The 49,891-nt window shown below is 75.6% G+C and carries 55 protein-coding genes (1 of these 55 running past the window's edge); 37 read left to right on the forward strand and 18 right to left on the reverse strand.

The window, feature by feature from the left end; all coding sequences use genetic code 11:
• Positions 1-472, reverse strand: the 5' portion of a protein-coding gene (locus MY526_RS05430) for a spermidine synthase (protein WP_436690119.1). The gene continues 392 nt to the left of window position 1, outside the view; 472 of the gene's 864 nt are visible here — the first part of the coding sequence; its start codon is at positions 470-472; its stop codon lies beyond the left edge, outside the window.
• Between the two features lie 220 nt (positions 473-692).
• Between MY526_RS05430 and MY526_RS05435 the strand changes: the two genes are divergently transcribed.
• A complete protein-coding gene (locus MY526_RS05435) occupies positions 693-2,336 on the forward strand; it encodes a M28 family peptidase (RefSeq protein ID WP_436703414.1) in 1,644 nt (547 codons plus the stop codon).
• A gap of 54 nt (positions 2,337-2,390) precedes the next feature.
• Here the strand turns inward: MY526_RS05435 and MY526_RS05440 are convergent, their stop codons facing one another.
• Positions 2,391-3,251, reverse strand: coding sequence for a class I SAM-dependent methyltransferase (locus MY526_RS05440; RefSeq protein ID WP_436703415.1), 861 nt, complete (start codon positions 3,249-3,251; stop codon positions 2,391-2,393).
• A gap of 34 nt (positions 3,252-3,285) precedes the next feature.
• Between MY526_RS05440 and MY526_RS05445 the strand changes: the two genes are divergently transcribed.
• Complete coding sequence (locus tag MY526_RS05445) at positions 3,286-4,293, forward strand: UDP-N-acetylmuramate dehydrogenase (protein ID WP_436703416.1); 1,008 nt, start codon at positions 3,286-3,288, stop codon at positions 4,291-4,293.
• Positions 4,294-4,413: 120 nt separating this feature from the next.
• On the opposite strand, the gene MY526_RS05450 is transcribed toward MY526_RS05445, so the two are convergent.
• Complete coding sequence (locus tag MY526_RS05450) at positions 4,414-5,199, reverse strand: SDR family oxidoreductase (RefSeq protein ID WP_436703417.1); 786 nt, start codon at positions 5,197-5,199, stop codon at positions 4,414-4,416.
• An 81-nt stretch (positions 5,200-5,280) separates the two neighbouring features.
• Between MY526_RS05450 and mshA the strand changes: the two genes are divergently transcribed.
• The 5 genes from mshA (at position 5,281) to MY526_RS05475 (ending at position 9,977) form a co-directional block, all read left to right on the forward strand.
• Positions 5,281-6,636, forward strand: a complete 1,356-nt coding sequence (gene mshA, locus MY526_RS05455; RefSeq protein ID WP_436690109.1) for a D-inositol-3-phosphate glycosyltransferase — start codon at positions 5,281-5,283, stop codon at positions 6,634-6,636.
• 100 nt (positions 6,637-6,736) lie between these two features.
• Complete coding sequence (locus MY526_RS05460) at positions 6,737-7,270, forward strand: YbjN domain-containing protein (protein WP_436690107.1); 534 nt, start codon at positions 6,737-6,739, stop codon at positions 7,268-7,270.
• Complete coding sequence (locus tag MY526_RS05465; RefSeq protein ID WP_436690105.1) at positions 7,267-8,841, forward strand: MFS transporter; 1,575 nt, start codon at positions 7,267-7,269, stop codon at positions 8,839-8,841. Before MY526_RS05460 ends, MY526_RS05465 begins: the two co-directional genes overlap by 4 nt.
• 50 nt (positions 8,842-8,891) lie before the next feature.
• Positions 8,892-9,191, forward strand: coding sequence for a hypothetical protein (locus MY526_RS05470; protein ID WP_436690103.1), 300 nt, complete (start codon positions 8,892-8,894; stop codon positions 9,189-9,191).
• A 33-nt stretch (positions 9,192-9,224) separates the two neighbouring features.
• Complete coding sequence (locus MY526_RS05475) at positions 9,225-9,977, forward strand: phosphoglyceromutase (RefSeq protein WP_436690101.1); 753 nt, start codon at positions 9,225-9,227, stop codon at positions 9,975-9,977.
• Positions 9,978-10,030: 53 nt separating this feature from the next.
• Here MY526_RS05475 and phoU read toward each other — a convergent pair whose 3' ends face one another.
• A complete protein-coding gene (gene phoU / locus MY526_RS05480) occupies positions 10,031-10,687 on the reverse strand; it encodes a phosphate signaling complex protein PhoU (protein ID WP_436703418.1) in 657 nt (218 codons plus the stop codon).
• A 216-nt stretch (positions 10,688-10,903) separates the two neighbouring features.
• On the opposite strand from phoU, the gene MY526_RS05485 reads away from it, so the two are divergent.
• Positions 10,904-12,247, forward strand: coding sequence for a sensor histidine kinase (locus MY526_RS05485; RefSeq protein WP_436703419.1), 1,344 nt, complete (start codon positions 10,904-10,906; stop codon positions 12,245-12,247).
• On the forward strand, positions 12,244-12,924 hold the full coding sequence (locus MY526_RS05490; protein WP_436690095.1) for a winged helix-turn-helix domain-containing protein: 681 nt from the start codon (positions 12,244-12,246) through the stop codon (positions 12,922-12,924). Before MY526_RS05485 ends, MY526_RS05490 begins: the two co-directional genes overlap by 4 nt.
• 19 nt (positions 12,925-12,943) lie before the next feature.
• Here the strand turns inward: MY526_RS05490 and MY526_RS05495 are convergent, their stop codons facing one another.
• Complete coding sequence (locus MY526_RS05495) at positions 12,944-13,153, reverse strand: DUF3072 domain-containing protein (RefSeq protein WP_436690093.1); 210 nt, start codon at positions 13,151-13,153, stop codon at positions 12,944-12,946.
• Positions 13,154-13,196: 43 nt separating this feature from the next.
• Positions 13,197-13,406 carry a hypothetical protein gene (locus tag MY526_RS05500; RefSeq protein WP_436690091.1) on the reverse strand — a complete coding sequence of 70 codons (210 nt, stop codon included), beginning with the start codon at positions 13,404-13,406 and terminating at the stop codon, positions 13,197-13,199.
• A gap of 81 nt (positions 13,407-13,487) precedes the next feature.
• Between MY526_RS05500 and MY526_RS05505 the strand changes: the two genes are divergently transcribed.
• Positions 13,488-14,483 carry a helix-turn-helix domain-containing protein gene (locus MY526_RS05505; RefSeq protein WP_436690089.1) on the forward strand — a complete coding sequence of 332 codons (996 nt, stop codon included), beginning with the start codon at positions 13,488-13,490 and terminating at the stop codon, positions 14,481-14,483.
• 78 nt (positions 14,484-14,561) lie between these two features.
• On the opposite strand, the gene MY526_RS05510 is transcribed toward MY526_RS05505, so the two are convergent.
• The 3 genes from MY526_RS05510 to MY526_RS05520 are packed head-to-tail and all read right to left on the reverse strand — an operon-like array spanning position 14,562 to position 18,483.
• Positions 14,562-15,440 (reverse strand): class I SAM-dependent methyltransferase, encoded by an 879-nt coding sequence (locus MY526_RS05510; protein ID WP_436690087.1) that lies wholly within the window; start codon positions 15,438-15,440, stop codon positions 14,562-14,564.
• A 4-nt stretch (positions 15,441-15,444) separates the two neighbouring features.
• Positions 15,445-17,589, reverse strand: coding sequence for a bifunctional MFS transporter/dTMP kinase (locus tag MY526_RS05515; RefSeq protein WP_436703420.1), 2,145 nt, complete (start codon positions 17,587-17,589; stop codon positions 15,445-15,447).
• Positions 17,590-17,649: 60 nt separating this feature from the next.
• On the reverse strand, positions 17,650-18,483 hold the full coding sequence (locus MY526_RS05520) for a hypothetical protein (RefSeq protein WP_436703421.1): 834 nt from the start codon (positions 18,481-18,483) through the stop codon (positions 17,650-17,652).
• Positions 18,484-18,612: 129 nt separating this feature from the next.
• Between MY526_RS05520 and MY526_RS05525 the strand changes: the two genes are divergently transcribed.
• Positions 18,613-19,560: a Ppx/GppA phosphatase family protein gene (locus tag MY526_RS05525; RefSeq protein ID WP_436690081.1), complete on the forward strand. Its 948-nt coding sequence runs from the start codon at positions 18,613-18,615 to the stop codon at positions 19,558-19,560.
• Entirely contained in the window at positions 19,557-20,318 is a 762-nt protein-coding gene (locus tag MY526_RS05530) for a hypothetical protein (protein ID WP_436703422.1), read from the forward strand. Before MY526_RS05525 ends, MY526_RS05530 begins: the two co-directional genes overlap by 4 nt.
• A 30-nt stretch (positions 20,319-20,348) precedes the next feature.
• Here MY526_RS05530 and MY526_RS05535 read toward each other — a convergent pair whose 3' ends face one another.
• Positions 20,349-20,930 carry a type 1 glutamine amidotransferase domain-containing protein gene (locus MY526_RS05535; protein ID WP_436703423.1) on the reverse strand — a complete coding sequence of 194 codons (582 nt, stop codon included), beginning with the start codon at positions 20,928-20,930 and terminating at the stop codon, positions 20,349-20,351.
• Between the two features lie 60 nt (positions 20,931-20,990).
• Here MY526_RS05535 and MY526_RS05540 point away from each other — a divergent pair, with 60 nt between their 5' ends.
• The 6 genes from MY526_RS05540 to MY526_RS05565 all read left to right on the forward strand — a co-directional run bounded on the left by MY526_RS05540 (position 20,991) and on the right by MY526_RS05565 (position 25,504).
• Positions 20,991-21,731, forward strand: a complete 741-nt coding sequence (locus MY526_RS05540) for a hypothetical protein (protein WP_436690075.1) — start codon at positions 20,991-20,993, stop codon at positions 21,729-21,731.
• Entirely contained in the window at positions 21,728-22,549 is an 822-nt protein-coding gene (gene proC / locus MY526_RS05545) for a pyrroline-5-carboxylate reductase (protein WP_436703424.1), read from the forward strand. The genes MY526_RS05540 and proC overlap by 4 nt, the downstream gene beginning before the upstream one ends.
• Positions 22,550-22,800: 251 nt before the next feature.
• On the forward strand, positions 22,801-23,148 hold the full coding sequence (locus tag MY526_RS05550) for a helix-turn-helix domain-containing protein (protein WP_436690071.1): 348 nt from the start codon (positions 22,801-22,803) through the stop codon (positions 23,146-23,148).
• A 239-nt stretch (positions 23,149-23,387) separates the two neighbouring features.
• Entirely contained in the window at positions 23,388-23,486 is a 99-nt protein-coding gene (locus tag MY526_RS05555) for a 30S ribosomal protein bS22 (protein ID WP_012854759.1), read from the forward strand.
• Positions 23,487-23,496: 10 nt separating this feature from the next.
• Positions 23,497-24,603: an NAD-dependent epimerase/dehydratase family protein gene (locus MY526_RS05560; RefSeq protein WP_436690069.1), complete on the forward strand. Its 1,107-nt coding sequence runs from the start codon at positions 23,497-23,499 to the stop codon at positions 24,601-24,603.
• Positions 24,596-25,504 carry a lysophospholipid acyltransferase family protein gene (locus MY526_RS05565; RefSeq protein ID WP_436690067.1) on the forward strand — a complete coding sequence of 303 codons (909 nt, stop codon included), beginning with the start codon at positions 24,596-24,598 and terminating at the stop codon, positions 25,502-25,504. Before MY526_RS05560 ends, MY526_RS05565 begins: the two co-directional genes overlap by 8 nt.
• Before the next feature lie 33 nt (positions 25,505-25,537).
• On the opposite strand, the gene MY526_RS05570 is transcribed toward MY526_RS05565, so the two are convergent.
• From MY526_RS05570 to MY526_RS05585, 4 genes are all read right to left on the reverse strand, one after another.
• Positions 25,538-26,494 carry a DUF808 domain-containing protein gene (locus MY526_RS05570; protein WP_436690065.1) on the reverse strand — a complete coding sequence of 319 codons (957 nt, stop codon included), beginning with the start codon at positions 26,492-26,494 and terminating at the stop codon, positions 25,538-25,540.
• A gap of 132 nt (positions 26,495-26,626) precedes the next feature.
• Positions 26,627-27,541: an HAD family hydrolase gene (locus MY526_RS05575; RefSeq protein ID WP_436690063.1), complete on the reverse strand. Its 915-nt coding sequence runs from the start codon at positions 27,539-27,541 to the stop codon at positions 26,627-26,629.
• A 103-nt stretch (positions 27,542-27,644) separates the two neighbouring features.
• A complete protein-coding gene (locus tag MY526_RS05580; protein WP_436703425.1) occupies positions 27,645-28,715 on the reverse strand; it encodes a DUF5667 domain-containing protein in 1,071 nt (356 codons plus the stop codon).
• A 103-nt stretch (positions 28,716-28,818) separates the two neighbouring features.
• Positions 28,819-29,457, reverse strand: coding sequence for a sigma-70 family RNA polymerase sigma factor (locus MY526_RS05585; RefSeq protein ID WP_436690059.1), 639 nt, complete (start codon positions 29,455-29,457; stop codon positions 28,819-28,821).
• Between the two features lie 189 nt (positions 29,458-29,646).
• Here MY526_RS05585 and MY526_RS05590 point away from each other — a divergent pair, with 189 nt between their 5' ends.
• From MY526_RS05590 to MY526_RS05660, 15 genes are all read left to right on the forward strand, one after another.
• Positions 29,647-31,185, forward strand: a complete 1,539-nt coding sequence (locus MY526_RS05590) for a class I adenylate-forming enzyme family protein (RefSeq protein WP_436703426.1) — start codon at positions 29,647-29,649, stop codon at positions 31,183-31,185.
• Positions 31,182-31,427, forward strand: a complete 246-nt coding sequence (locus MY526_RS05595) for a glutaredoxin family protein (protein ID WP_436690055.1) — start codon at positions 31,182-31,184, stop codon at positions 31,425-31,427. The genes MY526_RS05590 and MY526_RS05595 overlap by 4 nt, the downstream gene beginning before the upstream one ends.
• A 252-nt stretch (positions 31,428-31,679) precedes the next feature.
• Positions 31,680-32,342, forward strand: coding sequence for a redox-sensing transcriptional repressor Rex (locus MY526_RS05600; protein ID WP_436690053.1), 663 nt, complete (start codon positions 31,680-31,682; stop codon positions 32,340-32,342).
• On the forward strand, positions 32,339-33,700 hold the full coding sequence (locus MY526_RS05605) for a glutamyl-tRNA reductase (protein ID WP_436690051.1): 1,362 nt from the start codon (positions 32,339-32,341) through the stop codon (positions 33,698-33,700). The genes MY526_RS05600 and MY526_RS05605 overlap by 4 nt, the downstream gene beginning before the upstream one ends.
• Positions 33,697-34,632 carry a hydroxymethylbilane synthase gene (gene hemC, locus MY526_RS05610; protein WP_436690049.1) on the forward strand — a complete coding sequence of 312 codons (936 nt, stop codon included), beginning with the start codon at positions 33,697-33,699 and terminating at the stop codon, positions 34,630-34,632. The genes MY526_RS05605 and hemC overlap by 4 nt, the downstream gene beginning before the upstream one ends.
• Before the next feature lie 82 nt (positions 34,633-34,714).
• On the forward strand, positions 34,715-36,253 hold the full coding sequence (locus MY526_RS05615) for a uroporphyrinogen-III synthase (protein ID WP_436690047.1): 1,539 nt from the start codon (positions 34,715-34,717) through the stop codon (positions 36,251-36,253).
• Entirely contained in the window at positions 36,250-37,239 is a 990-nt protein-coding gene (gene hemB / locus MY526_RS05620; RefSeq protein ID WP_436690046.1) for a porphobilinogen synthase, read from the forward strand. The genes MY526_RS05615 and hemB overlap by 4 nt, the downstream gene beginning before the upstream one ends.
• A 2-nt stretch (positions 37,240-37,241) precedes the next feature.
• Complete coding sequence (locus MY526_RS05625) at positions 37,242-37,739, forward strand: hypothetical protein (protein WP_436703427.1); 498 nt, start codon at positions 37,242-37,244, stop codon at positions 37,737-37,739.
• On the forward strand, positions 37,736-39,109 hold the full coding sequence (hemL, locus tag MY526_RS05630; protein ID WP_436703428.1) for a glutamate-1-semialdehyde 2,1-aminomutase: 1,374 nt from the start codon (positions 37,736-37,738) through the stop codon (positions 39,107-39,109). Before MY526_RS05625 ends, hemL begins: the two co-directional genes overlap by 4 nt.
• Positions 39,109-39,744, forward strand: coding sequence for a histidine phosphatase family protein (locus MY526_RS05635; RefSeq protein ID WP_436690040.1), 636 nt, complete (start codon positions 39,109-39,111; stop codon positions 39,742-39,744). The genes hemL and MY526_RS05635 overlap by 1 nt, the downstream gene beginning before the upstream one ends.
• Positions 39,745-39,806: 62 nt before the next feature.
• Positions 39,807-40,373 carry a TlpA family protein disulfide reductase gene (locus MY526_RS05640; RefSeq protein ID WP_436690038.1) on the forward strand — a complete coding sequence of 189 codons (567 nt, stop codon included), beginning with the start codon at positions 39,807-39,809 and terminating at the stop codon, positions 40,371-40,373.
• Complete coding sequence (locus MY526_RS05645; RefSeq protein ID WP_436690036.1) at positions 40,373-41,200, forward strand: cytochrome c biogenesis CcdA family protein; 828 nt, start codon at positions 40,373-40,375, stop codon at positions 41,198-41,200. The genes MY526_RS05640 and MY526_RS05645 overlap by 1 nt, the downstream gene beginning before the upstream one ends.
• 79 nt (positions 41,201-41,279) lie before the next feature.
• Positions 41,280-42,923 carry a cytochrome c biogenesis protein ResB gene (gene resB / locus MY526_RS05650; protein WP_436690034.1) on the forward strand — a complete coding sequence of 548 codons (1,644 nt, stop codon included), beginning with the start codon at positions 41,280-41,282 and terminating at the stop codon, positions 42,921-42,923.
• On the forward strand, positions 42,920-43,873 hold the full coding sequence (gene ccsB, locus MY526_RS05655) for a c-type cytochrome biogenesis protein CcsB (RefSeq protein ID WP_436690032.1): 954 nt from the start codon (positions 42,920-42,922) through the stop codon (positions 43,871-43,873). Before resB ends, ccsB begins: the two co-directional genes overlap by 4 nt.
• A 115-nt stretch (positions 43,874-43,988) precedes the next feature.
• The gene (locus MY526_RS05660; RefSeq protein ID WP_436690030.1) at positions 43,989-44,285 is read left to right on the forward strand and encodes a hypothetical protein; all 297 of its coding nucleotides are present in this window, start codon (positions 43,989-43,991) and stop codon (positions 44,283-44,285) included.
• A gap of 56 nt (positions 44,286-44,341) precedes the next feature.
• Here MY526_RS05660 and MY526_RS05665 read toward each other — a convergent pair whose 3' ends face one another.
• Entirely contained in the window at positions 44,342-44,563 is a 222-nt protein-coding gene (locus MY526_RS05665; protein ID WP_436690028.1) for a hypothetical protein, read from the reverse strand.
• 45 nt (positions 44,564-44,608) lie between these two features.
• Between MY526_RS05665 and MY526_RS05670 the strand changes: the two genes are divergently transcribed.
• Positions 44,609-45,109: an Lrp/AsnC family transcriptional regulator gene (locus tag MY526_RS05670; protein ID WP_436690026.1), complete on the forward strand. Its 501-nt coding sequence runs from the start codon at positions 44,609-44,611 to the stop codon at positions 45,107-45,109.
• Entirely contained in the window at positions 45,093-45,413 is a 321-nt protein-coding gene (locus tag MY526_RS05675; protein ID WP_436703429.1) for a DUF4229 domain-containing protein, read from the forward strand. The genes MY526_RS05670 and MY526_RS05675 overlap by 17 nt, the downstream gene beginning before the upstream one ends.
• An 8-nt stretch (positions 45,414-45,421) precedes the next feature.
• On the opposite strand, the gene MY526_RS05680 is transcribed toward MY526_RS05675, so the two are convergent.
• Genes MY526_RS05680 through menE form a run of 3 tightly spaced genes read right to left on the reverse strand, consistent with a single transcriptional unit; the run spans position 45,422 to position 48,068 of the window.
• Positions 45,422-46,048, reverse strand: a complete 627-nt coding sequence (locus tag MY526_RS05680; RefSeq protein ID WP_436690022.1) for a GPP34 family phosphoprotein — start codon at positions 46,046-46,048, stop codon at positions 45,422-45,424.
• 17 nt (positions 46,049-46,065) lie between these two features.
• Complete coding sequence (locus MY526_RS05685; protein WP_436703430.1) at positions 46,066-46,938, reverse strand: 1,4-dihydroxy-2-naphthoate polyprenyltransferase; 873 nt, start codon at positions 46,936-46,938, stop codon at positions 46,066-46,068.
• 2 nt (positions 46,939-46,940) lie between these two features.
• Complete coding sequence (menE, locus tag MY526_RS05690; RefSeq protein WP_436690018.1) at positions 46,941-48,068, reverse strand: o-succinylbenzoate--CoA ligase; 1,128 nt, start codon at positions 48,066-48,068, stop codon at positions 46,941-46,943.
• A gap of 87 nt (positions 48,069-48,155) precedes the next feature.
• On the opposite strand from menE, the gene MY526_RS05695 reads away from it, so the two are divergent.
• On the forward strand, positions 48,156-49,103 hold the full coding sequence (locus tag MY526_RS05695) for an o-succinylbenzoate synthase (RefSeq protein ID WP_436690016.1): 948 nt from the start codon (positions 48,156-48,158) through the stop codon (positions 49,101-49,103).
• On the forward strand, positions 49,100-49,891 hold a 792-nt coding region (gene menD / locus MY526_RS05700), incomplete at its 3' end, for a 2-succinyl-5-enolpyruvyl-6-hydroxy-3-cyclohexene-1-carboxylic-acid synthase (protein ID WP_436703431.1). The genes MY526_RS05695 and menD, both read left to right, overlap by 4 nt.

Consider the following 49,891-nt stretch of genomic DNA (forward strand, 5'->3'; position numbering starts at 1 on the left):
GCGCACCGGCGAAGACGTCGCTGAGCACGACGTCCGCGCTCGCCGTCGGCAGCGCCTCCAGGCCGGCGCGGGCGTCGGCCGCCCGCACGCGCACCCGGGCCCCGCGCGGCAGCGGCAGGTGGGCGCGGACCAGCTCGGTGAGCCGCTCGTCGATCTCCACGACCCGCTGCCGGGACCCGGGCCGGGTCACCGCGACGTAGCGGGGCAGGGTGAGCGCTCCGCCGCCGAGGTGGACGACGTCGAGCGGCCGGCCCTCGTCCGCGGCCAGGTCGAGGACGTGCCCCATCCGGCGCACGTACTCGAACTCCAGGTGGGACGGGTCCTCGAGGTCGATGTGCGACTGCGGCGTCCCCTCGACCATGAGCACCCACGAGCCGTCCCGGTCGGCGTCCCCGAGCAGTTCGGCGGTTCCCCCGTCGACCGGCGTCGGGCCGGGCGGGACCACCGGCTCGGGTCGCGGGTACCGGCTCACACCGGTCATGGTGCCGTGGCGGCCGGGCGTTCCCGCAGCCGCGCCCGGCGGTCAGCCGTCGGTGACAAGTCGGCGACGCACCGTGATCGGCCGCGCGGGTGCCCGCTGTTCGCCTGGGACTCCGCTGTGCGGTGGTGCCGGGGCAGGGCCAGGCTCAGCGGCACCAGAGGGATGTCCGACGGTTCCTGCTGTCCGCCGGACGGAGCTGAGGAGGTCGAGCATGGTCGATCGACGGACGGGCACGGCGGGGAGGACGGCGCGGCGCGTCGCCGCCGCGGGCGCCGGAGGGCTGCTCGTGGCGCTGGCGCTGCCGGCGGGAGCCGCGGTCGCGGGTGGCGGCCACGGGTGCGAGCACGGGGACAACGACAGCTTCGACGAGCTGCTGGAGTGCATGACCGCCGACGGCGTACTGGAGCACCTCGAGGCCTTCCAGAAGATCGCCGACAACAGCACCGACCCCGTCTACCCCGGCACACGGGCCGCCGGCACCGACGGCTATGCCGACAGCGTCGAGTACGTCGCCGGCCTGCTCCGCGAGGCGGGGTACGAGGTGACCCTCGACCCGGTCCAGATCACCTTCAACTTCCCGGCGGAGCTGCGGCAGCTCACGCCCACCGCGGCCGAGTACGAGACCGGCGTCTTCACCGGGAGCGGGTCGGGGCGGATCGACGCCGGCCAGGTCGTCCCGGTCGACGTCAACCTGGAGGGGGACCGCGCCTCGACCAGCGGCTGCGAGGCCGAGGACTTCGCCGGCCTGGACCTCTCCGGTCCCGCCGACATCGCGCTGATCCAGCGCGGCACCTGCAGCTTCGGGCTCAAGGCGCAGAACGCCGACCAGGCGGGCGCCGAGGCGGTCATCGTCTTCAACCAGGGCAACAGCCCCGACCGCGAGGCGCTGTTCATCGGGGACGCCCAGACCCTCGACCTCGAGGGCACGATGCCGGCCACGTACGACATCCCGGTCGTGGGCGCCAGCTTCGCCGAGGGTGTGGCCCTGGCCCAGCCCGGCTCGACCGCGTTCGTGGAGGTGCTGCCCGCGGAGACGCGCACCGACCACAACGTGATCGCCGAGCTGCCGGGGGAGAACCGGGACAACGTCGTCATGGCCGGCGCGCACCTGGACAGCGTCATCGAGGGGCCGGGCATCAACGACAACGGCTCGGGCTCGGCCGCGCTGCTGGAGACGGCGCTGCTGATGGCCGAGGGCGAACACGAGAACACGCTGCGGTTCGGCTGGTGGGCCGCCGAGGAGCAGGGCCTGGTCGGGTCGGCCGACTACGTCGCCGGATTGTCGCAGGCCGAGCGCGACCGCATCGCGCTGTACATGAACTACGACATGGTCGGTTCGCCGAACTACGTCTTCATGGTCTACGACGCCGACCAGTCGACGTTCCCGGCGCCGGAGGGTGTCCCGATCCCGGAGGGGTCCACCGCCATCGAGGACGTGTACGAGTCGTACTACACGCTCGTCGGCGAGCCGTACGACGACACCGAGTTCTCGGGCCGGAGCGACTACGAGGCATTCATCCTCGCCGGCATCCCCTCGAGCGGGCTCTTCACCGGCGCGGAGGGCATCAAGACCGAGCCGCAGGCGGCGATCTGGGGCGGGACAGCGGGGGAGCAGTACGACCCGTGCTACCACCTGGCCTGCGACACCATCGAGAACCTGGACCGGCACGCGCTCGACGTGAACAGCGACCTCATCGCGTTCGCGATGCTGACGTTCGCGTACTCCACGGAGCCGGTCAACGGCGTCGAGGGCAGGGACCCGCGCGGCGGGCCCGTCGAGCTGCCGGCGCCGGCGGGCCCCGAGGGGACCTTCGTCGAGGCCGGCGGCGGCGCTGCCCCCGGGGCGGTGGCCTGAGCACCCGGTGACCGGCCGGGGGCGGTCGCGCGGCCGCCCCCGGCCGGCGCCTCCTCAGCCGGGCGCGACGGCCGACCAGCGCACGGTCAGCTCGCCGTGCCGCCAGCGGCGGGAGGAGCCGACGAACGGCCACCCCGCGTCGGCGAGGGCCTGGACGGCGGCGGTCCAGCGCTGGCGCGGGCCGAACGTGGACAGCCCCGCGGCGGCGGCCCAGGCCCCGTCGAACGCGCGCAGGAACTCGTGCACCGGCCGGCCGGGCACGTTGTGGTGGATCAGCGCCTTGGGCAGCCGCTCGGCGAGGTCGGACGGCCGGTCCAGGTCGGCGACCCGCGCCGCCAGGGTGAGGGTGAGCGGGCCGTCGGCGTCCAGGGCCACCCACGCCGCGCGCCGTCCCCACTCGTCGCAGGTGCCCTCGACCAGCAGGCCGCCGGGACCCAGCGCGGCGCACATCGTCTGCCAGGCGCGGGCCGCGGACTCCTCGTCGTACTGGCGCAGCACGTTGAACGCGCGCACCAGCACCGGCCGCAGCCCGGCCAGCTCGAACCCGCCCACCCGGAAGTCGACCCGCGGCGGATCGCGGTCGGCGGCGACGGCGGCCACCCGCGCGGGATCGATCTCCAGGCCGACCACCTCGAGGCCGGGCACCACCGGACCGAGCCGGCCGGCCAGCTCCAGCGTCGTCACCGCCGAGGAGCCGTAGCCGAGGTCGACGACCAGCGGCCGGGCGGCGTCGCGCAGCCGGGGGACCTGGGTGGCCAGCAGCCACCGGTCGATCCGGCGCAGCCGGTTGGCGTTCGTGGTACCGCGGGTGGGCAGCCCCAGCGCCCGCGCGCGGCCCGCCGCCAGCCGCGGGTCGGCCTTCCTCGGGGCGAGGGACGCGCGGCGCTTGTGGTCACCGCCTCCTGCCTCGCTCACCGGTGCGGAGCCTAGTCGCGGTTAGCGTGGGGGCGTGCAGGTCCGACGGAACGCCCGCCTCGCGGAGCTGACGACGCTGGCGGTGGGCGGTCCCGCGGAGCGCCTGGTCGAGGTCACCGACGCCGAGGAGCTGGTCGCCGCGGTCCGCGAGGCCGACGAGGCCGGTCGGCCTCTGCTGCTGCTGGGCGGCGGCTCCAACATCGTCGCGCCCGACGAGGGCTGGCCGGGGGACGTCGTCGCCGTCCGCAGCCGGGGGGTCGAGCGGACCGGGTCGCAGCTGGTGGTCCAGGCCGGCGAGCCGTGGGACGACCTGGTCGCGCACACCGTCGAGCAGGGGCTTTCGGGTATGGAGGCGATGTCGGGCATCCCCGGGTCGACCGGCGCGACGCCCGTGCAGAACGTCGGCGCCTACGGCCAGGAGGTCGCGCAGGTCCTCACCGCCGTCCGCGTCTACGACCGGGCGGAGAAGGCCGAGTACACGCTGAGCCCCGCCGAGTGCGACTTCGCGTACCGCGACAGCCGGCTGAAGCGGCAGCCGGGCCGGTTCGTCGTCCTCGAGGTGTCGTTCGAGCTGCAGCCGGGCGCGGCGTCCCGGCCCGTCGGCTACGCCGAGCTGGCCCGCACGCTGGGCGTGGAGCTCGGCGCGACGGCGCCGCTGGCCGACGTCCGCGCCGCCGTCCTGGCGCTGCGCCGGGGCAAGGGCATGGTGTGGGACCCCGCCGACCCCGACAGCCGCAGCGCCGGCTCCTTCTTCACCAACCCCATCGTCCCGGCGGACCGGGCCGTCGACGGCTGCCCGAACTGGCCGGCCGGCGACGGTCGCGTGAAGCTCAGCGCGGCCTGGCTGGTCCAGCACGCCGGCTTCGGCCGCGGCACCCGCGAGGGCCGGGTCGGGACGTCCTCCCGGCACAGCCTGGCCCTGACGACGGCGGAGGGCGCGACCGCCGCCGAGCTGCTCGCCTTCGCCGACAAGGTCGTGGCCACCGTCGAGGAGCGCTTCGGCGTCACCCTGGAACGCGAGCCGACCGCCGTCCGGCCGTAGGGGCTCCCGCACGTCCCAGGGCGTTGATCATGGGTTTGTTGCTCGCGGACAGGCCGCTGCACGCAGGTCGTCCTGCAACAACCCCATGATCAACGAGAAGGTCGAGGAGGGGCGGGGTGCTCAGTCCTCGCGGTGGACCTTGTGCTGGGCGGCCTGGGCGCGGGGGCGGACGACGAGCAGGTCCACGTTGACGTGGTGCGGGCGGGTGAGCGCCCACGCGACGCAGTCGGCGACGTCCTCGGCCACCAACGGCTCGCGCACCCCGCGGTAGACCGACTCCGCCTTCTCCTGGTCGCCGACCCGGTTGAGGGCGAACTCCTCGGTCCGCACCATGCCCGGCGCGATCTCCATGACCCGGACCGGCTGGTCGTACAGCTCCAGCCGCAGCGTCTCGACCAGGGTGTGCACCGCGTGCTTGGCCGCCGTGTAGGACGCCCCGCCCTCGTAGGAGACCAGCCCCGCGGTGGAGCCCATGAACAGCAGGTCGCCGGCGCCGGACGCGATGAGCCTGGGCAGCAGCGCCTTGGTCAGCCGCACCGTGCCGAGCACGTTGACCTCGTAGGTGCGCGCCCAGGAGTCGAGGTCGGCGTCGGCGACCGGCGCCGCGTCGAAGGCCCCACCGGCGTTGTTGACCAGCACGTCCACCCGGTCCAGGGCGCCGGCGAACTGCTCGACCGACGACGGGTCGGTGAGGTCCAGCGGCAGGGCCCGCGCCCCGATCGTCGCGGCCAGCTCGGTCAGCCGGTCGAGCCGCCGGGCCCCCAGGACGACGTCGAAACCCTCGCCCGCCAGGCGCCGCGCGGTGGCCGCACCGATGCCGCTCGAGGCGCCGGTGACGACGGCGGTCCGGCCCGCGCCGGGCGGGCCTGCGGGGGTGGGGGGAGACTGGGGAGCGGGGCCGGGCATGAGGACCATCCTGGCGCTGTTGCAGGATGGGGAGTCGAGCGGGTGCCGTCCGGTGCCCGGAACCGAGGCGGGAGGTCGTACGTGACCGCTCGCCGCCGTCCCTGGTCGGCCGTGCCCCGGCGGGTGGCGACGCTCTCGGTGCACACGAGCCCGCTGGACCAGCCCGGTGCCGGTGACGCCGGTGGCATGAACGTCTACATCGTCGAGGTCTCCCGGCGGCTGGCCGCCCGGGGCATCGAGGTCGACGTCTTCACCCGGGCCACGTCCAGCGACCTCCCCCCGGTGGTCGAGATGAGCCCGGGCGTCACCGTGCGGCACGTCACCGCCGGCCCGTTCGAGGGTCTGGGCAAGGAGGAGCTGCCCGGCCAGCTGTGCGCGTTCACCGCCGCCGTCCTCCGCGAGGAGGCGCAGCACGAGCCGGGCCACTACGACGTCGTCCACTCGCACTACTGGCTGTCGGGCCAGGTGGGCTGGCTGGCCCGCGACCGGTGGAGCGTGCCGCTGATCCACACCGCGCACACGCTGGCCAAGGTGAAGAACGCCGCGCTCGCCGCCGGTGACCGCCCCGAGCCGCGGGCCCGGGTGATCGGCGAGGAGCAGGTCGTCGACGAGGCCGACCGGCTGATCGCCAACACCGACGACGAGGCCCGCCAGCTGGTGGACCACTACGGCGCCGACCCGCGCCGCACCCTCGTCGTCCCGCCCGGCGTCGACCTAGACCGGTTCACCCCCGGCGACCGGACGGCGGCCCGCCGCGCGCTGGGCGTCCCCGCCGACGCCGTCGTGCTGCTCTTCGTCGGCCGCATCCAGCCGCTCAAGGCCCCCGACCTGCTGCTCGAGGCCGCGGCGCGGATGCTCGCCGACGACCCCGCGCTCCGTGACCGGCTCCAGGTGCACGTGATCGGCGCGCCCAGCGGCTCCGGGCTGGAGGCCCCCCGCCAGCTGGAGCAGCTCGCCGCCGAGCTGGGCATCGCCGACCTGGTCCGGTTCCTCCCGCCGCAGCACTCCGAGCGGCTGGCCGAGCACTACCGCGCCGCCGACGTCGCCGTCGTGCCCAGCCACAACGAGTCCTTCGGGCTGGTGGCGCTGGAGGCCCAGGCGTGCGGCACGCCGGTGGTCGCCGCCGCGGTCGGCGGCCTGCGCACCGCCGTGCGCCACGGGGTGTCCGGTCTGCTCGTGGAGGGCAGGGACCCGGCCGACTACGCCGCCGCCATCCGCGCCGTCCTGGCCCGCCGGGAGCTGCTGTCGGCCGGCGCCCGCCGGCACGCCGGCGCGTTCTCGTGGGAGCGCACGGTCGACTCCCTGGTCGGGGCCTACGCCTCCGCCGCCCGCGAGATGGCGTCGGCCGCCCGCCGCGCGGCCGCCAGCGCGGTGCTGCGGCCGGCGCGGGCGCTGGGGACGGTGCGACCGCTGCCCAGCGCCCAGGTGGCCCAGTGAGCGGACAGCGGCGCGAGCATCGCAGCGAACGCCGTCGAGCGGGGAGCGGAGCGCCCCGCGGGAGCGAACCGGTGGCCCAGTGAGCGGACAGGACGGCGCAGTGAGCAGGGTCGAGGAGCTCGACGACGTCATCGAGGCGACCCTGCGCGAGGCCGAGCTGGCGCACGAGCACCCGGCACCCGGCCGCTGGCTGGTCGACCTGCCCGGCACGAAGAAGCTCAAGACCGTCTGCGGGCTGATCGTCGGTGAGCACGCGCTGCGCGTGGAGGCGTTCGTCTGCCGCCAGCCCGACGAGAACCGCGAGCAGTTGTGGACCTTCCTGCTGCAGCACAACGCCCGGATGTACGGCGTCGCCTACTCGATCGACCGCGTCGGCGACGTCTACCTCACCGGCCGGCTGCCCCACGCGGCGGTCACCCCCGAGGAGCTCGACCGCCTGCTCGGCGCGGTGCTCAGCTACGCCGACGACCACTTCAACACGATGCTCGAGATCGGCTTCGGCACCTCGATCCGCCGCGAGTGGGCGTGGCGGGTCAAGCGCGGGGAGTCCCTGCGCAACCTCGAGGCGTTCGCCGACTTCGCCGACCCCTCGCGCCGGTCCCGCTCCGAGGAGGCCCGGGACGGCGGAGCGTGACGGCGACCGACCGCACTCCCGCCGCGGTCGAGGAGGAACGGCCCGGCCACGACCGCCGCTGGTGGGTGCTGGCGACCATGACGGTCTGCCTGCTCGTGGTGATCATGGGCAACACGACGCTCAACGTCGCGATCCCCAGCCTGCAGCGGGAGCTGGGCGCCACCCAGGGCGAGCTGCAGTGGGCGATCGACGCCTACATCCTCGTCTTCGCCGGCCTGCTCTTCTCCTGGGGTGTGGTCGGTGACCGCATCGGCCGGCGCCGGGTGCTGCTGCTGGGCCTGTCGATCTACACGGCGGCGTCGCTGTTCGGGGCGTTCAGCGGTACCCCGGGTGAGCTGATCCTGTGGCGGGCGGTGATGGGCGTCGGCGGGGCCGCGGTGCAGCCGGCCACCCTCGCCGTCATCACCAACGTCTTCCCGCCGGGAGAGCGCGGCCGCGCGATCGGCATCTGGGCCGGCGCCGCGGGGCTGGCGGTCGCCGCCGGTCCGCTGGCCAGCGGCGCGGTGCTGGAGCACTTCTGGTGGGGCGCGATCTTCCTCATCGCCGTCCCGGTCGCCGTCGTCGGGATCGTGGCCACGCTGCTGGCCGTCCCCGAGTCGCGGGACCCCTCACCGGGTCGGCTCGACGTGCCGGGCGTGCTGCTGTCCATCGTGGCGCTGGCCGGGCTGGTCTACGGGATCATCCACGGCGGGTCCGGCGCGGGCTGGGGCTCACCCGGCGTGCTCGTGCCCCTGCTCGGCGGGCTGGCCCTCCTGGCGCTGTTCGTCTGGCTCCAGGCCCGGTCCACCCACCCCGCGCTCGACGTGACGCTCTTCCGCAACCCGGCCTTCTCCGCCGCCGCGGCCGGCCTCGGGCTGAACTTCTTCGCGCTGATGGGCGCGACCTTCTATCTCGTCTACTACCTGCAGGGCGTGCTCGGCCACGGCCCCCTGGCCAGCGGCGCCGCCCTGATCCCGATGGCCCTGGGCATGGCGGTCATGGCGCCGGGCGGCTCGCGCCTGGCCGAACGCCTCGGCGCCAAGGTCGTCGTCGCCTCCGGCTTCGCGCTCATCACGACAGCCGTGCTGGGCTTCCAGCTGCTCGACCGCGGCTCGCCGCTGTGGCTGCTGCTGGCGATCCTGTCGGTGCAGGGCCTCGGGATGGGGGCGGTGATGGCACCGACGACGGAGTCGATCATGTCCGTCGTCCCGCGGCACAAGGCCGGAGCGGGCGCGGCGGTGAACAACTCGGTGCGCCAGGTCGGCGGCGCGCTCGGGGTGGCCATCCTCGGGTCGCTGCTGGCGGCCTCCTACGCCGGTGCCCTGGGCGACGCCGTCGACGCGCTGCCGGCGGGTGCCCGGGAGGAGGCCAGCACGTCGATCGTGGCGACCCTCGAGGCGGTCGCCGCGGCCGGTGCGGGCGGGGACGCCGACGCGGCCGCGGCCGCCTCCGGGCTGGTCGGGCCCGCGCAGGACGCCTTCGTCACGGCCATGCACCGCACCGCCGTCGGCACCGCCGCGGCGACCGCCGTCGCCGGGGTCGTCGTCCTCGTGTGGCTGCCCGGACGGCGCCGGGCCGCGGCACGGTCGTAGGACGGACGGCGGACCGCCGGTGGGCCGTCCCAGCCGTTAGCGTGGCGCCGATGCAGGAGGGTCCCGCGCAGGTCCGCTTCGTGCGGGCGCTCGTCGGCGTGGTCGCGGCCTCGGCGCTGGTCTACCCCATGCTGCTCTGCGCGGTGCAGCTGCTCTTCGCTCAGCTCGTCGTGGTCGACGTGGCGGCGGTCGTGGTCTGGCTCGTCGTCGCGGTCACCTGCAGCATCGCGGCCGTGGCGGTCCTGCGGTGGGGTGCGGCCCGGCCGGTCCGCAGCCCGTGGCTCGTCACCGGGCTGCTGCCGCCGGCAGCCTTCGAGCTGTGGCTGCTCTGGCCGCTGCTCACCGGGTGAGCCCCGGCGGGCCGCGTCGGGCAGGATGGCCGCGTGACGACCGGGACGCTGGTGCTGCTCCGCCACGGCGAGAGCGAGTGGAACAAGGCCAACCTGTTCACCGGCTGGGTGGACGTGCCGCTGTCGGAGAAGGGCCGCGCCGAGGCCGCCCGCGGCGGTGAGCTGCTCGCCGAGCACGGGCTGCTGCCCGAGGTCTGCCACACCTCCGTGCTCAAGCGGGCCATCTCCACCGCCGAGCTGGCGCTGGCGTCCGCCGACCGGCAGTGGATCCCGGTCAAGCGCTCCTGGCGGCTCAACGAGCGGCACTACGGCGCGCTGCAGGGCAAGGACAAGGCGCAGACGCTCGCCGAGTACGGCGAGGAGCAGTTCACGATCTGGCGCCGCTCCTACAGCACGCCGCCGCCGCCGATCGAGCCCGGCAGCGAGTACGCCCAGGACGACGACCCGCGCTACGCGATGCTGCCGCCGGAGGTGCGGCCGGGGACCGAGTGTCTGGCCGACGTCGTCGTCCGGATGCTGCCCTACTGGTACGACGCGATCGTGCCCGACCTGCGCGCCGGCCTCACCGTGCTCGTCGCCGCGCACGGCAACAGCCTGCGGGCGCTGGTCAAGCACCTCGACGGGATGGGTGAGGACGAGGTCGTCGGGCTCAACATCCCCACCGGGGTGCCGCTGCGCTACGACCTGGACGACGACCTGCGCCCGGTGAAGCCGGGCGGGGAGTACCTCGACCCCGAGGCCGCGGCCGCGGCGATCGAGGCGGTCAAGAACCAGGGCAAGCGCTGAACGACGACCGGGGCCCCTCCCGCGCGGGAGGGGCCCCGGTCGTCGTCGCCGGATCAGCCCGCGGCGCTGACCCGGCGCTCGCCGGTGACCAGGTAGACCACCCGCCGGGCGACGTTCACCGCGTGGTCGGCGAACCGCTCGTAGTAGCGGCCCAGCAGGGTGATGTCGATGGCGGTCTCCACGCCGTGCGGCCAGTCGGCGGAGAGCACCTCGCGGAACAGCTGCCGGTGCAGCTGGTCCATCGCGTCGTCGTCGCCCTCGAGCTCGAGCGCAGCCTCGACGTCGCGCTTGGCGATCACCGTGCCGGCCTTGGTCACCAGCCCCTCGGCGACGTGCCCGGCCTCGAGGAACACCGGCCGCACCTCCTGGGGCACCGCCGACTCCGGGAACCGCATGCGCGCGACCTTGGCGATGTGCTCGGCCAGGTCGCCCATCCGTTCGAAGTCGCTGGCGATCCGCATGGCGGTGATGACCGTGCGCAGCTCGGTGGCCACCGGCGCCTGGCGGGCCAGCAGGGTGAAGCAGCGCTGGTCGATGCTCTCGCGGGTCGCGTCGAGGGCGTCGTCGGAGGCGATGACCAGGTCGGCCAGCGTGACGTCGGCGTCGAGCAGGGCGGTGGTCGCCTTGCTCAGCTGCGAGCCCACCGAGTTCGCCATCTCCACCAGGCAGTCCCGGATGTCGTCGAGCTCCTCGCGGAAGTTGTCGCGCACCGTCGTCCTCCTCGCCGGCCGTCCTGGCCGTGTTCACCTGCGCCCGGTCCCCCTGACCCGACGGCCCGGCGCTCTCGGTGTCGAGGGTAGGTCCGCTACGGTTCCGCATCCGGCCCGCCGGGTGAACGAGTGGGCACGGGAACGTGAACAGTGCCGGTACGGGCGTGTGGCACCACCCCGACGGGGGACGACGGGCTGCTGCGCGCGCCTACAGTCATGATCGTGAGCCCCACGGTCGCCCTCGTGGTCGGCCTGGTCGTCGGTGGCGCCCTGGTCGCCACCGTCCTGCTGCGCTACAACCGCCCGGACCTGGACCGTACGACCCCGCCGCCGGCGCCGCCGCTGTCCGAGGCCGTCCTGGCCCGCCGGCTCGTCGACCTGATGGACCCGGCGGTCGTGGTCCTCGACGCCGACGACGTGGTGGTGCTCGCCAACCCGCCGGCGCGGGGGCTGGGCATCGTCCGCGACACCCGGCTGCTGGTGCCCGAGCTGCTCGAGCAGGCGCGCGCCGTCCGGGACGGCAGCCGGCGCCGGGCGGAGGTGGAGCTGCCCGGCGCGCTGGTCGGCGGGGGGCCGCGGCGGGTCGGGGTGCACGGCATCCGGCTGCAGCCCGGCGAGCTGCCGGGCCCGGTCGCCCTCGTGCTGATGGACGTCACCGAGGCACGGCGCGTGGAGGCGGTCCGGCGCGACTTCGTCGCCAACGTCGGCCACGAGCTGAAGACCCCCGTCGGCGCCCTCAGCCTGCTGGCCGAGGCGGTGGAGGACGCCGCCGACGACCCGGACACGGTGCGCCGGTTCGCCGCCCGGATGAACCACGAGGCCGACCGGCTCGGCCGGCTGGTCCGCGAGCTCATCGACCTGTCCCGGCTGCAGGGCGGCGAGCCGCTGCCCGAGCTCACGCCGGTCGAGGTGGACCGCGTCGTCGCCGAGGCGGTGGACCGCACCGGCCTGGCCGCGTCGGCCAAGCGGATCACCATCGCCGCCGGCGGGCAGCACGGCCTGGTCGTGCGCGGGGTGGAGTCGCAGCTGGCCACCGCGGTGACCAACCTGCTGGCCAACGCCGTCGCCTACAGCCCCGAGGGCACCCGCATCGCGGTCGGCGCCCGTGCCCGGTCCGGGTTCGCCGAGATCACCGTGACCGACAGCGGCATCGGCATCCCGAAGGAGGACCGCTCGCGGGTCTTCGAGCGCTTCTACCGGGTCGACCAGTCGCGGGCCACGAGCACCGGCGGCACCGGCCTCGGGCTGGCGATCGTGAAGCACGTGGCGAGCAACCACGGCGGCTCGGTGAGCGTGTGGAGCGAGGAGGGCCTCGGCTCCACGTTCACCCTGCGCATCCCGCTCGCCGTCCACCGCGCGGGGCCGCGCACCCCCGGCGACGACGTCGCCGGCCTCGAACCCGCCGGCGACACCGTCGTCCGGCCCTCCGGCGCCGGAGCGACCGGAGCAGATCCGGCCGGCGGCGGGACCGCCGGACACGACATGGCCGGCGGCAGGACCGCCGGACACGACATGGCCGGCGGCAGGGCCGCCGGCGACGCCCCGAAGGGACGGTCATGACGCGAGTGCTCGTGGTGGAGGACGAGGAGTCCTTCTCCGACGCGCTGTCCTACATGCTGCGGAAGGAGGGGTACGAGGCCGTCGTCGCGGCCAGCGGGCCGGAGGCGCTGGCCGAGTTCGACCGCGGCGGCGCCGACATCGTGCTGCTCGACCTGATGCTCCCCGGCCTGCCCGGCACCGAGGTGTGCCGGTCGCTGCGGGCCCGCAGCGGCGTGCCGATCATCATGCTGACCGCCAAGGACTCCGAGGTCGACAAGGTCGTCGGTCTGGAGCTCGGCGCCGACGACTACGTCACCAAGCCGTACTCCGCGCGGGAGCTCGTCGCCCGGATCCGGGCGGTCCTCCGCCGTCGCGGCGAGGCGGACGTGCCCGCCGAGTCGGCGCTGGAGGCCGGCCCGGTCCGGATGGACGTCGAGCGGCACGTCGTCGCGGTGGACGGCGAGCCGGTGTCGCTGCCGCTCAAGGAGTTCGACCTCCTCGAGCTGCTGCTCCGCAACGCCGGCCGGGTGCTCACCCGCGGCCAGCTGATCGACCGGGTCTGGGGCTCGGACTACGTGGGCGACACCAAGACCCTCGACGTCCACGTGAAGCGGCTGCGGGCCAAGATCGAGCCCGACCCGGCCAACCCGAAGTACCTGGTCACGGTCCGGGGCCTGGGCTACAAGCTCGAGGCCTGAGGGACCGACCGACCCGGGGTCACGCTCCCCGGCCGGTCTCCTCCTGCAGCTCGTCGATCTTGCGCGAGGCGTCGGCCTTGGTGAGGTCCTCGGGGACCTCCTCGCCGGCCTCGCGGGCCAGCGTGCCGAGGTAGCTCCGCTGCGCGCCGGTGGCCGGCTCGTCCCCGGTCACCCAGTCCGACGGGTCCTTCTCCGTGGTGCGCTCGGTGTGCTCGTTCGATTCGCTCATGTGTTCGATCGTAGGGGCGCTGACGGCGTCCCGCAGGTCGACGTCAGGCCCCGACCAGCTCGCGCTCGGCGCCGTTGGGCCGCTGGGCGCGGACGGCGTCCCAGCGACGGCCGGTGCGGTAGACGTGCACCTGGCCGCAGGCCGGGCACTCGACGTGCATCGCGATGTGGGTCGGGTGGTTGGTCACCGAGCGGATGCGCCGCTCGGCGACGAGCTCGTCGGTCCGGGTCACGGGGCAGGTGATCAGCAACATGGGATGAGCGTGCTCCCGACGGAGCCACCCGACGAGTGGCAGGAGTGACGCGGATCGCGTCATTTCTGCCATACTGTCGGCATGGCGCTCGCGCACCGTCCGCTGGTGGTCAGCACCGTCGTCGCCGACGGCCTGGTGGGCAGTTTCGGGCTCGGGGTGGCCGCCGAGGTCTTCGGCTACGACCGCCGGGAGATGGGTCTGCCCCGCTTCGACTTCGGCCTGGTCACCGAGCAGCCCGGCGTCGTCCGCACCGACACCGGCATCCCCCTGACGGTGGAGCACGGCCTCGACCGGCTGGCCGCCTCGGACATCGTGACCATCACCGCCTGGGAGCTGTTCAGCCGCGTGCCGACGCCGCAGCTGCTCGACGCGTTCCGCACCGCGCACGCCAACGGGGCGCTGATCGTCAGCCAGTGCACCGGGGCGTTCGTGCTCGCCGCCGCCGGGCTGCTCGACGGCCAGCGGGCCACGACCCACTGGAAGTACGCCGGGGAGCTGGCCGCCCGGTACCCGGCGGTGCACGTCGACCCGATGGTCCTCTACGTCGACAACGGGCAGATCATCACCGGCGCCGGCACCGCGGCGGGCGTGGACACGCTGCTGCACGTCGTCCGCCGGGAGTGGGGCGCGGCCGCGGCCAACGCGCTGGCCCGCGAGATGGTCGTGGCGCCGCACCGCGACGGCGGGCAGGCCCAGTTCATCGACGCGCCCGTGCCGGCCTGCGAGGACGACCTGCTCGGCGCCGTCCTGGAGTGGGCCTCGGCGCACCTGGCCGACGAGATCAGCGTCGACACCCTCGCCCGCCGGGCGCTGATGAGCCCGCGCAGCTTCGCCCGCCGGTTCAAGGCGACCACGGGGACGACGCCGCACGCCTGGCTGCTCGGCCAGCGGCTGGCCGCCGCGGAAGAGCTGCTGGAGAACAGCGACGCACCGGTCGAGGAGATCGCCCGCCTGGTCGGCTTCGGCACCGCCGCGGGCCTGCGCGAGCAGTTCACCCGGCGCCGCGGTGTCTCCCCGCGCGCCTACCGCCAGACGTTCCGCGCCGCCCTCGTGGGGGACGACGACCGCGCCGCCTGAACGCGGAAAAGGAAGCCATACCCGCGTCGGGAGCCGCAGGACGTGGGAAGAGCTTCCTATGCCTCGGGAGGGCCGGGCTCAGGCGCCGGGGATCGGGCGGGCGATGCCGACCAGCGAGTCCAGCCGGGTGGCGTTGGCCGGCGCCAGAGGGCTGCGCACCACGTCGGTCAGGGCGAGCCCGGCCCGCGCCAGCAGCAGCGCGTGCGTGCGCGGCGTGAAGTGCCAGATGTGCTCGGTGGGCTTGAGGGTCCACCAGCGGGTGCCGAGCAGCCGGGCAGGCAGCGAGGAGTAGTAGGGCGTCGAGAACACGACGACGCCGTCGTCGGCCACCAGCGAGCGCACCGAGCGCCAGAAGGACAGCGGGTCGGGCACGTGCTCGACGGTGTCCCAGGCGCAGACGACGTCGAAGCCGGGGGTCAGCGGCGCGTCCTCGAGCTGCCCGCAGAAGACGTCGAGGCCGAGGGCCGACTGTGCGTGCTTCGCGCCGGTGCGGGAGAGCTCGACGCCGGACGTCGTCCAGCCGGCCGCGCGGGCCGCGGCGAGGAAGAGGCCGTAGCCGGCGCCGACCTCGAGCAGCCGCCCGCCGACCGGCGCGCTGCCCCTGACCCGGTCGATCAGCCGCAGCCGGCCGGCGGTCCAGGTGCGCTGCAGCAGCATCGCGGGGGAGAACCGGCCCCCGGTGCCAGGGGCGCCGTCGTCGGACCCGGAGGCGCCGGCGGCCCCAGCGGCGCCGGAGACGCCGCTGCCGTAGACCCCGCCCTCGAAGTAGGTGACGTCGTCGTAGAGCCGCTGCAGCGCCTCCGGGCGCAGGCGGGGGCTGATGAAGACCAGCCGGCACTGCGGGCAGCGCACCACGCCGAACGGGGCGACGTCGTGCACGAGCGTGCCGGGGATGCCGCACAGGCAGCAGGCGACGTCCTCGGTGTCCTCGCTCGTCCACCGCGCCCGCTCGTCCACCCGGTCAGCCTACGGAGCCGCCGGCCCGATCCCGTGCACCGGTGGACGCCGCGCCGACCGGCGGGGCGGCGGGCGGGCTGTCACCCGTGCTGGCGTGGCGCAGCGCCAGCAGCGTGCTGATCCGGCGGCGCACCACCGGCGAGACGAGACCGTGCTCGTCGTGGGGGTCCAGCAGTTCCCCGGGGACGACGACGTAGCGGTCGGGCGCGGCCTCGGCCTGGGCGAGGAAGGCGCGGCGCACCGCCAGCGGGTCGGCGCCGGCCGGCGCCGCGGTGACCGGCGAGTCGACCACCACGGTGAGGTCGGGCAGCAGCCCGTGGGTGGCCCACAGCGACGTCCGGAAGATGCGGTCGGCGTCCAGGCCCTGGCCGGCGCCGTGGAAGGCGATCGAGGTGTCCACGTAGTGGGTGTTCACCACGACCTGGTTGCGCTCCAGCGCCGGGCGGATGACGGTCGCCACGTGCTGCGCGCGGTCGGCGGCGGCCAGCAGCGCGGCCGTGTGCGCCCCGACCTTGCGGCCCTCGTCGTCGGCCTCCGCGGAGCCGGGGCCGGGCGGGAACAGCACGCCGCGCACCTGCCAGCCGAGGGGGGTGTCGCTCGGCTCGGAGGTGACCTCGACCGGGCACCCGCAGTCGATCAGCACCTGCGCGAGGTCGGCGGTGTACCGGCGGGTCAGCTCGCGGTCGGCGCCCTCGACGACGATGAACAGCCCCACCCCGCTGGCCGAGGCCGACAGCAGGTCCGACCGGCCCCACAGCAGGCGCAGCACGTCGCGGAAGCGGGTGCGCGAGCGGCCGGGCACGACCTGGCGGGTGGCGTAAGCGCTGACCACGAGCGCCAGCAGCCCGCCGATGAGCAGCGTGAGACCCGGTCCGGTGACGGTGAGCACGAGGTCGCCGAGCCGGATGTCGTGGGTGCCCAGCAGGCCGGCCAGGCCGGGGCCGATGGCCACGGCGAGCAGCAGCACGATGCGCACCGAGGAGATGACGAAGGCGAAGACCCGGCCGCGCAGCCGGTCCTCCACCTCGAAGCCGATCAGCGTGTAGCCGATGATCCAGCACACCCCGGCGAACAGGCCGACGAGGAAGGCGGCCCCGGTGGCCAGCACGAAGTCGCGCAGCACCGACATCGCCAGCAGCGCCAGCCCGGCCAGCCCGATGGCGTGCGAGAAGACGCTGCGGCGGGGGACGGTCGGCAGGATCCGTGGGCCGACCAGCATGCCGATCGCCAGGCCGGTGAAGACCACGCCGAAGACCACGCCGTAGCCCGCGGTGCCGGCCTGGAGCGTGGCCACGTAGAGCTGGGCGACGCCGATGGTCAGCCCACCGGCCCCGAACGCGCCGATCACCCCCACGTAGAGGGCGCGCATGAGCGGCTGGCCGCGCAGGAAGGACACGCCCTCCACGACGAGGGAGAAGACGTTGCGCTGCCCGCCGTCCCGGTCCGGTGGCGTGCCGGGGATGAGCCGGCGGGAGAACAGCACGGTGCAGGCGCTGACGAGGAAGGTGACGGCGTTGAAGACCAGCGCGACGACGATCGCCGTGCGCGCCTCGTCGCCCTCGCCGCCCTCGAAGACCCGGGTCGCCGTCGACAGCAGCGCGAACACCAGCGAGGCCACCGGGACGGCGCCGTAGACGCTGAACAGCGAGACCTGGTTGGCCACCGCCAGCCGCTCGCGCGGCACGATCGCCACCCACATCGCCTGCTTGGCGGGGTTGGTGAACAGCCCCACCGCCTCGACGAGGAACTGGGCGATGTACAGCCAGGTCAGCTCGTAGGTGGCGGCGATCGACAGGTACAGCGCGAAGGCGAGGAACTCGCCCACGATCACCGTCGTCCGCCGGTCGAGCCGGTCGGCGAGCGCGCCGGCCACCGGGCCGAGCACGAGGTCGGGCAGCAGGCGGGTGAGGATGACGCCGGAGATCGCGGCGCCCTGGACGGCGAGCGACTCGTCGCGGGTCAGCTGCTGCGCCATCGCCGTGGTGGCCAGCAGGCCCAGCCAGTCGCCGAGGCTGGAGACGGTGATCGTGGCCCACAGCCGGCGGAAGACCGGGATGCGGACCAGCGCGAGGAAGGCGTTGTCCGGCCGGGCACCGGGGGCCCGCGACCGCCCTCCTGCCCTGGAGGACCTCGCGTGGTGCTCGGTCACTGTCCCCGCCGTCCGCTCGTGGTGCCGTCCCCGGCGAGGGTAGTGGCGGGAACGCCCGACTCAGAGCCCCTGCGCCCCGGACGGGTGGTGCGCGTCGGGTCGCCTTCGGTGCAGGACGATGGGCACCGGCGCCGGGCTGGCCGGGTGCGGGGCGATCAGGCCCAGGTCGAGCCGGGCCTCGGTGAGCCGGCGCAGTTCTGCGTAGGCCGGCCCGCCGACCAGGGCGGTCAGCTCCGCGGCGTAGGTGACCACCAGCGGTTCGGGGGAGACGTGCGCCGCCGGGGAGCCGGTGCACCACCAGTGCAGATCCGCGCCCCCGGGGCCCCAGCCGCGCCGGTCGAACTCCCCGATGCTCGACACCAGCACCGTCGTGCCGTCGGGGCGCTGCACCTCCTCCTGCTCCCGGCGCACCGGCAGCTGCCAGCAGACGTCGGGCTTGGTGAGCATCGGGTGCAGGTCCTCCCGCACGGCCATGCGGTGCAGCGCGCAGCCGGTGCCGCCGGGGAAGCCGGGCCGGTTGAGGAACACGCAGGCGCCGTCGACCAGCCGGGTGCGCAGGGAGCGGACGCCGCCCTCCTCGTCGGCGTCGTCCTCCTCGGTCCAGGCGCCGCGGCCGACCGGGGCCAGCTGCCAGTCCTCGTCGGCGAGGTCGGCGACGGCGGCGGTGACCCGCGCCAGGTCGTCCTCGTCGGTGAAGAAGGCGCCGTGGCTGCAGCAGCCGTCGTCCGGCCGGCCCTCGACCACCCCGGCGCAGCCGCGGCCGAACACGCAGGTCCAGGCGGAGGAGAGCCAGGTGAGGTCGGCGCGGACGACGTGCCCGGGGTCGGCCGGGTCGGGGAACTCCACCCACTCGCGGGCGAAGTCCGGCGGCACCTCCGGCGGCACGTCGTGCACCGGCCCAGGGTAGGTGGCCGACGGCGGCGTCGAGCCGGCGCGCCCGGTCCGGGGGAGGACGGCGCGCGGCGCAGGCCCCGGCTGCTGACCGGCTCAGCCCCTCCGGGAACCGACCGGCAGACTGACCGCATGCGGCTCGGGGTGCTGGACGTCGGATCGAACACCGTCCACCTGCTCGTGGTGGACGCCCACCGCGGCGCTCATCCCACCCCGATGCACGACGACCGCGCGGTGCTGCGGCTCGCCGAGCACGTCGGCCGCGACGACCTGCTCTCCCGGGACGGCGAGAAGGCGCTGGTCAAGGCGGTGCGCAGGGCCTGCGACATGGCCGAGCGGCAGGGCTGCGAGCAGCTGCTGGCGCTGGTGACCTCCGCGATCCGGGAGGCCGACAACGGCCTGGAGGTGCTCGAGCGGGTCCGCCAGAAGACCGGCGTCCACCTGGAGGTGACCAGCGGCGAGGAGGAGGCCCGGCTGACCTTCCTCGCCGTCCGCCGGTGGTTCGGGTGGAGCGCGGGCCGGCTGCTCGTGCTCGACATCGGCGGCGGCTCGCTGGAGCTGGCCAGCGGCATGGACGAGGACGCGGACGTCGCGCTGTCGCTACCGCTGGGTGCCGGGCGCATGACCCGCCGCTTCCTCCCCGACGCGCTCGAGGGCGGCCGTCCCGACCTGCGCGCCCTCGGCGAGCTCGACGAGTACGCCGCCGACCTGCTCGCGCCCGCGGCGAAGAAGCTGCTGGGCGGGGGACCCCCGGACCTCGTGGCCGCCACCAGCAAGACCTTCCGCACCCTCGCCCGGCTGACCGGCGCCGCGCCCTACTCCGCGGGGCTCCGGGCGCCGCGCCACCTCACCCTGGACGGCCTGGCGCAGCTGACCGGGTTCATCTCCCGCATCGAGTCCTCGGCGCTGGCCGAGCTGCAGGGCGTCTCCCCGGACCGCGCCCACCAGGTCCCCGCCGGCGCCGTCGTGGCGCGGGCCGCGATGCGCGCCCTCGACGTACCGTCCGTCCGGATCTGCCCGTGGGCCCTGCGCGAGGGGGTCATCCTGCGGCGACTCGACGCGTTGGGGGACGAGCGATGACGGAGGCCCGGCGGGATCCGGAGACCGGGGGCCGGCCGCTGGCCGACATCCTGCGGGAGGCCGGGGTCGAGTCCCCGCGCGGGCGGAGGCGCCGGGGGGACGACGACCACGACACCGGCGTCCGGCAGCGTGGCGCCGGCGGGGACCGCACCGAGCGCGGGGAGCGCAGCAGCGACACCGGCCGGGTGGCGGAGCGCGGCGCGTTCGGCCGGCGGTCGACCGACCGCACCGGCGACCTGGCCCCGCCGACCCCCGAACGCCGCCGTCCCCGCGCCGCCGATCCGTCGACCGCGGCGATCCCGGGCCTGCGCCCCTCCCGGAAGCCGGGCGTGCCGAGCGCGACGACGGCCACGACAGGTGTGGTCGGGACCCCCGCCAGGGCGAAGGCGACCGACGAGGCGCCCTCGACCGGGCCGATCCCCGTCGTCCGCGCCGACGCCGACGCGCCGCTGCTCGACGACGGGGCGGTCGGCGGGCGGGAGGGGGCGCTGGCCTGGCTGCGCTTCGCCGGCGAGCTCGTGGTCGCCCTCGCTGCCGGCGTCGGCATCTACTTCCTGTTCACCGTGCTGTGGGAGCTGCTGCCCTACCTGGCCGTGCTCCTGGCCCCCCTGGCCGTCGCCGGCCTGGTCGCCGGGGTGGCGGCCTGGCGGCAGCGGCAGGACAAGGAGGCCGCCGGCGTCCGGCTGGTCGGCATCCTGGTCTTCGCCGGCACGCTGCTCACCATCGCGCCGGCCGCGAGCCTGCTCTCGGGCACCTGAGGAAGGCGGCTCCTCCGCGGGTGCTCTCCGTCAGTCCTCGTCCTCGTCCTCGTCGTCGTCCGAGTCCTGCGGACCGGCGGCGAACTGCTCGACCATCGCGGCCGTGAACGCGTCGAGGTCGTCGGGCTGGCGGCTGGTCACCAGGTTGCCGTCGACGACGACCTCCTCGTCCACCCACTTGGCGCCCGCGTTGCGCAGGTCGGTCTGCAGGGACGGCCACGAGGTCATCCGCCGGCCCCGCACGACGTCGGCCTCGGCCAGCACCCAGGGCGCGTGACAGATCGCGGCCACCGGCTTGCCCGCGTCGAAGAAGGCCTTCACGAAGGCCACGGCGTCGGCGTCGGCGCGGATGAAGTCGCCGTTGATCACGCCGCCGGGCAGCACCAGGGCCGCGTACTCGTCGGGGTCGGTGGAGCTCACGACGGCGTCGACCCGCTTGGTGTCGGCCTTGTCGATGTGGTCGTAGGCGGTGATCTCGCCGGCCTCGAGCGACACCAGCTCGGGCTCGGCCCCGGCCTCCTCCAGCGCCTGCCAGGGCCGGTCGAGCTCGATCTGCTCCACGCCGTCGGTCGCGAGGACCGCCACCTTCATCCGGTCCAGTTCTCCAGCCATGCGGCCGCCGCTACCCCGGCCCTGCGGGTGACACACGCGTCCGGCACTACGGTTCGGCTCGTGCGCGCGCAGACCCCCGCCCCGGTGCGCCGCCTGCTGGGCCGGCGCCCCCTGACCCTCGCCGGAGCCGGCCCGCGGGTCGAGGACGCCGTCCGGGCCGCCGCCGAGGTGGTCGGCGCCGGCCACCCGGTCGCGCTCGAGCACCGGCCCGCCGGGGACGCCCCCGACCCCGCCGCCGAGCTGCGCGACCTCGTCGCGGGCGTGACGGCGGCCGGGCTGGCCGCCTCCTGCGAGCTGACCGTGCCGGTGGACCGGGTGGGCCTCGGGGCGCTGCCGGTGGCGCGGGCCGCGCTGGAGGCCGGGCTGGGGGTGGCGCTGGACGGTGCGCCGGGCGTGGTCGCCGGGGTGTCGGCCCGGGTGCCGTCCGCGGCCGTCGTCGTCCGCGCGGGCACCGCCGGCGCCGAGGAGCGGTGCCGGGAGCTGGCCCCCGGCCGGGTCCGGCTGACCGAGGGGCGCGGCGCCGCCGCCGACCTGTCCTTCGTGCGCTGCCTGAACGTGCTGATGGCCGGGGCCGGGCGGCCCGCGATCGGCACCACCGATCCGCGGCTGGTCGCCATCGCCGGCGAGCGCGCCGCCTGGAACGAACGAGCACCCGACAGCTGGGAGTACGTCATGCCGTGGAGAGTCCACACCGAGCAGCAGCGCCGGCTGGCCGCCGGCGGGTACCAGGTGCGGGTGGCCCTGCCCTCGGGCGCAGGCCACCCGGGAGCGGCCCTGCGGCGGCTGGCGGGCCGGTCGTGAGCGAGGCGAGGCAGGGGCTGGCGATCATCGGCGGCGGCAAGATCGGGGAGGCGCTGCTCTCCGGGCTGATCCGGCGCAGCGGCGCCGACGGCATCGTCGTGTGCGAGCGCAGCCCGGAGCGGGCCGCGGAGCTGAGCACGCGGTACGGCATCCCGGCACTGGGCCTGGTCGAGGCGGCCGCGCGGGCCCGGGTGCTGCTGCTGGCGGTCAAGCCGCAGGACATCGGCGCGCTGCTGGGGCAGCTGGCCTCCGCCGTCGACCCCGGGCACCTGGTCGTGTCGGTCGCCGCCGGCGTCCCGACGTCCACCCTCGAGGCGGCGCTGCCCGCGGGCGTGCCCGTGGTCCGCGTCATGCCGAACACGCCGGCGCTGGTCGACGAGGGCATGAGCGTGCTGTCGGCCGGCGCGCACGCCGGCGAGTCGCACCTGGACGAGGCGGAGGCGCTGCTGGCCGCGGTGGGCCGGGTGCGCCGGGTGCCGGAGACCCAGCAGGACGCGGTGACGGCGCTGTCGGGCAGCGGGCCGGCGTACTTCTTCTACCTGGTAGAGGCGATGATCGACGCCGGCATCCTGCTGGGGCTGCCGCGCACCCTGGCCGCCGACCTCATCGTGCAGACCGCGCTCGGTGCGGCGGTGATGCTGCGCGACTCGGGGGAGCACCCCGTCCAGCTGCGGGAGGCCGTCACCAGCCCCGGCGGGACGACGATCGCGGCCATCCGGGAGCTGGAGCGGCACGGGGTCCGCGCCGCGCTGATCGCCGCGATCGAGGCGGCACACGACCGCTCCGTCGAACTCGGGCGGGACGCGAGGGATCGATGAGGCTACCCCCATCGGGGGACAACATGTCGACAATCCGTGAGCAGATGGGAACGTGTCGTCGACGACGCGCCCGAACACATGTCGACAGAGCTACATAGGTGTAGTTCTGCCCAGGACGGACCGGTCCGCCTGTTCGTTTCTTCCATCGCTTCTGTCCCACCCATCCCCCTACTCTCTGTATCAGCACGTGCGTGTCCCGTAGTCGGTGGGGAAGCCGGCGCCCGACGCGTGCTAGGTCCGGAGATGAAGTCATGACCATGCCCCAGCGCACCGCCCACGCCGCCGCCTACGCCCGTCCGGGCGTCCCCGGCCCGCGTCAGGTCGCCCGGCCGATCTCGGCCGCCTCGATGGGCCGCCCGATCGCCCCGGCCCACCCGGCCGCCATGCCCGTCGGCCGCCCGACCGTGCCCGCGCCCCGCTCGGCCGTCACGTTCCTGACCGTCGCCGAGGTCGCCAGCATGATGCGGGTCTCGAAGATGACCGTGTACCGCCTCGTGCACGCCGGCGAGCTCGCCGCCGTCCGCGTCGGCCGCTCGTTCCGCGTCCCGGAGCGCGCCGTCCAGGACTACCTGCGCGACGCCTACACCGACATCGCCTGAAAGAGGCCGCCGTCCTCCGAGGCGGCTGCCTGCACCACACCTCCCCCTCCGGGTGAGGAGATCGCGCCGGATGGTTCCCCGTGGCAGCGTCGCCGCGGGGGCGCCGGGTACGCTCGGTCGCCGAGCGACGCCGGGCAGGTCCGGGTGTCGCCCACGAGCTGATCACCTCGCGCGGCGCCCGGAGTGACCTCCCTGGTCACCGACGAGTGCCGCGCGGCGACGACGTCGGGAGCACGACCATGGGTTCGGTCATCAAGAAGCGCCGCAAGCGGATGGCGAAGAAGAAGCACCGCAAGCTGCTCAAGAAGACGCGCGTCCAGCGTCGAAACAAGAAGTGAGCTGACGCTCGTGCCGCCTGCGGTCGTCCTGGTCACCGGTGTCAGCCGATGGCTGGGCGGAGCGCTGGCGGCCGAGCTCGCTCGCGACCCCGCCATCGAGCGGGTCATCGGGGTGGACACCGTCCCCCCGTCCCCGGAGGTCCTCCGCCGGCTCGGCCGCACCGAGTTCGTGCGGGCCGACATCCGCAGCCCGCTGATCGGCAAGGTCATCACGACGGCCTCGGTCGACACCGTCGTGCACATGAACATCAGCGCCACGCCCGCCGGATCCGGTGGGCGGGGACCGATGAAGGAGCTCAACGTCATCGGGACGATGCAGCTCCTCGCCGCCTGCCAGCGCGCGCCCTCGGTCCGCCGCTTCGTGCTGAAGTCGACCAGTGCCGTCTACGGCGCCTCCTCCCGCGACCCCGCCGTCTTCACCGAGGCCATGCAGGCCCGGCGGGTGCCCTCCGGCGGGTTCGCCAAGGACAGCCTCGACATCGAGGGCTACGTCCGGTCCTTCGCCCGCCGCCGCCCCGACGTCGGGGTGGTGTCGCTGCGGTTCACGAACTTCATCGGCCCGCGGATCGACTCGCTGCTCACGCACTTCCTGCGCATGCCGCTGGTGCCCACCGCCCTGGGCTACGACGCCCGCGTGCAGCTGCTGCACGAGGACGACGCGCTCTCCGTGCTCACCCGCGCGACCACCGGCGGGTTCGAGGGCACGGTGAACGTGGGCGGGGACGGCACGCTGCTGCTCTCCCAGGTGATCCGCCGGCTCGGCCGGCTGCAGGTGCCCCTCCCGTCGGTGACGCTCGGCTCGGTCGGCCGGCTGACCCGGCGGTTCGGCTTCGTCGACTACTCCCCGGAGCAGATGCGCTTCCTCAACTTCGGCCGGGTGGTCGACACGACCGTGCTCCGCGAGGAGTTCGGCTACACCCCGCGCCACACGACGGCAGAGGCCCTGGCCGACTACGCGGCCACCATCGCGCCGGTGGTTCCCCCGGACCTCGTCCGCGGTGCGACGACCCGCGCGCAGGAGCTCGTCGCCCGGCTCGGCGCGGCCGCGGGCTCGGTGGGGGAGCGGCTGCGGCCGGCCCCCGCCGCGCCGGGACTGCGGGCGGTGCGCGATGCCTGAGGCACGGGTCATCCGGCTGCGGCCCGACGACGAGGACGCGCACGTCCCGCCGCCGCCGTCGGCCAGCTGGGAAGAGCAGGTCGCCGGGGGGCTGGAGTTCCTCCGGCGCCGGCTGACCGGCGACTACGAGACCGACGAGTTCGGCTTCGACCCCGACCTGACCGACCACGTGCTGCTGCCGATGCTGCGGCCGCTGTTCTCTCGGTGGTTCCGGGTGGAGACGCACGGCACGGAGAACGTGCCCGACACCGGCGGTGCGCTCGTCGTCGCCAACCACTCCGGCACCGTCCCGATCGACGCGCTGATGACGACGGTCGCGCTGCACGACGACCACCCGGCCCGGCGCCGGCTGCGGCTGCTCGGCGCCGACCTGGTCTTCGAGCTGCCCTTCGTCGGCACCGTCTCCCGCAAGATGGGCACCACCCTGGCCTGCAACGAGGACGCCGAGCGCCTGCTCACCGGCGGCGAGCTGGTCGGCGTCTTCCCCGAGGGCTTCAAGGGGATCGGCAAGCCGTTCCGCGAGCGGTACACGCTGCAGCGGTTCGGCCGGGGAGGTTTCGTCACGGCGGCGCTGCGCACCGGGGCCCCGATCATCCCGTGCGCCATCGTCGGCGCCGAGGAGACGTACCCGATGATCGGCAACGCGAAGACGATCGCCCGGCTGCTCGGGCTGCCGTACTTCCCGATCACGCCGACGTTCCCGGCGCTCGGCCCGCTCGGGCTGCTGCCGCTGCCGTCGAAGTGGCTGATCGCGTTCGGTGAGCCGATCGAGACGGCGTCCTACGGTCCGGCCGCCGCCGAGGACCCGATGCTGGTGTTCAACCTGACCGACCAGGTGCGGGAGACCATCCAGCAGTCGCTCTACCAGCTGCTGCTCCAGCGCAAGTCCGTCTTCGGCTGAGGACCCCGGCCCCGTCCCGGGGACGGGGTCCGCTCAGTGCGCCCCGGCCTCGCCCGGGGAGTGGGCCTTGCGCCGGTGGATCGTGAGGTTCATGACGGCGACCACCACGGCGCCGACGACGAGCCCGAGGAACGCGCTGGCCAGCGTGTTGACCAGCCAGCCCACGACCCCGCCGAACGCACCGGTGGCCTCGTGCGCCGCCTCCTCCCAGTGGTGCACGGTCTCGTAGAGCAGGTGCCAGCCCAGCTCGTCGGTGCCCACCAGCAGGATGTGGCCGCCGACCCACAGCATCGCCGCGGTGCCGACCACGGTGAGGGCGGTGAGCAGCCGCGGCATCGCCTTGACCAGTCCGCGGCCCAGCGCCGCCACCCGCTGCCCGGGTCGCTGGGACAGGCTCAGTCCGACGTCGTCCATCTTCACGATGACGCCGACGACGCCGTACACCAGGACGGTGATGCCGACCGCGACGATCGCGAGGATCACCGTGCGCGACAGGAACGGCTGGTCGACCACCTCGTTGAGCGAGATGACCATGATCTCGGCCGACAGGATGAAGTCGGTGCGCACGGCGCCGGAGATGATGGTCTTCTCGTCCGGGAGGGCCTTCTCGGCCGCGGCGTGGGGGTCGTCGTGGCCGCGGAGCTTGTGCCAGACCTTCTCCGCACCCTCGTAGCACAGGTAGGCGCCGCCGACCATGAGGATCGGGGTGAGGAGGACCGGCAGGAACTGACTGAGCAGCAGCACCGCGGGCAGGATGATGAGCAGCTTGTTGCGCAGCGACCCCAGGGCGATGCGCCGGATGATCGGCAGCTCGCGCTCCGCGGCCAGGCCGTGCACGTACTGCGGCGTGACCGCCGTGTCGTCGACGACGACACCGGCAGCCTTCACGCTGGCCCGTCCAGCGGCGGCCCCGATGTCGTCGACGGAGGCGGCGGCGGCACGCGCCAGCACCGCCACGTCGTCGAACAGGGCCACGAGTCCACCAGCCAAGGCAGGTCCTTCCGGTCGGTCCGCACGCGTGTGCCGTGCACGTGATGATGGTCGGTCCGGCCGGATGGCGCCCGGCCTCCCCGCGGGAGTACCCGGTCGGGCCCGTCGAACGCCTCGTCTCGGTGCGGCGACTCAGAAGGGCCAGCGCTGGCGGCGACGGAGGGCCAGCGCGCCGCCGACCAGGCCGCCGGAGAGCGCGGCGGCCGCCACGGTGGGGACGCCGATTCTCGCGGCCTTGCGACCGGTGCGGAAGTCCTTGACCTCCCAGCCCCGGGATCGGGCGACCGCGCGCAGCTCCGTGTCCGGGTTCACCGCGACCGCCGTCCCGGCGAGGGTGAGCATCGGCAGGTCGTTGGAGCTGTCGCTGTAGGCGGTGCACCGGGAGAGGTCCAGGCCCTCGCGCTCGGCCAGGGCCCGCACCGCCTCGGCCTTGGCCTCCCCGTGCATGAGCTCGCCGACCAGCCGGCCGGTGTAGTGCCCGTCGACCACCTCCGCGACGGTGCCCAGCGCGCCGGTGAGGCCTAGGCGGTGGGCGATGATCCGGGCCAGCTCCACCGGGGTCGCGGTGACCAGCCACACCCGTTGCCCGGCGTCGAGGTGCTTCTGGGCGAGCACGCGGGTGCCGGCCCAGATCCGGTCGGCCATCAGCTCGTCGTAGATCTCCTCGCTGACCGCGACGATCTCGACGACCGGCCGGCCGGCGACGAAGGCCAGCGCGTTCTCGCGGATGGTGTGCATGTCGTCGGCGCTCTCGTTGCCGGCGACGCGGAACTTCGCCTGCTGCCACACGAACAGCGCCAGGTCGCGGGCGCGGAAGTACTTGCGGGCGGCCAGCCCGCGCGCGAACCAGAACAGCGAGGCGCCCATCATCATCGTGTTGTCGACGTCGAAGAACGCGGCCGCGGCCAGGTCCGGGACGACGGCAGGTGCGGGCTCGACCTCGGCGGCGGCGGCGGAGGCGGCACCGGCGACGTGCGCCCGGGTCTCCTCGTCCGGCAGCTCCGCCTGGCGCCGTGCTCGGCGGCCGCGGAAGGGCAGTCCCGACACCACGACCTCCCCCTGTCTCCGTGCGCCGCCGGGGCAGCCGAGGCGGGGCGGGGCGGCGCGATCCGACCCTAGTGGGCGTCCGGCGTGCGCCGAGGACGCGGGTTCAGCAGATCAGCAGCGGGATGCAGACCGGCAGTGGCGTGTCGACCAGCGGTGGCGGAGCCGGCCGGGACGGCGCCGGGACGGTCGGGAGCCCACCCGCCGGCGGGCCGCCGACCGGCGGCAGGGGGAGTGGCCGGGACGGCGACGGGGCCGGGGCCTGCGGCGTCGACGACGTCGGGTCCGGCGCATCGGCGGCGGGTCCGGTCACGGGCGCCGGGTCGGCCGTCGGCGGTGCGGGCGCCTCCGGCGCAGCGGCCGCCGGGACCTCCGCCGCGCACGCCACCGGAACCGGGCCGAGGGCGTCCGGCGCGTCGACCGCCGGGCCGGTGGGGCAGGCCAGCGCGCTCCGCAGGCCCGCGGCACGCCGGGCCAGGTCGGCGAGCAGCGTCAGCGAGTCCTCCGCGGCGGCGCCCGCGCCGGCCGGGACGTCGGACCGGAGCGCGACCAGCCCGACGCTCTGCTCCGCCGTCCAGACGGCCAGCTCGTCGACGGGGGCGGCGTCCGCGTCGCGCACCGCCTGCGCCGCGAGCAGGGCGGCGCCCTCGGTCGTCTGCTCGTCCATCGTGTCCAGCACGCCGATGACGACGTCGGCGGGGGCGGCTCCGGCCAGGGCGCCGAGCTCGTCGAGCCGGGTGGCGGCGAACTGCAGCAGGGTCAGGCCGCGGTCGCTGCCGGTCAGCGCCAGCCGGGTCTGCTCGGTGCCGCGCTTGACGCCGTAGAGGACGTCGCCGGGCCGGGCGTCGCCGGCCAGCGCGACCACCCCGCCTGCGGCGGTCACCGTGAGCGCGGCGCCGACCAGGCCGGCGGTCAGCCGGGCGCGCCAGGCCGGCGTCCTCCGGTCCGAGGCCCGCGCGGCCAGCAGCCGCCGCAGCCGCGAGCGCGGTGCGGGGACCGGCGTGCGCACCGCGGCCATCGCCACCAGCCTGTCGCGGGTCCCCGCCCGGAAGGCCGGGTCCGGCCCGTCGTCGAGCCCGGCGGCCAGCACCTGCAGGCGGGCGAGGACGCCGTCCTCCCGCTCGCGCAGCGCGGTGCGACGGGCGCCCGCGGGCGCCGCGCCGTCGGGACCGCTCACCGGGTGCCTCCGAGCCGTGGGATGGGGGTGGGTCGTCCAGCGCGGCGCACCCGTGCGGTCAACGAGCCGGCGCGGGGGCCGGTGACGGGGGCCGGCGTGCCGCTCATCGCAGTCCCTCCGGCAGCAGCGCGGCCAGCCGGCGCACCGCGCGGTGGGTGAGGGCTTTGACCGCGCCGTCCTTCTTGCCCATGACCGCGGCGGTCTCGGCCACCGACAGGCCCTGCAGGAAGCGCAGCGAGATGCACTCCTGCTGCTCGCTGCCCAGCTGGCGGATGCAGGAGAGCAGCTGCTCGTTGGTCAGCTGCCGCACCACGGCGTCCTCCGGGCCCTCGGTGGCCCGGTCGGCGTCGCGCATGTCCGCGGTGGTGACCTCCAGCCGGTAGCGGCTGCTCTTCACGTGGTCGAGGACGAGGTTGCGGGCGATGGTGACCAGCCAGGCGCCGACGTCGCGGCCCTGGTAGGTGAGGGAGTCGATCCGCCGCAGCGCCCTGACGAAGGTCTCGCTGGTGAGGTCCTCGGCCACGGTCCGGTTCCCCACCCGGTGCAGCAGGTAGCGGAAGACCATGTCCACGTACCGGTCGTAGAGCCGGCCGAAGGCCTCGGCGTCGCCGCCCTGCGCCGCGCGGACCAGCTCCCAGACGTCGACGTCGGGCTCGGCGAGGGCGCCGAGCGCGGCCGGCCGCGCCTCGTCGAGCGCGGCCGCCTCGGTCAGGGCGCCGTCGACCGGCTGCGGCGGTGGCATGCGGGCGTCGGACCTCCTCCTCGGCCCGCGGGCCGCCTCGGCTCGCACCACCCCCGCGGGGCGGCGCACAGTGCTGCGGGGCTCCCCCCATGGTGACAACATCGCGGCAGCCCGTCCACGACGTGGTCACCCACCGTGTCGTGGCCCTTCCCGCGGGTGGCCATGACCCCGCCACCGGAGGAGCTGTGCATGACCGAGGCCGGTACGTCCCTCTCCGCGCTGGTGCGGGCGGCGGCGCGGAGCCGGGGCAGCGCTCCTGCCGTGGTCGACGGAGGGTCGCGGCTGACCTGGGCCGAGCTCGATGCGCAGGTCGACCGCGCGGCGGCCGGCTACGCGGCCCGCGGGCTGACGCCGGGGCAGCGGGTCGCCGTCCAGCTGCCCAACGGGGCCGACTGGCTGCGGGCGGCGCTCGGCGCGCTGCGGGCGGGGCTGGTCGTCGTCCCGGTGAACACCGCCTACACCGACCCCGAGCTGGAGTACGTGCTCACCGACAGCGGCGCGGCGCTGTTCGTCGCGGGCGACCGGGCGCCGGTCGCCGGCGTGCCGGTCTGCACCGGGCCGCCGGCGCACGACGCCGCACCGCCGGCGGACGCCGAGGGGGAAGCCGCCCTGTCGTTCCTGGCCTACACCAGCGGCACCACCGGCCGGCCGCGGGGCGCGATGCTCCCGGCCGCGGCGCTGCGGGCCAACCAGGAGCAGTGCCTGGCGATGAGCCCGCCGCCGGTCCGTCCCGGCGACCGCGTGCTCGTCGCGCTCCCGCTGTTCCACGTCTACGGGCTCAACGCCGGCTTCGGGCTGGTCGCGGCCACCGGCGCCTGCGCCGTCCTCGTCGACCACTTCGACCCGGCCGGGACGCTCGAGCTGATGGCGCGCGAGGAGGTCACCGCCGTCCCCGGGGCGCCGCCGATGTACCAGGCGTGGCTGGCCGTCGCCGACGCGGCGGGCTCGGACGCCGGCCTGCGCCGCGCGTTCGCCGCCGTCCGGATGGCCTCCTCCGGCGCCGCCCCGCTGCCCGCCGAGGTCTGGCGGGGGATGCGGGACCGGGCCGCGGTCACCGTCTGGGAGGGCTACGGGCTCACCGAGGCCTGCCCGGTCGTGGCCAGCACCCTGGCCACCGGGCGGGCCAAGCCGGCCTGCATCGGCGGGCCGATCCCCGGCGTGGAGATCCAGCTGCGCGACACCGCCCAGCGCGAACCGGTCGAGGACGACGCACCGACCGCCGTCCGCTTCGCCGAGGACGGCCCGGGGGAGATCTGGGTCCGCGGACCCAACCTGTTCTCCGGCTACTGGCCCGACGGCGCGGGCGGCCCGGACGCCGAGGGCTGGCTGGCCACCGGGGACCTCGCCTATGCCGACCGGGACGGTGACCTGCACCTGGTCGACCGGCGCAGCGACCTCATCCTCGTCAGCGGGTTCAACGTGTACCCGGCGGAGGTGGAGCGGGTGCTCGACACCCATCCCGCCGTCGCCGAGAGCGCGGTCATCGGCGTGCCCGACGCCCGCACCGGCTCCGCGGTCCGCGCGGTGGTCGCCCTCCGGTCCGGGCGGACGGTGGGCCTGGCGGAGCTGCGCGAGCACGCGGCGGCGTCGCTGGCCCGCTACAAGGTGCCGACGTCGGTGCAGGTGCTGGCCGCGTTGCCGCACTCGCTGACCGGCAAGGTGAGCCGCGCCCGGCTGCGCGAGCTGGGCCTGACCCGCCCGGACGACGACGTGGAGGAGGTCTCGTGAGCGAGGCGCGGCTGCAGTTGCTGACCCGCCGGGAGTGCCACCTCTGCGAGAACGCGGCCGCGGCGCTGGAGCTGATCGCCGCCGAGGCGGGGCTGGCGGTCACCGCGGTCGACGTCGACGCCGACCCGGAGCTCCAGGCCGAGTACGGCGACCGGGTGCCGGTGCTGCTGCTCGACGGCCGGGAGCACTCCTACTTCACCGTCGACGTGCCGCGGCTGCGCCGGGACCTGAGCCTCCCCTGACGGCCCCCGTGCAGGGACCCGCCGCGAGCCTGCGAGTGGCGGGAGGCACGGGGGTCCTTGCTATGGTCCTCACCACAGCTGGCGCCGTCTGTCCTGGGTTGCGGCCTCCGAGCCTCCCAGCGACTTTGTTCCTGCGTTCACAAGCGGTTACCGTGGCTGTCGCCGGGCGGTCTCCCGCCCGGGCCCCCGATGTCGTTCGACCGCATCCGGCACCCGCCGGACGTACGGGCGCGACCGCTGTGGAGTGAGTCCGTGACGCAGCCACGGCCCCGGATCCCCGAGGCCACCGTCGCCCGCCTGGCCGTGTACCTGCGGGTGCTCACCGGCCTCGCCGACGGTGGCCGCAGCAACGTCTCCTCCGGTGAGCTGGCCACCGCGGCCGGCGTCAACCCCGCCGGGCTGCGCAAGGACCTCTCCCACCTCGGCCCCTGCGGCGTCCGCGGGGTCGGCTACCACGTGGGCACCCTGCGCGACCGCATCGCCCGGGTGCTCGGCGTCGAGCGGTCCCGCGCGTGCGTGCTGGTCGGGATCGGCAACCTCGGCACCGCACTGGCCGACTACGCCGGCTTCGGCAGCCGCGGCTTCCGGTTCGTCGGGCTCTTCGACGCCGCCCCGGTCCGGGTGGGCCAGCGGATCGGCGGGCAGCTCGTGCGCCCCATGGACGAGCTCGACGAGGTGGTCGCCACGACGGCGGCCACGATCGGGGTCATCGCGACACCGGCCGAGGTCGCCCAGTCCGTCTGCGACCGGCTGACCGCGGCCGGGGTGAGGAGCATCTTGAACTTCGCACCGGTGGCGCTGAGCGCACCCCAGGGTGTCGACGTGCGCCAGGTCGACCTCTCCGTCGAGTTGCAGGTGCTCGCGTTCCTCGGCCAGCAGCGCGGCGGGATCGAGTCCGTGGAGGTGCTCGCATGAGTCTCCTGGCGGTCGGCGTGAGCCACCAGACCGCGCCCGTCGCGCTGCTCGAGCAGTTCGCGATGGGTGCCGACGACACCGTCAAGGCGCTGCACGAGCTGGTCGGGACCGACCACGTCAGCGAGGCCATCGTGCTGGCCACCTGCAACCGCGTCGAGGTGTTCGCCGAGGTGGACCGTTTCCACGGCGGTGTCACCGACGTCAGCCGGGTGCTGGCCCGCCAGGCCGGCGCCACGGTGGAGGAGCTCTCGCCCTACGTCACCGTCCACTACGAGGACCAGGCCGTCACGCACCTGTTCACCGTCGCCGCCGGCCTGGACTCGATGGTCGTCGGCGAGACGCAGGTGCTCGGCCAGCTGCGCACCGCCTACGCGCTGGCCCGTGAGCAGGGCGCCGTGGGCCGGGCGCTGCACCCGGTCGCCCAGCGGGCGCTGCGGGTGGGCAAGCGCGTGCACACCGAGACCGGCATCGACCGGGCCGGCGCCTCGCTGGTCTCGGTCTCCCTCGACCACGCCGAGGACCGGATCGGCTCGCTGGCCGGCCGCTCGGTGCTGGTGGTCGGTGCGGGCTCGATGGGCGCGCTGGCGGCCACGACGCTGGCCCGCCGCGGCGCCGCCGTCACCGTGAGCAGCCGGACGCCGGCGCACGCCGAGCGGCTGGCCACCTCGGTGGAGGGCCGCGCCGCCGAGCTGGCCCGGCTGCCCGAGGAGCTGGCCGCCGCCGACGTGCTGGTCACCTGCACCGGGGCGCGCGGCATCGTCGTCGGCACCGAGGTCGTCGCCCGGGCCATGACCGGCCGCGCCGGCCGGCCGCTGGTCGTCATCGACCTGGCGCTGCCCCGGGACGTCGACCCCGGCGTGGCCGCCGTGCCCGGCGTGCACGTGGTCGACCTCGCCCTCCTGCAGGGCGAGCGGACGGCGGCCGGCGAGCTCTCCGCCAGTCCGGTGGCCGCCGACGACATCGCCGCCGCGCACGCGCTGATCGAGGCCGAGACCGCGCTGCTGCGGGCCGAGTGGCAGGCCGCCGCCGTCGCGCCGACGGTCTCCGCGCTGCGCAGCCAGGCCGCCGAGGTGGTGGACGCCGAGCTGCTGCGGCTCTCGACGCGGCTGCCCGACCTCGACGCCAAGGCCCGCAGCGAGGTCGCCCGCACGGTGCGCCGGGTGGTGGACAAGCTGCTGCACGAGCCGACCGTGCGGGTGAAGGAGCTGGCCAGCGCCCCCGGCGGCGTGGACTACGCCGACGCCCTGCGCGCGCTGTTCGGGCTGGGGATCGACGCCCCCGTCGTCCCCGAGCGGGCGAGCCTGGCCGACGCGGTCACCGTCGACCCCGACGAGCTGAGTGCCGGCGGTGGCGGGTGACCACCACGACCTCGACGCTCCGGCTGGGCACCCGCGCCAGCCGACTGGCCACCACCCAGTCCCAGGCGGTCGCCGACGCGATCACCGCGGCGAGCGGCGTCCCCGTGGAGCTGGTGCACATCAGCACCGAGGGCGACCGCTCGGCGGCGGCGATCGCGCAGCTCGGCGGCACCGGCGTCTTCGTGGCGGCGATCCGGCAGGCCCTGCTGGAGGATGCCGTCGACGTCGCCGTCCACAGCTACAAGGACCTCCCGACGCGGCCCGAGCCCGGGCTGACGGTGGCGGCCGTGCCGCTGCGGGAGGACCCGCGCGACGCGCTGGTCGCCCGCGACGGGCTCACCCTCGGCGAGCTGCCGGCCGGCGCGCGGGTCGGCACCGGCGCGCCGCGGCGGGTGGCCCAGCTGCGCGCCCTCGGCCTCGGGCTGGAGGTCGTGCCGATCCGCGGCAACGTCGACACCCGCATGGCGCGGGTGGTTCCGGGCGACCTGGACGCCGTCGTCCTGGCCCGGGCGGGGCTGACCCGGCTGGGCCGGCTGGACGCCGTCACCGAGACCCTCGACCCGCTGCAGGTGCTGCCCGCGCCGGCGCAGGGCGCGCTGGCCGTGGAGTGCCGGGCCGACGACGTCCGCACGCGGGAGCTGCTCGCCGCCCTGGACGACCCAGCCGCCCGCGCCTGCGTGGCCGCCGAGCGCACCACGCTGGCCACGCTCGAGGCCGGCTGCAGCGCGCCGGTCGCGGCCTACGCCGAGCTCGCCGAGGGGGAGGACGGCCCCGAGCTGTTCCTCCGTGCCTCGGTCACCGCGCTCGACGGCAGCGACGGTGTGCGCGGCTCGGTGAGCGGGCCGCCGGCCGACGCCGAGCGGCTCGGCCGCGAGCTCGCCGCCGACCTGCTCGACCGCGGCGCGGCCGAGCTCATGGCGGCTTCCCGATGACTCCCACCCCCGCCGGGCATCCCCGCCCGGCTCCCCAGACCCCCGCACACCAGCCCTCACGGGCCAGGAACAGGAGCTCGCGATGACGCGCTTCCGCAAGCAGAACGGAACGGCCGGCAAGGTCGTCTTCGTCGGCGCCGGCCCGGGCGACCCGGGCATGCTCACCGCCCGGGCGACCGCGGCGCTGGCCGAGGCCGACGTCGTCCTCGTCGACCCGGACGTGCCGCCGGCGATCGCCGACGCGGTCCGCGAGCAGCGGCCCGGGCTCGAGCTGACCCCCGCCACGGGTGAGCCGGCCGAGATCGCCAAGGCCGCCGTCGCTGCCGCCAAGGGCGGCAGCACGGTCGTCCGGCTCGTCGCCGGCGACCCGTTCACCTCCGACGGCGCGGTCAAGGAGGTGCTCGCCGTCGGCCGCACCTCGGTCGGCTTCGACGTCGTCCCGGGCGTCGCCCCGGCCACCGCCGTCCCGGCCTTCGCCGGTGTCGCCGTCGGCGGCACGTCGGTCAGCGCCGACCTGCGCGGCGGCGACGTCGACCTCGCCGCGCTGGCCGCGGCCGCCTCGGGGCTGGGCGCGCCGCTGGTGCTGCAGGCCAACGCTGAGGAGCTCCCCGACGCGGCCGCGCGGCTGGTCGAGGGCGGCCTGTCCGCCGGGACGCCGATCGTGGTCACCACCGGCGGCTCGGGCACCGCGCAGAAGAGCGTGGTCGCCAAGCTGGCCGCCGTCGCGGAGAAGACCGCCGGCCTCGACGCCCTGACCGGGCCGGTCGTGGCCACCGTCGGCTCGGCCGTCGACAAGCGCGGCAAGCTCTCCTGGTGGGAGAGCCGGCCGCTGTTCGGCTGGCGGGTGCTGGTGCCGCGCACCAAGGACCAGGCCGGCGGGATGAGCGACCGGCTGCGCGCCTACGGGGCCGTGCCGGTCGAGGTGCCGACGATCGCCGTCGAGCCGCCGCGCAGCCCCGCGCAGATGGACCGCGCCATCAAGGGCCTGGTCACCGGCCGCTACGGCTGGATCGTGTTCACCTCGGTGAACGCGGTCAAGGCCGTGCGCGAGAAGTTCGTCGAGCTGGGCCTCGACGCGCGTGCCTTCGCCGGCGTCAAGGTCGCCTGCGTCGGCGAGCAGACCGCCGAGGCGGTGCGGGCCTTCGGGATCGCGCCGGAGCTGGTGCCCACCGGGCAGCAGTCCAGCGAGGGCCTGCTGGCCGACTTCCCCGAGTACGACGACGTGCTGGACCCGATCAACCGGGTGCTGCTGCCGCGCGCCGACATCGCCACCGAGACCCTCGCCGCCGGCCTGGTCGAGCGGGGCTGGGAGATCGACGACGTCACCGCCTACCGCACCGTCCGGGCGGCCCCGCCGGCCGCCGCGGTGCGCGAGGCGATCAAGGGCGGCGGCTTCGACGCGGTGTGCTTCACCTCGTCGAGCACGGTGCGCAACCTGGTCGGCATCGCCGGCAAGCCGCACGCCAAGACCGTCGTCGCGGTGATCGGCCCGCAGACTGCGGCCAGCGCCCAGGAGTTCGGCCTGCGGGTCGACGTCCAGCCGGAGATCGCCGCCGTGGCGCCGCTGGTGGACGCGCTCGCCGAGTACGCCGACTCGCTCAGGGCCGCGGAGGACGCGTGACCGCCGGCTTCGCGCGCGGGCGCCGGCTCCGGTCGACGCCCGCGTTGCGGCGCCTGACCGCCCAGACGCGACTGGCCCCGGCCGACTTCGTGCTGCCGGTGTTCGTCAAGCAGGACATCGCCGAGCCGGTGCCGATCGGCTCGATGCCCGGCGTCGTCCAGCACACGCTGGACTCGCTGCGCAAGGCCGCGCACGAGGCCGCCGAGGCCGGCATCTCCGGGCTGATGCTCTTCGGCATCCCCTCGGCGAAGGACCCGGTCGGCTCGCAGGCCGACGCCGCCGACGGGATCGTCAACGTCGCGCTGCAGCAGCTGCGCGCCGACCTCGGCGACGAGCTGGTGCTCATGGCGGACCTCTGCCTGTGCGAGTACACCGACCACGGGCACTGCGGCGTCGTGACGCCGGCAGGCGTGGTCGACAACGACCCGACGCTGGACCGCTATGCCGCGGTGGCGGTCGCCCAGGCGCAGGCCGGCGCCCACCTCGTGGCGCCCAGCGGGATGATGGACGGCCAGGTCGCGGCGATCCGCGCGGGACTGGACGGCGCCGGGTCCACCGAGGTGCCGATCCTCGCCTACGCGGCCAAGTACGCCTCGGGCTTCTACGGCCCGTTCCGGGAGGCCGCCGAGGGGGCGCCGCAGTTCGGCGACCGCTCGACCTACCAGATGGACCCGCCCAACGCCGACGAGGCGCTGCGCGAGGTGGCGCAGGACATCGCCGAGGGCGCCGACGCGGTCATGGTCAAGCCGGCGCTGCCCTACCTGGACGTCGTCGCCCGGGTCGCCGACGCCGTCGACGTCCCGGTCAGCGCGTACCAGGTGAGCGGCGAGTACGCGATGGTCGAGGCCGCCGCGGCGAACGGCTGGGTGGACCGGCGGCGAGCCGTCCTCGAGACGCTCACCGCGATCCGCCGGGCCGGCGCGGGCACCGTGCTCACCTACTGGGCGGTGGAAGCGGCGCAGTGGTTGTCGCCCACCCGCCCCTAGCGATGACGTACGTCGAGCCCGGGGGCTCCTGGCGGCCGTTCTGGCCGGTCGCCGGCGTCGTCGGGCTCCTCGTCGTCGTGGACCTGCTGCTGCCCGGGCGGGGGGTCCCGTCGCTGGTCCTCGCGCTGGCCGGGTGCGCGCTCGGTGCCGTGCTGGGCCACACGCTCATGGTCCGCCGGGCCTGGACGGTGCGGGTCGACGCCGAGGGCGCCGACGCCGGCCTCACCGTCGGCCGGGAGCGGGTACCGCTCGCCGACGTCGACGCCGCCCACCTGCGCGCGGTCACCGTCGGGACGGCGGGGGCCGACGCCGGCGCCGCCGTCCTCGGCGGCGGCGGGTCGCTGCCGCGCGGGCGGGCCGGGCTCCCGCTGCGGCTCATCGACGGGCGCACCGTGCTGGTGCCCACCCGCGACCCGGCCGCGCTGACCACCGCACTGCTCGCCGCCCTCCGGGACACCCCGGACGGCTCCCGAGGGAGGAAGGGGACACTGGGCTCGTGACCTCGCCGGACAGCCCCCCGTACGCCTACGAGGCCCCCAGGTCGGCCGATCTGTTCGCCCGCGGTCAGCGGGTCACCCCGGGCGGGGTGAACAGCCCGGTGCGCGCCTTCCGCGCGGTCGGCGGCACCCCCCGGTTCATGGCCAAGGGGTCCGGGGCCTACCTGACCGACGCCGACGGGCGCCGCTACGTGGACCTGGTCGCCTCGTGGGGCCCGCTGATCCTCGGCCACGCGCACCCGGCGGTCGTCGAGGCGGTCACCGCCGCCGCCCGCCGCGGCCTCACCTTCGGCGCCCCGACCGAGGGCGAGCTGGAGCTGGCCGAGGAGATCATCGCCCGGATGCCGCCGGTGCAGCGGGTGCGGCTGGTCAACTCCGGCACGGAGGCGGTGCTCTCGGCGGTCCGGCTGGCCCGCGGCGTCACCGGCCGCCCGCTCGTGGTCAAGTTCGCCGGCTGCTATCACGGCCACGTCGACGCGCTGCTGGCCTCGGCCGGCTCCGGCGTGGCCACCCTGGGCCTGCCCGACACCCCGGGCGTCACCACCGGCGCGGCCGCCGACACCGTCGTGCTGCCCTACAACGACGTCGCGGCGGTCGAGGCGGTGTTCGCCGAGCGCGGCGCCGAGATCGCCTGCGTCATCACCGAGGCCGCGGTCGGCAACATGGGCGTCGTCCCGCCGCTGGACGGGTTCAACGCCCAGCTGCGCCGGATCACCGCCGCGCACGGCGCGCTGTTCATCGTCGACGAGGTCATGACCGGCTTCCGGGTCTCCCGCTCCGGCTGGTACGGCGTGGACCCGGTCGACGCCGACCTGTTCACCTTCGGCAAGGTCATGGGCGGCGGGCTGCCCGCGGCCGCGTTCGGCGGCCGCGCCGACCTCATGGACCACCTGGCCCCGGCCGGGCCGGTGTACCAGGCGGGCACGCTGTCGGGGAACCCGGTGGCCGTGGCCGCCGGCCTGGCCACGCTGCGGCACTGCACCGGCGCGGTCTACGCCCGCTGCGACGAGGTGGCCGGGACCCTGCGCGGCGCGGCCAGCGCCGCGCTGTTCTCCACCGGCGTCCCGCACCGGGTGCAGCAGGCCGGCTCGATGTTCTCCGTGTTCTTCGTGCCCGACGGGCGGCGGGTCCGCGACTACGACGACGCCCGCTCGCAGGACGCCAGCCGCTACACCGCCTTCTTCCACGCGATGCTCGCCCGCGGGGTGTACCTGCCCCCGTCGGCGTTCGAGGCGTGGTTCGTCAGCGCCGCGCTGGACGACGAGGCCGTCGAGCGGGTGCTCGCCGCGCTGCCCGCGGCCGCCCGCGCCGCCGCCGCGGTCGAGCCCGCCGCCGCGCCGCCCGCCGAGGACCCGGCCGGGGTGAGCACCTGATGGCCGAGACCACCGTGGTGCACCTGCTGCGCCACGGCGAGGTGTTCAACCCGGACAAGGTCCTCTACGGCCGGCTGGCCGGCTACCGGCTCTCCGACGCCGGCGAGGGCATGGCGCGGGCGGCCGCCCGCTGGTTCGCCGACCGGGGGGTGACGCACCTGGTGTCCAGCCCGCTGGAGCGGGCCCGGCAGACCGCCGCGCCGATCGCCGAGGCGCTGTCGCTGCCGGTCACGCTCGACGACCGGCTGATCGAGGCGAGCAACCTGTTCGAGGGGCTGCGGGTCGGCGTCGGCGACGGCGCCCTGCGCATGCCCCAGCACTGGTGGAAGCTGCGCAACCCGTTCCGGCCCTCGTGGGGCGAGCCCTACGTCGAGATCGCCGCCCGGATGCTCGCCGCGGTCGAGGCCGCCCGCGACGCCGCGCGCGGGTCGGCGGCGGTGTGCGTCAGCCACCAGCTGCCGATCTGGACCGTCCGGCTGCACCTGGAGGGACGCCGGTACGTGCACGACCCGCGCCGCCGACAGTGCGGCCTGGCCAGCGTCACCTCGCTGACCTACGAGGGCGACCGCTTCGTCGGGCTCTCCTACGCCGAGCCGGCGGGTGCGACCGACCCCGACGCGGTGCCCGGGGCATGAGGTACCTCCCTCCGAGGAGCTCCGATGGCGCTCCACGTCCCCGCAGGGGCCCCGGTGGTGGGTTGCTCGGTGCCCTGGCGGCGGCGCTGCTGCTCGCGGGCTGCTCCACCGGCGCGAACGCCGTCGACGTCAACAACGGCGGCGAGTTCCGCTTCGTCGCCGGCACCCCGGCCGGTGAGGTCATCCCGGCGGCCGAGCGCGCCGCCGCGCCCGACTTCTCCGGCACCCTGCTGGGCGGGGGCGGGTTCTCCTCCGACGAGCTGGCCGGCGACGTCGCCGTCCTCAACTTCTGGGGCTCGTGGTGCCCGCCCTGCCGGGTGGAGACGCCGGAGTTCCAGGAGGTCTACGCCGACGTCCGGGACCAGGGCGTCGCCTTCCTCGGGCTGAACGTCAAGGAGACCAGCGAGCAGTTCGCCCAGGCCTTCGTCGACAGCGAGGGCATCGAGTTCCCCTCCCTCTACGACCCGCGCGGTGAGGTGGCGCTGGCGTTCCGGGACTACCCGGCGAACGCGATCCCGTCCACGATCGTGCTCGACCGTGACGGCCGGGTGGCCGCCGTCTACACCGGCGAGGTCGCCCAGGGCGACCTGCGCGCGGTGATCGACTCGCTGGTGGCGGAGGGGAGCTGATGGGGGAGACGTTCGGCGCCCTCGTCACCGACGGCCCGCTGCTCGTCGCCGCCGCGGTGGCCGCGCTGGTCGGGCTGGTCAGCTTCGCCTCGCCGTGCGTGCTGCCCCTGGTGCCCGGCTACCTGTCCTACGTCACCGGCCTGGCCGGCACCGGCGCCCGGGCGGCGGTCGCGGTGCCGGCCGGCAGTTCTCCTCCCCCGGGGGCCCAGGCGACCGCGGTGCGCACCGACGAGCGCTCCTCCCGCGGCCGGATGGTGCTCGGCGCGCTGCTGTTCGTGCTCGGGTTCACCGCGGTCTTCGTCGCCTTCGGCGCCGCGTTCGGCGGGCTGGGCCGGTTGCTGCTGCAGCACGCCGACGTGCTGACCCGCGTGTTCGGCGTCGTCACCATCGTCATGGGGCTGGCCTTCCTCGGCTGGCTGCCGGTCCTGCAGCGCACCGCCCGGATCTCCGCCCGCCCGGTCGCCGGCCTGGCGGGGGCGCCGCTGCTGGGCGTCGTCTTCGGCCTCGGCTGGACGCCGTGCCTCGGGCCGACCCTGGCCGCGGTCAACTCGCTGGCCTACGTGGAGGCGACCGCCGGCCGCGGCGCGGTGCTCGGCGTCGCCTACTGCCTGGGCCTCGGGGTGCCGTTCGTGCTGGTGGCGCTGGGCGCCCGGTGGGCTCTCGGCGCGACGTCCTTCCTGCGCCGGAACGCCCGGACCGTCACCCGCGTCGGCGGCGCACTGCTGCTCGTCGTCGGCGTCCTGCTGGTCACCGGGGCCTGGACCGAGATGATGGGCTGGCTGCGCTCATGGCTGGCCGCGACAGGCTTCGGGGAGTCCGCCCTGTGAGCACCGCGAGAACGACGGGCGAGCGAGCATCGCAGCGAGCGCCAGCGAGCGAGGAGCGGCACGAGCTCGGAGTCGAGCCATGAGCCTGCAAGCGCCGCCGCGGCCGGCCGAGGTGCCGCAGCCGCCGGCCGGGCCCTCGGCCGGCCGGCGCGCGCTGAACCTCTGGCTGCGCTGGTGGCGCCGGCTCACGGCCATGCGGACGGCGATCATCCTGCTGCTCCTGCTGGCGCTGGCGGCGATCCCCGGGTCGCTGCTGCCGCAGCGGTCGCTCAACCAGAGCAACGTCACCCAGTACTTCGCCGACCACCCGACGCTGGCGCCCGTCCTCGACCGCCTCTACCTGTTCGACGTCTTCAGCTCCCCGTGGTTCGCCGCGGTCTACCTGCTGCTGTTCGTCTCGCTGATCGGCTGCGTCGTCCCCCGGCTGGTCGAGCACGCCCGCGCGCTGCGCGCCGCGCCGCCGCCGGCCCCCCGCCGGCTGCTGCGGCTCCCGGACTCCGCCGAGCTGCCCACCGCCCTGGACGGCGCTGCCGCCCTCGACGTGGTCGAGGAGGAGCTGCGGGTCCGCCGCTTCCGGGTCGTCCGCCGGTCCGGTGGGTCCGGCCCCGAGCTGTCGGCCGAGAAGGGCTCCTGGAAGGAGACCGGCAACCTGCTGTTCCACCTCTCGCTGGTGGCGCTGCTGCTCGGCCTGGCCGGCGGCAAGCTGTGGGGCTACGAGGGCAGCATCCTGGTCACCGAGGGCCAGGGGTTCTGCAACTCGTTCCAGCAGTACGACACCTACTCGGCCGGTCCCCTGGTCGAGGGCGGCGACCTCACGCCGCTGTGCGTCGACCTCGAGGACTTCCGCGCCGAGTACGAGGAGAACCTGACCGCGGCCTCCTTCACCGCGGACATCTCCTACGGCGCCCCCGGCGAGGAGGGCAGGCCGACGACGATCGGCGTCAACGACCCGCTGCGCCTCGACGGCGACCGGGTCTACGTCACCGGGCACGGCTACTCCCCGGCGTTCACCGTCACGCTGCCCGACGGGACGGCGTTCACCGACGTCTCCGCGCCGTTCCTCCCCTCCGACCAGACCACGATGGCCAGCGAGGGCGCGCTCAAGCTGCCCGACCTGGGTGCCGGGGTCGAGGACCAGTTGGCCCTCGAGGGCTTCTTCGCCCCGACCGGCGTGCTGCAGGGCGGCATCCTCACCTCGATCGACCCGCGACCGCTCAACCCGCAGGTCGCGATCCTGGCCTACCAGGGCTACCTGGGCCTGGACTCCGGGTTGCCGCAGTCGGTGTACGCGCTGGACCGGAGCCAGATCGAGCGCGGCCGGCTCGCCGAGGTGGGCCGGGCCAACCTGTCGGTCGGGCAGTCCCTGACCCTCGAGGACGGGACGGCGATCACCTTCAGCGGCTACCGGCAGTTCGCCGCGCTGCAGTTCTCGCACGACCCCGGGCAGCTGTGGGTGCTCGCCGCCGCGGTCAGCCTGCTGCTCGGCCTGCTCGCGCTGCTGCTCCTGCGCCGCGAGCGGTTCTTCGCCCGCGTCGGACCCGCCTCCGACGGCGGCGGTACCGTGCTCACGGTCGGCTCGCTGACCCGGGGCGGCGGCGACAGCGCTCCCCGGTTCGCCGAGCTGACCGGCCGGCTGCGGACGGCGCTCGACGCCCGCGCCCCCGGCACCCCCACCCCGTCGTCCGGCGGGGCCCGCACCGGAACCGGAGGCTCTCCCGAGTGACCGTTGACCAGTCGCTGGCCGACCTGTCGGACACCCTGTTCTCGATCACCGTCGCGCTCTACTCGGTGGCCGTCGTCGCCTTCTCCGCGCAGCTGGCCTTCGGTCGCCGTCCGGCCACCGACCGCGAGCTGGTCGGCGCCGGGGTCGGCACGGGCACCGGCGGGGACGGCGCGGCTCCGGCCGAGACGACGGCCACCGCCCGGTGGGGCCTGGCCGGGATCGCGCTCACCGCCCTCGGCGCGCTGGTGCACACCGGCGTCCTGGTCACCCGCGGCCTGGCCGCCGACCGGCTGCCCTGGGGCAACATGTACGAGTTCGCCACCGCCGTCGTGCTCGTCGGCGTGGTGGCGTTCCTCGTGGTGGCCGTCCGCACGCCGGTGGTGCGCAGCATCGGCGCCTTCGTGCTCGCACCGGTCGTGATCTCCCTGGTCGCGATCGGGCTCTTCCTCTACACCGAGACCGGCCCGCTGGTCGCGGCGCTGCGCTCGAGCTGGCTGGCCGTGCACGTCAGCACCGCGATCCTCGGGTTCGGCATCTTCTTCGTCAGCGGGATCGCCAGTGTCCTGTACCTGCTGCGGGTGCGGCACGAGACCGGCGGCGCCGACGCCGGCAGCTCGGTGCTCTCCCGCCTGCCGAGCGCCGCGACCCTGGACCGGGTCGCCCACCGCACCGCCGTCTTCGGCTTCCCGATCTGGACCTTCGCCGTCATCGCCGGCGCCATCTGGGCCGAGAGCGCCTGGGGCCGGTTCTGGGGCTGGGACCCGAAGGAGACGTGGGCGTTCATCGCCTGGGTCGTCTACGCCGGGTACCTGCACGCGCGGACGACGGCCGGCTGGCGCGGGCGTCCTGCGGCGTGGGTCAACGTGGTCGGCCTCGGCGTCATGATCTTCAACCTGCTGTACGTGAACATGGTGTCCACGGGACTGCACAGTTACGCAGGGGTCAGTTGAGTCGCACGAGCACCCCCGAGGGGTGACACGCTGGCCGTTCCGGGGGCCGGCAGCGTGACGCGGCCCACCGCCGCGTGCTTCCATGCGCGCATGACGCAGAACGGGGCAGTTCCCCGTGGGTAGGCACTCGGCCGCCGACGGCGCCACCGTGCACCCGGTCGTCGCCGCCGCGCTCGCCCGGCGACAGGAGGGTGTGCCCGCCGGCCGGCACGGTGACCTGGAGGCCGAGAGCACGCACAGCAACGTCGGCTGGCCCGGGTCCCCGGGCTCCGGTGAGGGCACGCCCTCCGGCGGCAGCGTGGGCTGGCCGGGCGGCGCGAGCCAGCCGGCCCGTCAGGAGACGTCGGTCGCCGACGAGGCACCGGAGAAGCCCCGCGGCTGGCGGCGCCTGTTCGGCTCTCGGGCGGCTTGAGAGAGGACCCCTGCCCCCACCGCTCGCAAGCCCGCGGCGGGGCCCTGCAGGGGGCCTTACGCGGGAGAGCCGTCGTCGCGCCGCGCGCGGCGCTCGAGCTCGCGTAGGAACTCGGGGTCGTCGTCGGGCGCCATCGGCCGGACGTCGCGCCCCGGACGGGGCCCCGGACGCCGCGGGGCACGCACCCCGCCCGCGCCCGGACCGCCCGCCGCGGAGGCCGCGCGCATCACCAGCACGACCACAACGACCGCCACCACCAGCACCACCAGGAACGCCATGGCGGTCCACCCCCTGCCGTCGAGCCCGAGTGCACTCCACAGTACGTGCGCGGCGATACTCGACCGCGGCAGTCCACCGCCGGGCGAGGGGAGCGCACCATCGACGCCGTCGACCGGCAGCTGATCGAGCTGCTGCGCGCCAACGGTCGGGCGAGCTACGCCGAACTGGCCCGGCAGGTCGGGCTCTCCTCACCCGCGGTGCACGAGCGGGTCGGCAAGCTGGAGGCCGCCGGCGTCATCCTCGGCTACCACGCGATCATCGACCCGCCGTCCGTCGGGCTGGACGTCACGGCCCTGGTGAGCGTCATCGAGAGCGACTCGGTCGACGACACCGGGCTCGTGGAGGCGTTGCGGGTGATGCCGGAGGTCGAGGACTGCTGGCGGGTCGCCGGCAGCGAGGGCTACGTGCTCAAGGTGCGCGTGACCGACATCCCGGCACTGGAGGCCACCATCAGCGCGTTGAACAGGATCCGGGGCGTCGCCCGGACTCGGACGACCGTCGTCCTGAGCACGAAGTGGGAGGGCCGCCATGGCCGAGAAGGCTGAACCGACGGTGCCCGGCGCGCCGACCGGGGGACCGGCGGCCCCGCCGCGGATCGCCCCCTGGCTGGTCATCTACACCGTCGGCCGGCTGGCCATCGCAGCCGCGCTCGTGCTGCTGCTGTGGTGGCTCGGGCTGGAGGGCTTCCCCGGCCTGCTGTTCGGCCTGCTGCTGTCGATGCCGGTGTCCTACGTGCTGCTGCGCCCCTCGCGCGAGCGGCTGACCGAGGGGCTCGCTGCCCGCAGCGTCGCCCGCCAGCAGGCCGAGCAGCGGCTGGGCGCCCGCCTGAGCGGCGACCAGCCCGCCTGACCCGTCGGTCAGCCCGGGGTGTGCAGGTCGCGGGTCGTCATCCGCGTGACCGCCCCGTACCACGAGCGCGCGGACGCCAGCCCGGTCACGACGGTGCCCACGACCCACCCGGCGTCCCCGGCGGCGGTCACCAGCTCGTCGCGGACCGGGCCGAAGCGGCCGCCCAGCAGCCCGGCCACCTCGGCGATCGCGGTGGCCGCGGCCAGCGGTGGGGGCGGCTGCGCGCCGATCCCCTCCAGCGTCGCCGACACCGCCGCTCGCGACACCGCCGGGTCCACGGGGCGGTAGCGCTCCCCGCGCCACCACCGCCGCTGCCGGTACGGCTCCCACACACCCTCCGCGACGAGCGTCCGGGCGATCTCGGCGAGGTCCGGGCCGCCGTCGGCGACCACCTCGTCCAGCGTGCGGCCGGAGGTGGCCAGGTCGGCGGCGACGTGGTCGGCGAGCGGGTCACCGGTGGGCGTCGCGTCGACCGCGACGTGGTCGTCGGCGTCGGTGAGCCGGCCGGCGAGGGCCAGGTCGACGAGGAGGCCGGCCCGCACCGCGCGGTCGGCCCAGCGGGAGTCGGTCAGCCGGCCGTCGCCCTGGAGGCAGAGCAGCGCCAGCCGCCGTCCGACGCCGTCGGGGCCCGCCATGCCGGCAGGGTAGGGCCTCAGCCGCTGAGCGCGAGGCCGGCGGCGACCAGGACGCCGGTGGCCAGCGTCATCACGCCGGTGCCCTGCAGCGCCCCGATGAGCACCGGACCACGACTGCCGGAGAGCACGGTGCGCACCGGCGGCACGGCCAGGGGGACGGCGAGCAGGCCCAGCAGCGCCCACGGCCGGGTCACCCCGATCGCGGCCACCACGGCGAACGCGACGACCGGGAGCGCCGCGAAGGTCACCCGGGTGCCGCGCTCGCCCACCAGCACCGCCAGCGTGCGCTTGCCGACGGCGGCGTCACCCTCGATGTCGCGCAGGTTGTTGACCACCAGCAGGGCCACGATGAGCAGGCCGATGGGCACGGCGGCGGCGACGGCCAGCCCCTCGACCGAGCGGGTCTGCGCGAACGTCGTCCCGACGACGGCGACCAGGCCGAAGAAGACGAAGACGAACACCTCGCCCAGCGCCCGGTAGCCGTAGGGGATCGGGCCGCCGGTGTAGGTCCAGGCGGCGACGATGCACGCCGCGCCCACGGCGACCAGCCACCAGCTCGACAGCGCCGCCAGCGCGAGCCCGGCGACGCCGGCGACGGCGAACGAGAGCAGCGCCGCGACCAGCACCTGCCGGGGCGTCGCCGCGCCGGAGCCGACCAGCCGCATCGGCCCGACCCGCACCGTGTCGGTGCCGCGGGTGCCGTCGGAGTAGTCGTTGGCGTAGTTCACCGCCACCTGCAGCGCGAGCGCGACGACCAGCGCCAGCAGCGCCGGGACGAGCCGGAACCCGTCGAGCGCGGCGGCCGCGCCGGTGCCGACCAGCACGGGCGCCAGTGCGGCGGGCAGCGTGCGCGGGCGGGCGCCGGCCAGCCACTGGGCGGGGGTGGCCATCGTCACTCCTCCTGGAGGGCCGCGGCGACGCCCCGGCGGTCGGGCTTGCCGGTGTGCAGCGTCGGGACGGCGGGGATGCGGTGCAGCTCACGGGGGGCGGACGGCGCCCCCAGCCGGTCGGCGACCCAGGGCCGCAGCGTCGCGAGGTCCGGCTCCGCCCCGGGCACGGGGACGACGGCGGCGACCACCCGCTGCCCCCACTCCGCATCGGGCCGGCCGAACACCACCGCGTCGGCGACGTCCGGGTGCTCGCGCAGCACGCCCTCCACGGCCGGCGGGGCGACGTTCACCCCGCCGGTGACGACGACGTCGTCCAGCCGCCCGTGCACGGTGAGCCGGCCGTCCGCGTCGAGCGCACCGGCGTCCCGGGTGCGGAACCAGCCGCCGGCGAAGGCGGCCACGCTGCCCTCGGGGTCCAGCCGGTAGCCCAGCGCCAGCACCGGCCCGGCCAGCTCGATGCCGCCGCCGGTCATCCGCACGTGGACGCCGTCCAGCGGCCGGCCGTCGTACACGCAGCCGCCGGCGGTCTCGGTCATGCCGTAGCTCGTGACCACGGCGACGCCCTCGGCCCGGGCCCGGGCCCGCAGGCCGGCGTCCGTGGCGGCGCCGCCGACCAGCACCGCGTCGAGCGCCCGCAGCGCGTCCGGTTCGGCGTCGAGGTACCGGCGCAGCTGGGTGGGCACCATCGCCACGTACCGCCGGCCGGCGGGCATCCGCGCGAGGGCGGCGGCCAGGGGCTCACCGCGGGCGAGCACGGTCGGCGACGTGCCGGCCAGGATCGACCGGCACAGCACCTGGAGCCCGGCGATCGACGACACCGGCAGGGCGAGCAGCCACGACCCGGGGCCGCCCAGGCGCTGCTGCGTCGCCGCGGCCGAGGCGCGCACGGCCGCGGCGGGCAGCAGCACGCCGGAGCCGGCGCCGGTGGAGCCCGAGGTGACGACGACGAGGTCCGCGCCGGGTTCCAGCGGTTCCTCGGGACGCAGCAGCGCGCGGGCCGCCTCGACCGCCGCGGGCGGGCCCGCCGGGAGGACCGCCAGTGGAGCGCGGCCGTCGAGCGCGGCGCGCAGGTGCGGCAGCAGCGCGAGGGGGTCGGCGGGCGCGGGCACGAGGATCAGGTGCCGGGCCACGAGGTCCCAGAGTAAGGACCCTCCTGCCCCCCACCGCTCGCAGGCTCGCGGAGGGGCCCTGCAGGAGGGCCGGATTACGCTGCTCGTGTGGCGGAGGCGGCGGTGATCGACGCCGTGCGGATCTGGTCGGTGCCGATGCGCACCCGCTTCCGCGGCATCGACGCGCGCGACGGCGTGCTGGTGCACGGCCCGGCCGGCTGGGGCGAGTTCTCCCCGTTCTGGGACTACGACGTCGACGAGAGCCGCCGCTGGTGGGCGGCCGCCGTCGAGTCCGCGGTCGAGGGGTGGCCCGCCCCGGTCCGGGACACGGTGCCGGTCAACGTGACGGTGCCCGCCGTCGACGCGGACCGGGCACACGCGCTCGTCGCCGCCTCCGGCTGCCGTACCGCCAAGGTGAAGGTGGCCGAGCCCGGGCAGACGCCGGCCGACGACGTGGCTCGGGTCGAGGCGGTGCGCGACGCCCTGGGCCCGGACGGCGCGATCCGCGTCGACGCCAACGCCGCCTGGGACGTCGACACCGCGGTGGCCCGCATCCGCGAGCTGGACCGCGTCGGCCTCGAGTACGTCGAGCAGCCCTGCGCCACGCTCGACGAGCTGGCCGCGCTGCGCCGGCGCACCGACGTCCGGGTGGCGGTGGACGAGGGCGTGCGCCGCGCGGCGGACCCGCTGCGGGTCGACCTGCGGCAGGCCTGCGACGTCGTCGTCCTCAAGGTGCAGCCGCTGGGCGGGGTCCGGGCCGCGCTGCGGGTGGCCGAGGCGCACGGACTGCCGTGCGTGGTCTCCTCGGCGCTGGAGTCGTCGGTCGGCATCGCCGCGGGGGTGGCGCTGGCCGCCGCGCTGCCGGAGCTGCCGTTCGCCTGCGGGCTGGCCACCGTCGCACTGCTGGCCGGCGACGTGACGAGCACGCCGCTGCTCCCGGTGGACGGCGCGCTGCCGGTGCGGCGGGTGGAGCCCGACCGGCTGGCCGAGGTGGCGGCCGACCCGCCGACCCAGTCGCGCTGGGGGGCCCGGCTGGCCGCGGTGAGCGCTCGGTGAACCCCGCCACCTGGTGCGCGCTGGTGCTCGTGGACGAGCTGGTCCGCGGCGGCGTCACCGACGCCGTCCTCGCGCCGGGGTCGCGGTCGGCCCCGGTCGCGCTGGCGCTGTTCGAGGCCGAGCGCGCCGGCCGGCTGACCCTGCACGTGCGCATCGACGAGCGGACGGCGTCCTTCCTCGCCCTCGGCCTGGCGAAGGCGTCCGGCCGCCCGGTGCCGGTGCTCACCACGTCCGGAACGGCGACGGCGCACCTGCACGCCGCCGTGCTCGAGGCCGACGCGTCGGGGGTGCCGCTGCTGGCGCTCACCGCCGACCGCCCGCCGGAGCTGCGCGACACCGGGGCGAACCAGACGATCGTGCAGCCCGGGCTCTACGGCGGGGCGGTACGGGCCGCCGTCGACGTCGGGGTGCCCGAGGCCGGCCGCGAGGTGGCGCAGAACCGGTACTGGCGGTCGCTGGTGGCCAAGGCCCTGCTCGTCGCCCGGGGCGCGCTGTCCGGCGACCCGGGGCCGGTGCACCTGAACCTGCCGTTCCGGGAGCCGCTGCTGCCCGACGGTCCCGTTCCCGCGGAGCTGCCCGGGCCGTGGGCCGGCCGGCCGGACGGCGCGCCGTGGACGGCCGGGACGGGACCGTCGGCTGTCCCCCTGCCGGACGCCGGGCCCGCCCGCACGCTCGTCGTGGCCGGCGACGCGCCCGCTGCCCTCGGCCGGGCGGCGGCCGCGCTGGCCGCGCGGCGGGGCTGGCCGGTGGTCGCGGGGCCGTCGAGGGGCGCGGGGGGCAAGGCGGAT

The sequence above is a fragment of the Geodermatophilus sp. CPCC 205761 genome (genome assembly GCF_051383655.1).
In the GTDB taxonomy this organism is placed as follows: domain Bacteria; phylum Actinomycetota; class Actinomycetes; order Mycobacteriales; family Geodermatophilaceae; genus Geodermatophilus.

Bases quoted from the DNA above. Each gene is read 5' to 3' on its own strand.
- MY526_RS05470 (WP_436690103.1), top strand. From the start codon at position 8,892: ATGCAGGAGGGTCCCGCGCAGGTCCGCTTCGTGCGGGCGCTCGTCGGC.
- MY526_RS05635 (WP_436690040.1), top strand. From the start codon at position 39,109: ATGGCCGAGACCACCGTGGTGCACCTGCTGCGCCACGGCGAGGTGTTC.
- MY526_RS05625 (WP_436703427.1), top strand. From the start codon at position 37,242: ATGACGTACGTCGAGCCCGGGGGCTCCTGGCGGCCGTTCTGGCCGGTC.
- MY526_RS05615 (WP_436690047.1), top strand. From the start codon at position 34,715: ATGACGCGCTTCCGCAAGCAGAACGGAACGGCCGGCAAGGTCGTCTTC.
- MY526_RS05680 (WP_436690022.1), bottom strand. From the start codon at position 46,048: ATGGCGGGCCCCGACGGCGTCGGACGGCGGCTGGCGCTGCTCTGCCTC.
- MY526_RS05590 (WP_436703426.1), top strand. From the start codon at position 29,647: ATGACCGAGGCCGGTACGTCCCTCTCCGCGCTGGTGCGGGCGGCGGCG.
- MY526_RS05565 (WP_436690067.1), top strand. From the start codon at position 24,596: ATGCCTGAGGCACGGGTCATCCGGCTGCGGCCCGACGACGAGGACGCG.
- MY526_RS05555 (WP_012854759.1), top strand. From the start codon at position 23,388: ATGGGTTCGGTCATCAAGAAGCGCCGCAAGCGGATGGCGAAGAAGAAG.
- MY526_RS05435 (WP_436703414.1), top strand. From the start codon at position 693: ATGGTCGATCGACGGACGGGCACGGCGGGGAGGACGGCGCGGCGCGTC.
- MY526_RS05505 (WP_436690089.1), top strand. From the start codon at position 13,488: ATGGCGCTCGCGCACCGTCCGCTGGTGGTCAGCACCGTCGTCGCCGAC.
- MY526_RS05490 (WP_436690095.1), top strand. From the start codon at position 12,244: ATGACGCGAGTGCTCGTGGTGGAGGACGAGGAGTCCTTCTCCGACGCG.
- MY526_RS05675 (WP_436703429.1), top strand. From the start codon at position 45,093: ATGGCCGAGAAGGCTGAACCGACGGTGCCCGGCGCGCCGACCGGGGGA.
- MY526_RS05450 (WP_436703417.1), bottom strand. From the start codon at position 5,199: ATGCCCGGCCCCGCTCCCCAGTCTCCCCCCACCCCCGCAGGCCCGCCC.
- MY526_RS05645 (WP_436690036.1), top strand. From the start codon at position 40,373: ATGGGGGAGACGTTCGGCGCCCTCGTCACCGACGGCCCGCTGCTCGTC.
- MY526_RS05495 (WP_436690093.1), bottom strand. From the start codon at position 13,153: ATGAGCGAATCGAACGAGCACACCGAGCGCACCACGGAGAAGGACCCG.
- MY526_RS05585 (WP_436690059.1), bottom strand. From the start codon at position 29,457: ATGCCACCGCCGCAGCCGGTCGACGGCGCCCTGACCGAGGCGGCCGCG.
- MY526_RS05550 (WP_436690071.1), top strand. From the start codon at position 22,801: ATGACCATGCCCCAGCGCACCGCCCACGCCGCCGCCTACGCCCGTCCG.
- MY526_RS05535 (WP_436703423.1), bottom strand. From the start codon at position 20,930: ATGGCTGGAGAACTGGACCGGATGAAGGTGGCGGTCCTCGCGACCGAC.
- MY526_RS05525 (WP_436690081.1), top strand. From the start codon at position 18,613: ATGCGGCTCGGGGTGCTGGACGTCGGATCGAACACCGTCCACCTGCTC.
- resB (WP_436690034.1), top strand. From the start codon at position 41,280: ATGAGCCTGCAAGCGCCGCCGCGGCCGGCCGAGGTGCCGCAGCCGCCG.
- MY526_RS05605 (WP_436690051.1), top strand. From the start codon at position 32,339: ATGAGTCTCCTGGCGGTCGGCGTGAGCCACCAGACCGCGCCCGTCGCG.
- MY526_RS05485 (WP_436703419.1), top strand. From the start codon at position 10,904: ATGATCGTGAGCCCCACGGTCGCCCTCGTGGTCGGCCTGGTCGTCGGT.
- MY526_RS05685 (WP_436703430.1), bottom strand. From the start codon at position 46,938: ATGGCCACCCCCGCCCAGTGGCTGGCCGGCGCCCGCCCGCGCACGCTG.
- MY526_RS05665 (WP_436690028.1), bottom strand. From the start codon at position 44,563: ATGGCGTTCCTGGTGGTGCTGGTGGTGGCGGTCGTTGTGGTCGTGCTG.
- MY526_RS05500 (WP_436690091.1), bottom strand. From the start codon at position 13,406: ATGTTGCTGATCACCTGCCCCGTGACCCGGACCGACGAGCTCGTCGCC.
- MY526_RS05530 (WP_436703422.1), top strand. From the start codon at position 19,557: ATGACGGAGGCCCGGCGGGATCCGGAGACCGGGGGCCGGCCGCTGGCC.